General features: G+C 57.4%; 53 protein-coding genes and 1 riboswitch (2 of these 54 cut by a window edge). Of the genes, 19 read left to right on the forward strand and 34 right to left on the reverse strand.

The genetic code is table 11. The annotated features are described in order from the left end of the window. Window positions 1-848, forward strand: partial view of a lipid kinase YegS gene (yegS, locus tag K5I40_RS02475; RefSeq protein WP_138369942.1) — the 3' portion only. The gene continues 52 nt to the left of window position 1, outside the view; 848 of the gene's 900 nt are visible here — the last part of the coding sequence; its start codon lies beyond the left edge, outside the window; it ends in the stop codon at window positions 846-848. Window positions 849-935: 87 nt separating this feature from the next. Here the strand turns inward: yegS and K5I40_RS02480 are convergent, their stop codons facing one another. From K5I40_RS02480 to thiM, 9 genes are all read right to left on the reverse strand, one after another. After that, on the reverse strand, window positions 936-1,709 hold the full coding sequence (locus tag K5I40_RS02480) for an ABC transporter ATP-binding protein (protein WP_039031103.1): 774 nt from the start codon (window positions 1,707-1,709) through the stop codon (window positions 936-938). Window positions 1,710-1,718: 9 nt separating this feature from the next. Continuing rightward, window positions 1,719-2,582, reverse strand: coding sequence for an ABC transporter ATP-binding protein (locus K5I40_RS02485; RefSeq protein ID WP_223073990.1), 864 nt, complete (start codon window positions 2,580-2,582; stop codon window positions 1,719-1,721). Further along, on the reverse strand, window positions 2,554-3,459 hold the full coding sequence (locus K5I40_RS02490; protein ID WP_223073770.1) for an ABC transporter permease: 906 nt from the start codon (window positions 3,457-3,459) through the stop codon (window positions 2,554-2,556). The genes K5I40_RS02485 and K5I40_RS02490 overlap by 29 nt, the downstream gene beginning before the upstream one ends. Next, complete coding sequence (locus K5I40_RS02495; protein ID WP_138369940.1) at window positions 3,456-4,493, reverse strand: ABC transporter permease; 1,038 nt, start codon at window positions 4,491-4,493, stop codon at window positions 3,456-3,458. The genes K5I40_RS02490 and K5I40_RS02495 overlap by 4 nt, the downstream gene beginning before the upstream one ends. Further along, complete coding sequence (locus K5I40_RS02500) at window positions 4,490-6,106, reverse strand: ABC transporter substrate-binding protein (protein WP_223073769.1); 1,617 nt, start codon at window positions 6,104-6,106, stop codon at window positions 4,490-4,492. Before K5I40_RS02500 ends, K5I40_RS02495 begins: the two co-directional genes overlap by 4 nt. Window positions 6,107-6,142: 36 nt before the next feature. Next, on the reverse strand, window positions 6,143-7,297 hold the full coding sequence (locus tag K5I40_RS02505; RefSeq protein WP_138369938.1) for a mandelate racemase family protein: 1,155 nt from the start codon (window positions 7,295-7,297) through the stop codon (window positions 6,143-6,145). A 402-nt stretch (window positions 7,298-7,699) separates the two neighbouring features. Further along, entirely contained in the window at window positions 7,700-8,752 is a 1,053-nt protein-coding gene (fbaB, locus tag K5I40_RS02510) for a class I fructose-bisphosphate aldolase (RefSeq protein WP_223073768.1), read from the reverse strand. A gap of 118 nt (window positions 8,753-8,870) precedes the next feature. Then, window positions 8,871-9,671 (reverse strand): bifunctional hydroxymethylpyrimidine kinase/phosphomethylpyrimidine kinase, encoded by an 801-nt coding sequence (gene thiD, locus K5I40_RS02515; RefSeq protein ID WP_039031097.1) that lies wholly within the window; start codon window positions 9,669-9,671, stop codon window positions 8,871-8,873. Continuing rightward, complete coding sequence (gene thiM, locus K5I40_RS02520; RefSeq protein ID WP_223073767.1) at window positions 9,668-10,438, reverse strand: hydroxyethylthiazole kinase; 771 nt, start codon at window positions 10,436-10,438, stop codon at window positions 9,668-9,670. Before thiM ends, thiD begins: the two co-directional genes overlap by 4 nt. A 35-nt stretch (window positions 10,439-10,473) precedes the next feature. Next, a riboswitch (TPP riboswitch) is annotated at window positions 10,474-10,571 on the reverse strand. A gap of 222 nt (window positions 10,572-10,793) precedes the next feature. On the opposite strand from thiM, the gene K5I40_RS02525 reads away from it, so the two are divergent. The 6 genes from K5I40_RS02525 to K5I40_RS02550 all read left to right on the forward strand — a co-directional run bounded on the left by K5I40_RS02525 (window position 10,794) and on the right by K5I40_RS02550 (window position 16,731). Further along, entirely contained in the window at window positions 10,794-10,985 is a 192-nt protein-coding gene (locus K5I40_RS02525; protein ID WP_223073766.1) for a hypothetical protein, read from the forward strand. A 10-nt stretch (window positions 10,986-10,995) separates the two neighbouring features. Continuing rightward, window positions 10,996-12,363 (forward strand): PAAR domain-containing protein, encoded by a 1,368-nt coding sequence (locus tag K5I40_RS02530; RefSeq protein ID WP_251929497.1) that lies wholly within the window; start codon window positions 10,996-10,998, stop codon window positions 12,361-12,363. Next, window positions 12,360-12,752, forward strand: coding sequence for a hypothetical protein (locus K5I40_RS02535; RefSeq protein ID WP_251929496.1), 393 nt, complete (start codon window positions 12,360-12,362; stop codon window positions 12,750-12,752). Before K5I40_RS02530 ends, K5I40_RS02535 begins: the two co-directional genes overlap by 4 nt. Before the next feature lie 408 nt (window positions 12,753-13,160). Continuing rightward, complete coding sequence (locus K5I40_RS02540; protein WP_223073765.1) at window positions 13,161-13,622, forward strand: hypothetical protein; 462 nt, start codon at window positions 13,161-13,163, stop codon at window positions 13,620-13,622. Between the two features lie 241 nt (window positions 13,623-13,863). After that, window positions 13,864-15,246, forward strand: a complete 1,383-nt coding sequence (locus K5I40_RS02545; RefSeq protein WP_138369935.1) for a diaminobutyrate--2-oxoglutarate transaminase — start codon at window positions 13,864-13,866, stop codon at window positions 15,244-15,246. An 18-nt stretch (window positions 15,247-15,264) separates the two neighbouring features. Next, on the forward strand, window positions 15,265-16,731 hold the full coding sequence (locus tag K5I40_RS02550) for an aspartate aminotransferase family protein (protein WP_223073764.1): 1,467 nt from the start codon (window positions 15,265-15,267) through the stop codon (window positions 16,729-16,731). A 61-nt stretch (window positions 16,732-16,792) separates the two neighbouring features. Here K5I40_RS02550 and K5I40_RS02555 read toward each other — a convergent pair whose 3' ends face one another. From K5I40_RS02555 to K5I40_RS02565, 3 genes are read right to left on the reverse strand one after another with little or no spacing between them, the layout of a single operon-like run. Beyond that, window positions 16,793-18,982: a polysaccharide biosynthesis tyrosine autokinase gene (locus tag K5I40_RS02555; RefSeq protein WP_223073763.1), complete on the reverse strand. Its 2,190-nt coding sequence runs from the start codon at window positions 18,980-18,982 to the stop codon at window positions 16,793-16,795. Continuing rightward, a complete protein-coding gene (locus K5I40_RS02560) occupies window positions 18,964-19,428 on the reverse strand; it encodes a protein-tyrosine-phosphatase (RefSeq protein WP_039031091.1) in 465 nt (154 codons plus the stop codon). The genes K5I40_RS02555 and K5I40_RS02560 overlap by 19 nt, the downstream gene beginning before the upstream one ends. Further along, entirely contained in the window at window positions 19,428-20,567 is a 1,140-nt protein-coding gene (locus tag K5I40_RS02565) for a polysaccharide export protein (RefSeq protein ID WP_223073762.1), read from the reverse strand. The genes K5I40_RS02560 and K5I40_RS02565 overlap by 1 nt, the downstream gene beginning before the upstream one ends. A gap of 497 nt (window positions 20,568-21,064) precedes the next feature. Between K5I40_RS02565 and K5I40_RS02570 the strand changes: the two genes are divergently transcribed. Next, window positions 21,065-21,397 carry an RcnB family protein gene (locus tag K5I40_RS02570; protein ID WP_039031090.1) on the forward strand — a complete coding sequence of 111 codons (333 nt, stop codon included), beginning with the start codon at window positions 21,065-21,067 and terminating at the stop codon, window positions 21,395-21,397. A gap of 84 nt (window positions 21,398-21,481) precedes the next feature. On the opposite strand, the gene apbC is transcribed toward K5I40_RS02570, so the two are convergent. Next, entirely contained in the window at window positions 21,482-22,591 is a 1,110-nt protein-coding gene (gene apbC, locus K5I40_RS02575) for an iron-sulfur cluster carrier protein ApbC (protein WP_039031089.1), read from the reverse strand. Between the two features lie 136 nt (window positions 22,592-22,727). Here apbC and metG point away from each other — a divergent pair, with 136 nt between their 5' ends. Then, the gene (gene metG / locus K5I40_RS02580) at window positions 22,728-24,761 is read left to right on the forward strand and encodes a methionine--tRNA ligase (RefSeq protein ID WP_039031088.1); all 2,034 of its coding nucleotides are present in this window, start codon (window positions 22,728-22,730) and stop codon (window positions 24,759-24,761) included. Window positions 24,762-24,880: 119 nt separating this feature from the next. On the opposite strand, the gene K5I40_RS02585 is transcribed toward metG, so the two are convergent. From K5I40_RS02585 to K5I40_RS02595, 3 genes are read right to left on the reverse strand one after another with little or no spacing between them, the layout of a single operon-like run. Then, the gene (locus K5I40_RS02585) at window positions 24,881-25,351 is read right to left on the reverse strand and encodes a DUF1456 family protein (RefSeq protein WP_223073761.1); all 471 of its coding nucleotides are present in this window, start codon (window positions 25,349-25,351) and stop codon (window positions 24,881-24,883) included. A 46-nt stretch (window positions 25,352-25,397) separates the two neighbouring features. After that, entirely contained in the window at window positions 25,398-26,117 is a 720-nt protein-coding gene (gene btsR / locus K5I40_RS02590) for a two-component system response regulator BtsR (RefSeq protein ID WP_039031086.1), read from the reverse strand. Beyond that, on the reverse strand, window positions 26,111-27,799 hold the full coding sequence (locus K5I40_RS02595; protein ID WP_039031120.1) for a sensor histidine kinase: 1,689 nt from the start codon (window positions 27,797-27,799) through the stop codon (window positions 26,111-26,113). The genes btsR and K5I40_RS02595 overlap by 7 nt, the downstream gene beginning before the upstream one ends. A gap of 217 nt (window positions 27,800-28,016) precedes the next feature. Here K5I40_RS02595 and mlrA point away from each other — a divergent pair, with 217 nt between their 5' ends. Together mlrA and K5I40_RS02605 are read left to right on the forward strand one after the other, a co-directional pair. Next, complete coding sequence (mlrA, locus tag K5I40_RS02600; protein ID WP_138369931.1) at window positions 28,017-28,751, forward strand: HTH-type transcriptional regulator MlrA; 735 nt, start codon at window positions 28,017-28,019, stop codon at window positions 28,749-28,751. Window positions 28,752-28,810: 59 nt separating this feature from the next. Next, window positions 28,811-28,924: a protein YohO gene (locus K5I40_RS02605; protein ID WP_072036698.1), complete on the forward strand. Its 114-nt coding sequence runs from the start codon at window positions 28,811-28,813 to the stop codon at window positions 28,922-28,924. Here K5I40_RS02605 and K5I40_RS02610 read toward each other — a convergent pair. The 5 genes from K5I40_RS02610 to bglX form a co-directional block, all read right to left on the reverse strand. After that, a complete protein-coding gene (locus K5I40_RS02610; RefSeq protein WP_039031084.1) occupies window positions 28,899-29,636 on the reverse strand; it encodes an ABC transporter permease in 738 nt (245 codons plus the stop codon). The genes K5I40_RS02605 and K5I40_RS02610 overlap by 26 nt on opposite strands. Next, window positions 29,633-30,565: an ABC transporter ATP-binding protein gene (locus K5I40_RS02615; protein WP_138369930.1), complete on the reverse strand. Its 933-nt coding sequence runs from the start codon at window positions 30,563-30,565 to the stop codon at window positions 29,633-29,635. The genes K5I40_RS02610 and K5I40_RS02615 overlap by 4 nt, the downstream gene beginning before the upstream one ends. Continuing rightward, on the reverse strand, window positions 30,558-31,715 hold the full coding sequence (locus tag K5I40_RS02620) for an ABC transporter permease (RefSeq protein WP_309241903.1): 1,158 nt from the start codon (window positions 31,713-31,715) through the stop codon (window positions 30,558-30,560). Before K5I40_RS02620 ends, K5I40_RS02615 begins: the two co-directional genes overlap by 8 nt. 19 nt (window positions 31,716-31,734) lie before the next feature. Next, on the reverse strand, window positions 31,735-32,652 hold the full coding sequence (locus K5I40_RS02625; RefSeq protein WP_039031081.1) for an ABC transporter substrate-binding protein: 918 nt from the start codon (window positions 32,650-32,652) through the stop codon (window positions 31,735-31,737). 128 nt (window positions 32,653-32,780) lie between these two features. Next, the gene (gene bglX, locus K5I40_RS02630; RefSeq protein WP_223073760.1) at window positions 32,781-35,078 is read right to left on the reverse strand and encodes a beta-glucosidase BglX; all 2,298 of its coding nucleotides are present in this window, start codon (window positions 35,076-35,078) and stop codon (window positions 32,781-32,783) included. Between the two features lie 189 nt (window positions 35,079-35,267). Here bglX and dld point away from each other — a divergent pair, with 189 nt between their 5' ends. Then, window positions 35,268-37,025: a D-lactate dehydrogenase gene (gene dld, locus K5I40_RS02635; RefSeq protein WP_223073759.1), complete on the forward strand. Its 1,758-nt coding sequence runs from the start codon at window positions 35,268-35,270 to the stop codon at window positions 37,023-37,025. A gap of 103 nt (window positions 37,026-37,128) precedes the next feature. After that, window positions 37,129-37,683, forward strand: coding sequence for a GNAT family N-acetyltransferase (locus tag K5I40_RS02640; protein ID WP_039031078.1), 555 nt, complete (start codon window positions 37,129-37,131; stop codon window positions 37,681-37,683). 85 nt (window positions 37,684-37,768) lie between these two features. Here the strand turns inward: K5I40_RS02640 and pbpG are convergent, their stop codons facing one another. Then, a complete protein-coding gene (gene pbpG / locus K5I40_RS02645) occupies window positions 37,769-38,689 on the reverse strand; it encodes a D-alanyl-D-alanine endopeptidase (RefSeq protein WP_223073758.1) in 921 nt (306 codons plus the stop codon). A 167-nt stretch (window positions 38,690-38,856) separates the two neighbouring features. After that, window positions 38,857-39,444 (reverse strand): Yip1 family protein, encoded by a 588-nt coding sequence (locus K5I40_RS02650; RefSeq protein WP_039031076.1) that lies wholly within the window; start codon window positions 39,442-39,444, stop codon window positions 38,857-38,859. Between the two features lie 224 nt (window positions 39,445-39,668). Between K5I40_RS02650 and K5I40_RS02655 the strand changes: the two genes are divergently transcribed. Both K5I40_RS02655 and K5I40_RS02660 read left to right on the forward strand, forming a co-directional pair. Then, the gene (locus K5I40_RS02655) at window positions 39,669-39,860 is read left to right on the forward strand and encodes a hypothetical protein (RefSeq protein WP_251930996.1); all 192 of its coding nucleotides are present in this window, start codon (window positions 39,669-39,671) and stop codon (window positions 39,858-39,860) included. Window positions 39,861-39,884: 24 nt separating this feature from the next. Further along, a complete protein-coding gene (locus K5I40_RS02660; protein WP_039031074.1) occupies window positions 39,885-40,445 on the forward strand; it encodes a DedA family protein in 561 nt (186 codons plus the stop codon). 3 nt (window positions 40,446-40,448) lie between these two features. Here K5I40_RS02660 and K5I40_RS02665 read toward each other — a convergent pair whose 3' ends face one another. The 6 genes from K5I40_RS02665 to dusC form a co-directional block, all read right to left on the reverse strand. Then, the gene (locus tag K5I40_RS02665) at window positions 40,449-41,222 is read right to left on the reverse strand and encodes an SDR family oxidoreductase (RefSeq protein WP_138369924.1); all 774 of its coding nucleotides are present in this window, start codon (window positions 41,220-41,222) and stop codon (window positions 40,449-40,451) included. 55 nt (window positions 41,223-41,277) lie between these two features. Continuing rightward, window positions 41,278-42,696: a multidrug resistance outer membrane protein MdtQ gene (gene mdtQ, locus K5I40_RS02670; RefSeq protein WP_223073757.1), complete on the reverse strand. Its 1,419-nt coding sequence runs from the start codon at window positions 42,694-42,696 to the stop codon at window positions 41,278-41,280. A gap of 141 nt (window positions 42,697-42,837) precedes the next feature. Further along, window positions 42,838-44,232 (reverse strand): glycoside hydrolase family 1 protein, encoded by a 1,395-nt coding sequence (locus K5I40_RS02675; protein WP_223073756.1) that lies wholly within the window; start codon window positions 44,230-44,232, stop codon window positions 42,838-42,840. A 12-nt stretch (window positions 44,233-44,244) separates the two neighbouring features. Further along, window positions 44,245-46,104: a PTS beta-glucoside transporter subunit IIABC gene (bglF, locus tag K5I40_RS02680; RefSeq protein WP_223073755.1), complete on the reverse strand. Its 1,860-nt coding sequence runs from the start codon at window positions 46,102-46,104 to the stop codon at window positions 44,245-44,247. Window positions 46,105-46,241: 137 nt separating this feature from the next. Continuing rightward, on the reverse strand, window positions 46,242-47,075 hold the full coding sequence (licT, locus tag K5I40_RS02685; RefSeq protein ID WP_223073754.1) for a BglG family transcription antiterminator LicT: 834 nt from the start codon (window positions 47,073-47,075) through the stop codon (window positions 46,242-46,244). Window positions 47,076-47,229: 154 nt separating this feature from the next. Next, the gene (dusC, locus tag K5I40_RS02690) at window positions 47,230-48,162 is read right to left on the reverse strand and encodes a tRNA dihydrouridine(16) synthase DusC (protein WP_223073753.1); all 933 of its coding nucleotides are present in this window, start codon (window positions 48,160-48,162) and stop codon (window positions 47,230-47,232) included. A gap of 233 nt (window positions 48,163-48,395) precedes the next feature. On the opposite strand from dusC, the gene K5I40_RS02695 reads away from it, so the two are divergent. The 4 genes from K5I40_RS02695 (at window position 48,396) to sanA (ending at window position 51,341) form a co-directional block, all read left to right on the forward strand. After that, window positions 48,396-48,794, forward strand: a complete 399-nt coding sequence (locus K5I40_RS02695; RefSeq protein ID WP_039031067.1) for a CidA/LrgA family protein — start codon at window positions 48,396-48,398, stop codon at window positions 48,792-48,794. Next, the gene (locus K5I40_RS02700; protein ID WP_138369920.1) at window positions 48,791-49,486 is read left to right on the forward strand and encodes a CidB/LrgB family autolysis modulator; all 696 of its coding nucleotides are present in this window, start codon (window positions 48,791-48,793) and stop codon (window positions 49,484-49,486) included. Before K5I40_RS02695 ends, K5I40_RS02700 begins: the two co-directional genes overlap by 4 nt. Before the next feature lie 128 nt (window positions 49,487-49,614). Continuing rightward, entirely contained in the window at window positions 49,615-50,499 is an 885-nt protein-coding gene (gene cdd, locus K5I40_RS02705) for a cytidine deaminase (RefSeq protein ID WP_139563247.1), read from the forward strand. Window positions 50,500-50,627: 128 nt separating this feature from the next. Beyond that, window positions 50,628-51,341 (forward strand): outer membrane permeability protein SanA, encoded by a 714-nt coding sequence (gene sanA / locus K5I40_RS02710; protein WP_039031064.1) that lies wholly within the window; start codon window positions 50,628-50,630, stop codon window positions 51,339-51,341. Window positions 51,342-51,541: 200 nt separating this feature from the next. On the opposite strand, the gene mglC is transcribed toward sanA, so the two are convergent. The 5 genes from mglC to yeiB form a co-directional block, all read right to left on the reverse strand. Beyond that, window positions 51,542-52,552, reverse strand: a complete 1,011-nt coding sequence (mglC, locus tag K5I40_RS02715; RefSeq protein ID WP_039031063.1) for a galactose/methyl galactoside ABC transporter permease MglC — start codon at window positions 52,550-52,552, stop codon at window positions 51,542-51,544. A gap of 15 nt (window positions 52,553-52,567) precedes the next feature. After that, window positions 52,568-54,088: a galactose/methyl galactoside ABC transporter ATP-binding protein MglA gene (mglA, locus tag K5I40_RS02720; RefSeq protein WP_039031062.1), complete on the reverse strand. Its 1,521-nt coding sequence runs from the start codon at window positions 54,086-54,088 to the stop codon at window positions 52,568-52,570. A 71-nt stretch (window positions 54,089-54,159) separates the two neighbouring features. After that, window positions 54,160-55,158: a galactose/glucose ABC transporter substrate-binding protein MglB gene (gene mglB / locus K5I40_RS02725; RefSeq protein ID WP_039031061.1), complete on the reverse strand. Its 999-nt coding sequence runs from the start codon at window positions 55,156-55,158 to the stop codon at window positions 54,160-54,162. A gap of 291 nt (window positions 55,159-55,449) precedes the next feature. Continuing rightward, window positions 55,450-56,472 carry an HTH-type transcriptional regulator GalS gene (gene galS / locus K5I40_RS02730; protein ID WP_223073752.1) on the reverse strand — a complete coding sequence of 341 codons (1,023 nt, stop codon included), beginning with the start codon at window positions 56,470-56,472 and terminating at the stop codon, window positions 55,450-55,452. 155 nt (window positions 56,473-56,627) lie between these two features. Then, window positions 56,628-57,182 carry the final stretch of a DUF418 domain-containing protein YeiB gene (yeiB, locus tag K5I40_RS02735; RefSeq protein WP_138369915.1) on the reverse strand. The gene runs 603 nt beyond the window's last position, so the window shows 555 of its 1,158 coding nt (coding positions 604-1,158); its start codon lies beyond the right edge, outside the window — the gene reads right to left on this strand; it ends in the stop codon at window positions 56,628-56,630.

Here is a 57,182-nt window from a genome sequence, read left to right on the forward strand (position 1 = left end):
ACGATCTGTTGCGCGAGGCGGTGACACTGTTACGCGACGAAGGTGTTCATATCCACGTGCGCGTGACCTGGGAAAAAGGCGACGCGGCGCGCTATATCGACGAAGCCCGCACCCTCGGCGTCGAGACGGTGATTGCAGGCGGCGGCGATGGCACCATCAACGAGGTAGCGACCGCATTGATTAATCTGCAGGGCGACCACCGTCCTGCGCTGGGCATTCTGCCGCTCGGCACCGCCAACGATTTTGCCACCAGCGCCGGGATCCCGGAGGCGCTCGATAAGGCACTACAGTTGGCGATTGCCGGTAAAGCCACGGCGGTGGATATTGCCCGGGTGAACGACGAAACCTGCTTTATTAATATGGCTACCGGCGGGTTTGGCACCCGCATTACCAGTGAAACGCCGGAAAAGCTGAAAGCGGCGCTGGGCGGCGTTTCGTACCTGATTCACGGCCTGTCTCGACTGGATACCCTGAAACCTGATCTGTGTGAAATCCGCGGCGAGAACTTCCACTGGCAGGGTAACGCGCTGGTGATTGGTATCGGCAATGGCCGTCAGGCGGGCGGCGGGCAGCAGCTGTGCCCGGACGCGCTGATCAACGACGGGCTGCTCGGGGTACGTATCATTACCGGCGATGAACTGCTCCCGGCGCTGTTCACCACCCTGACCAAAGCGGAGGACAGCCCGCATCTGGTGGATGGACAGTCGGCGTGGTTTGAAATCCAGGCTCCGCACGGGATGACCTTTAATCTCGATGGCGAACCGCTGAGCGGCGACCGTTTCCGCATCGCGCTCCTGCCAGGGGCGATCCAGTGCCGGCTGCCGCCGGATTGTCCGCTTCTGCGCTGAGTGTTGCCCGGCGGCGCTGCGCTTGCGCGGGCCTACGGGTTTCGTAGGCCGGGTAAGGCGAAGCCGCCACCCGGCAAACAAACCGCACTAATATACCGCCACCTCCCTCGCCATCTCGCGGGAATACTGCTGGCTGGCGTTGACCAGCATCCGGGTGTAATCGGTTCTGGCCTGCCCTGCCACCAGATCGTCCACCGTCAGGGTTTCGAGGATCTTGCCGTACTGCATCACCGCCACCTTCTGGCACAGATGGGCAATCACCCCGAGATCGTGGGTCACCATCAGATAGGTGAGTTTCGACTCGCGCTGCAGCTCCGCCAGCAGGTTTAAGATCTCCGCCTGTACCGACACATCCAGCGCCGAGGTGGGTTCATCGAGCAGCAGCACCTGCGGCTCCAGGATCAGCGCCCGGGCAATCGCCACGCGCTGGCGCTGGCCGCCGGAAAGCTGATGCGGATAGCGATCGCGGAAGGCACGATTGAGGCCCACCTTATCCAGCAGGGCGTGAATGCGCCGATCCCGGTCGTTGATGCCGTGAATTTGCAGCGGCTCTTCCAGAATATCGCCGATGGTGTGCCGGGGGTGCAGCGAACCGTAAGGGTCCTGAAACACCATCTGCACCAGACGGCAGCGCTGGGGGCTGATGCGCCGCTCCAGCGGCTGGCCGTTTATCGCCAGCGCCCCTTCCCAGTGGGTGAACAGCCCCGCCAGGCATTTCAGCACCGTGGTTTTACCGGAACCCGACTCCCCCACCAGGCCGTAAATCTCCCCCGGCTGGACGTTGATATTGACGTCGTACAGAACCTGGCTGCGTTTTTCCCCTTCACCGAAGGCCAGATTCAGGTTTTTTACCTCGATCATCGTTGCTCCTTATTCGGTCAGCCAGCTGGCCTGACGCTGCAGTACCGGCAGCACCGGGCGGCGGCGGTTCATCTCTGGCAGGGCGTTAATCAGCCCCTGCGTATAGGGGTGCTGCGCATTGTGCAGATCGCAGGCGGCAATGGACTCCACCACCCGCCCGGCGTACATCACCAGCACCCGGTCGCAGAAGCTGCGCACCAGGTTGATGTCGTGGCTGATAAAAATCAGCCCCAGCCCGCGGGACTGGACCAGGTCGTCCAGCAATCCCAGCACCTGCAGCCGCACCGAGACGTCCAGCGCCGAGGTAGGCTCATCGGCGATCACCAGCTCCGGGTCGGTGATCAGCATCATGGCGATCATGATGCGCTGCCCCTGCCCGCCGGAGATCTCGTGCGGGTAAAGGTGATAAACCCGATCCGGCTGGCGAATGCGCACCACGTCCAGCATCTCCAGCACTTTGGCTTTAGCCTCTGCCCTGCGCCCCGGATGATGCGTCAGCCAGGCTTCGGCAATCTGATCCCCGACGCACACCACCGGGTTGAGGGAGTATTTCGGGTCCTGCATGATCATCGAGATGCGCTTGCCGCGAATGCCGCGCATCTGCGCCTCGCTGACGGTGCGTAAATCGACGTCGCCAAACTGCATCCGCGTGGCGGCGATCTGCGCCTTCGCCGGATGCAGACGCAGCAGCGCCCGCCCGACGGTGGATTTCCCGGAGCCCGACTCGCCGACTATCGCCAGCTTCTCCCGGCCCAGCTGAAAGGAGACGCCGCGCACCGCGTTGGTGACCGCGCGTCCGTTGATAAAGTCGACGTGCAGATCGCGCACGTCGAGCAGCGGCACATCAGTTGCTGCGAGGATCGAGGATGTCACGTAAGCCATCTCCTAAGAAGTTGAACGCCAGGCTGTTAATCAGGATCGCCAGCCCCGGAATAGTCACTACCCACCAGCACTCCATCATGTAGGTGCGCCCGCTGGAGATCATCGCCCCCCACTCCGGCTCCGGCGGCTGTGCGCCAAGGCCAAGGAAGCCAAGCCCGGCGGCGGTCAGGATGATCCCCGCCATGTTCATGGTGATACGAATAATCACCGACGGCAGGCACAGCGGCACGATGTGACGCCACAGCACCCGTACCGGAGACGCCCCCTGCAGACGCACGGCGGAGATAAAATCGGCCTGGCGCAGGGAGAGGGTTTCGGCACGCGCCAGACGGGCAATCGGCGGCCAGGCGGTGATCGTAATGGCGATCACCACGTGTTCCAGCCCCGGGCCGAGCGCTGCGACAAACGCCAGCGCCAGCACCAGGCTCGGGAAGGAGATAAAGATATCGGTGACGCGCATCAGGACCGCATCCACCTTGCCGCCAAAGTACCCGGCGGTGACGCCCAGCAGCAGCCCCAGCGGGCCGACGGTGACCGACACCAGCAGCACGATATAGAGCGTGATGCGCGAGCCGTACACCAGGCGGCTGAAGATATCCCGGCCAAACTCGTCGGTGCCGAACCAGTGCTGCGCGTTCGGCGCCACTAGGGCGTTATTCAGATCCTGCACCAGCGGGTTGTAGGGGGCGATCCAGGGCGCGAAGGCGGCGACGATCAGCAGCAGCAGGATGATGCCGCCGCCGATGGCCGTCAGCGGGTTGCGCGCCATCTGCCCGGCAAAGCCGAAGCCGCGGCGGGCCATGCGCGCCAGGCGCTGGCGTCCTTCGCTGCGAACGCCTTGCAGCGGTGTATCCAGAGAAACGGTCATGATTTCGTCCTCGGGTCGAAGAGTTGATACAGCATGTCGGAGAGCAGGTTGAGCATCACGAAGATCATCCCCACCAGCAGGACGCAGCCCATCACCGCGTTCATATCGCCCAGCAGCAGGCTGCCGGTAAGATAGGAGCCAAAGCCCGGCCAGGAGAAGACGGTTTCAATCAGCACCGCCCCTTCCAGCAGCGAGCCGTAGGCCAGGGCCACCACCGTCAGCAGCTGCACGAGGATGTTGCGAAACGCGTGGTTCCAGATCACCTGACGCTCGGTTAAGCCTTTCACCCGGGCGGTGATGATGAACTCCTGGGACAGCTGGGCCAGCATAAAGCTGCGGGTCATACGGCTGATGTAGGCCAGGGAGTGGAAGCCCAGCAGCGAGGCGGGCAGCACCAGGTGGTTAATGGCGTTCCAGAACACCGCGCTGTTGCCTGCCAGCAGGGCATCGACGGTCATCAGCCCGGTGCGGCGCGGCACAATGCCATCCAGCCCTAAATCCAGCCGTCCGGCGCCGCCCACCCAGCCGAGCCAGGCGTAGAACAGCAACAGCCCCATCATCCCTACCCAGAAGATCGGCGTGGAGTAACCGGCGAGGCTGATGATGCGCACCACGTAATCCGAGACGCTGTTACGACGCGCCGCCGCCAGCACCCCCAGCGGGACCCCTAAACCGGCCCCGACGATAATCGCCATGGTGGCCAGCTCAAGGGTCGCCGGGAAGACGCGCAGAATGTCGTCCAGCACCGGTTTGCCGGTCAGCAGGGCGTTGCCAAAATCGCCGTGCAGCAGGTTGTTGAGGTAGATCCCAAACTGGGTCAGGAGGGATTTATCAAAGCCCAGCTGCTGGTAGACCTGCTGATAGGTGCTCTGGTCGGCATCCGGGCCGACAATCGCCAGCACCGGATCCACCGGCATCACTCGGCCAATGAAAAAGGTCAGCACCAGCAGGCCGAACAGCGTCACCAGCACCTGGGTTAAGCGCTTTGAAAAACGCCGGGTGCGGGAGCCTGGGGCGAGTATCGCTACACTCATTTTTCACCTCCGGTTTTGTACACTTCCCGCAGGAAGGTGGTGGCGGACGGATGCGACTGGAAGTTTTTCACCTCGTTACGCACCACCACCGAATCAACCATCTGCGACAGCGGGATCAGCGCCGGGATCAGCTGGTCATAGCGCACCTGGATCTGCTGGTAGTCGGCGATTTGCTTTTGCGGATCGCGCTCCAGCAGGGCCTTGTCGATCATCTCGTTCAGCGGCTTGTCGTAGAAACTGGTACGCCAGCCCTGGAAGTTGGTCAGCCGGGCCTCGTCGCTGTTGTCGGGGTTGTAGACCAGCGCCCGCAGGCTGGAGTGCGGATGCGGCTCCACGCCGCTGCCGCCGCGCCCGACCAGCATGTCGAACTTACGCTCGCGCATCGCGCCGTAGATCTGGTTCCCGGTGCCGGTGATGATTTTGGCGTTGATCCCCGCCTGCATCAGGGTGGACTGCACGGCGATGGCGATATTGAGGAACGGCTGATCCGCCAGCACCCGCAGGGTAGTGTCGAACCCTTCCGGGTAGCCCGCTTCCGCCAGCAGCTTTTTAGCGCGCGGGATATCGAGTTTGTAGCCCGGGTCCGGCAGCGTCGACGGCATTCCCGCCTTGATGGGCCGCTGGTGCAGCACGCCGTAGCCCGGCATCAGCGCCTTGTTGATCCCCTGATAGTCAATGAGATAGCGTACCGCTTCGCGCACCTTCGGGTTGGCGAAGTGCGCCTCCTTCATGCTCATCGCCACGTAATAGACCGTCCCCTTCTGCACGGCTTCTACCGTCAGCTGCGGATCCTTACGCAGGGCGTTAATGTCGGCCACCGCCATGTTGCTGGCGATATCCAGATCGCCCTTCTCCACCATCAGGCGCAGGGTCTGCGACTCCTGGAAGTGGCGCAACACCACGCGATTCATCTTCGGCTCTTCCCGCCAGTATTTCGGGTTTGAGCGCATGCGCAGCACGTCTTTTGCCTGCCAGGTCTCCAGCATAAACGGCCCGGAACCGGCTTCGTTGGTGGTCAGCCAGCGGTTGCCCCAGTCGCTGTTCACCTCGTGGCTGAGGACCGTTTTGCGATCCAGCACGCCAAGATTGCCCAGCGCGCCGAGAGAGTAGATCACCAGCTGCGGATCGTTGGCCTTCGGCAGGGTGAGCTGCACGGTGTAGTCATCCAGGGCTTTCACCTGCTGGTCGATGTTCTTCTTAGAAAACCCGTAGGACTTCCACACCGAGGCCTGGGCGAGGTTCAGATGCAGCAGGCGACGCATGGACCACACCACGTCTTCGGCAGTAAGCGGGTTGCCGGAGTGGAAGGTCACGTTATCGCGCAGGTGGAAGGTCAGGGTTTTGCCGTCCGGCGAGATGTCCCAGGATTTCGCCAGCGCCGGTTTGACGTTGGTGAGCGTGTTGGGATCGAGTTCCACCAGCGAATCGTAGAGATTGACCACAATGCCAACCACCTCGTTGCCGGTCATCGCGGCCGGATCGAGGGTCAGCAGGTTGTTCATGTTCATACCGATGATGAGCTGATCGGGCGGCGTTTTTGCATACGCCGCGCCGCTCCCCATCATCAGCGAGAGCGCGAGTAAACACGCCCCGGTGAGGGAGTTTTTCTTCATCTGTGTATACCGTTTGTAGGGTAGAAGTTTTATTTATCAGTCGTGGCTGAGGGTATTGGCTTCGATATACGCAAAATTAATGTCTTCGCCCAGTCCCGGGCGATCCGGCAGGCTGACCATGCCGTTTTCATCCATCGGGTCGATGAGGCTGTGCAGATATGCCGCGGGCTCGTCGTAGTCGAGGAACGGATGCAGCAGACCGCGTTCGTACCAGCGGCAGTTTTTAATAGCGCCGATCACCGCCAGGCTGGCCGCGCCGTTGCCGTGCACTTCGCAGTCCATGCCGAACGACTCGGCGAGGTTGGCTACCTTCAGGGTTGGCGAGATGCCGCCTACGCCATTGGCGCCCGCACGCAGGATGTCGCACGCTCCGGCTCTTACCCAGTCGGCGCGGCTGTGGTGCTTGCCGCCCAGGCTCTCCGGCCCGACGATGGGAATGGAGAGGTTTTCAGCCAGCCAGGCGTAGGAGGCCATGCTCTCCTCTTCCATCGGCTCTTCAAACCAGGCGAAATTGAGTTTTTCCAGCTCTTTACCGATCCACAGCGCTTCCGCACGGCTGTACCAGTGATAGCCGTCGATCATCAGGTCGATATCCGGCCCGACCGCCTCACGCACCGCAGCGCAGGCTTTGATATCCATCTTCGGGTTCGGCGCGAAAGAGACCGGCGGCATCCAGGTGTGGAGCTTGATGGCCTTGTAGCCGCGGGCGACCAGGGTTTCAGCGAAGCTGGCGTACTCTTCCGGGGTAGAGAGTCCGCCCGGCAGGTCGTCGCCGCACATGGTGCTGCCGTAGGCAGGCACTTTGTCGCGGTAGCCGCCCAGCAGCTTCCAGACCGGCATATTGAGCTTGCGGCCAATCAGATCCCACAGCGCCTGCTCAACGAAGCCCAGCGCGCGTTCGGTCAGCTGATGGGCGCTGCCGCGCTGCCAGTGGGCCAGCTCCTGCCAGATCTTTTCGCGGTTAAAGGCGTCCTGGCCGATCAGCACCTTACGGAAGAAGGTGTTGACCACAAAAGGGCGCACCACTTCCGGCGGTGCAAAAGAGTACCCTTTGGTGCCATCGTCTGCGGTAATGGTCAGCATCGCCATTTTAGCCAGGCTTTCCGGCCCCGGATGAGAGTGCCCGGCGCTGTCGGAAACCCGGCGGGTGGGATACTGAAAGACGGTGACGTTTACGGATTCGATTTTCATTTTTTGTCCTTAAAACTGCGTAGGTTCAGCGTGTTCTTTCATTTTGAAAAGCCGTTTCGAATCTAACTTTAAGCGCAAAATTCATCCACTGCCTTAGACAAATTCCGCTAAGCGTCGACCGTTTTTTGTGCATCTGCACGGGGGCGAGTGATACTTTTCACAAAAGAGAGGGGAAATGTGAGGTAGATCGGGATGGATGTTTGAATGAAATGAATGGGGTTCCGATCATGTCCGGAGGGGGACAAATCCCCTCACCCCGGCCCTCTCCCCAAAGGGGCGAGGGAGAAAAGACGGCTCCGGAGAGTCCCCTCTCCCCAAAGTGGCGAGAGGGAAAAGACGCCACCGGACAGTCCCCTCTCCCCTATGGGGAGAGGGTTAGGGTGAGGGGAGAGGGGTTAGGGATTACGCGATAGTCACCTTCTTATCCAGATAGACGTCCTGCACCGCATTTATCAGCTTCACGCCGTCCGCCATCGATTTTTTAAACGCCTTACGACCGAGGATCAGCCCCATGCCGCCCGCGCGTTTATTGATAACGGCCGTGCGCACCGCATCGGTGAGATCGGTATCGCCCCCCGCTGCACCGCCGGAGTTGATGAGCCCCGCGCGCCCCATATAGCAGTTCGCCAGCTGGTAGCGCACCAGATCGATAGGGTTGTCGCTGGTCAGTTTGCTGTAGACCCGATCGTCGGTATAGCCAAACTTGACCGCCTTATAGCCGCCATTATTTTCGGCCATTTTCTGCTTCACAATATCCGCCCCGATGGTGGCCGCCAGATGGTTGGCCTGTCCGGTTAAATCGGCGGAAACGTGGTAATCCGTGCCGTCTTTATTAAAGGCCGGGTTACGCAGATAGGCCCACAGCACCGTCACCATTCCTAACTCATGGGCGCGCTCAAAGGCGGCGGAGATCTCCTCAATCTGACGGCGCGACTGCTCTGAGCCGAAATAGATGGTCGCCCCGACCGCCACCGCGCCCATGTTGAACGCCTGCTCGACGCTGGCATAGAGGGTCTGGTCATATTCGGTTGGATAGCTCAGGGTTTCGTTGTGGTTGAGCTTGACCAGGAACGGAATGCGGTGCGCATAGCGCCGGGAGACCGACGCCAGCACGCCGTAGGTGGAGGCCACACAGTTGCAGCCAGCTTCAATCGCCAGTTCAACGATGTTCTTCGGATCAAAATAGAGCGGGTTGGCGGCAAACGACGCACCGGCCGAGTGCTCCACCCCCTGGTCCACCGGCAGGATCGACAGATAGCCGGTTCCGCCCAGACGCCCGGTGTTATACAGCGTCTGCATATTTCGCAGTACCGCTGGCGGGCGGTTGTTGTCGATCATCACGCGGTCGACGTAGTCGTGGCCAGGCAGATAGAGCTGGTCGGCTGGAATAGTCATACAACGATGCTGTAACAGGCTGTCGGCGTCTTTGCCAAGCAACTGCGCAATATCAGTCATAGTTTTGCTCCCCTTAGTGCCGACAGGCTGTCGGCATGTTTTCTCCAGGCTCACAGGATTGCGAGCCCCCTAAGCCTGGTCTGTGGGTAGCGAATTTTCCAGCTATGGGCGGTAACCTTTACCACCACGCATGGAAATGGTGGACCGGACCCATGCCCTGCCCCACTTCCAGCGTGTCCGCCTGCGCCAGCGCGCAGGAGAGCCAGGTTTTGGCCTCGCGCACCGTATCCGCCCAGCTATCGTGACGCGGGCGCAGCGCAGCCAGCGCGGCCGAGAGGGTGCAGCCGGTGCCGTGGGTATTTTTGGTCTTCACGCGCGGGGCGGTAAAGCGCACCGTTCCGTCGCGGGTGAACAGCCAGTCGGGGCTTTCGGGATCGTCAAGATGCCCGCCCTTCATCAGCACCGCTTCACACCCCATCGCCAGCAGGGCATAACCCTGCTCTTTCATCTCCTGTTCGCTGCGGGCGTGAGGGGCGTCGAGCAGCGCTGCGGCTTCGGGCAGGTTTGGCGTGATCAGCGCCACCTGCGGCAACAGCTTTTTACGTAGCGTTTCGACGGCAGAAGGTGAAAGCAGCGGGTCGCCGCTTTTCGCCAGCATCACCGTGTCCAGCACTACGTTTTTAACCTGATGACGCAGCAGCTGCTCCGCCACGGCCTCGACGATATCGGTTTCGGCCAGCATGCCGATCTTGGTGGTGTCGATGCGCACATCGCTGAACACCGATTCCAGCTGCGCCGCCACAAAATCGGGTTCAATACGATAGACCGACTGCACTCCGCGGGTATTCTGTGCCACCAGGGCGGTGATCACCGAGCAGCCATACGCCCCCAGCGCCGAGAAGGTTTTCAGGTCGGCCTGGATCCCGGCGCCGCCGCTTGGGTCGGTGCCGGCAATGGTCAGGGCATTAATGCGTTTCATTGTTGCGCCCCCAGTTCCCACAGGGCATCCAGAAACGCCGTGGCAAAACTGCCCGGTCCGCGGCTTTGGGCTGCCGCAAGGGTTCCGGCCCGTTTCATCCAGCCGCAGGCCGCCGCGATGGTTTCCAGCCGGTCGCCCGGCAGTGAACAGCTGGCCGCCACTACCGCCGACAGCGCGCAGCCGGTGCCCACCACCCGGGTCATCATCGGATCGCCCCCGGTAACCGTCTGGGTGCGCAGCCCGTCGGTGACGTAATCCACCTCCCCCGTCACTACCACGATGGCTTTGGTTTGCCGCGCCAGCGCCTGGGCCGCAGGCAGCGCGCTGGCCGCCGTATCGGTGGTGTCCACGCCGCGTCCCCCCGCGCTCATCCCGGCAAGGGCGAGGATTTCCGAGGCATTGCCGCGAATGGCCGCCGGTTTGAGGACGAGGATCTGCTGACAGAACCGGGTGCGGTACCCCAGCGCGCCGACGGCTACCGGATCGAGCACCCAGGGTTTACCGACGGCAACCGCACTCTCAATGGCCCGACGCATCGCCTGGGCGCGCGACGCGGTTAACGTCCCGACGTTAATCAGCAGCGCATCAGCAACAGCAGAGAATTGTTCCGCCTCTTCGGCTTCTATCACCATCGCCGGTGACGCGCCAAGTGCCAGCAACACGTTGGCGGTAAAGGTCTGCACGACGTCGTTGGTCATACAGTGGGTGAGCGGAGAACGGGTTCGGAAGTGGTGTAAGGCGTGTAAATTGAGCAGGTCAGGCTGCATGGTATCGCTCCTGCCTTGCGCGAAGAAGCGATAGCCCGGAGGGCATCTGACTTCCCTACGCTGGCATTATCCAGATCAGGTGGTACGGGTATTTCTCAGCCTTCAACGAAGAAGGGCACCCCGAGTCATTTACATCAAAACTGGCGATTAATGCTCTGCATTAATCCCAGTCAGGATCATGCCAGCAGGTAAACAGAGACACAACCCCTCTCATTAAAGCACTGTAGAAATGTGCTTTTATGGAAAACCTTCTGTTACGAAACGACGTTTTACTTAAGTCTCATACCTGTTGCGCAAGTGGTAATTGTTTGTAAAATGACCGCAGCAATTATTTCCATAAAAAGTAGAGGGACTTATGAAACAGTACAATAGCGATCTTACTCCTGAAATTCTGGCATCTTTTGATAAACCAGCGTTCATTGATGACCAAGTTGCCGGAATGAGCCAAGAATGGCAGGAAATCATTGCCAAACAGCAAACCGAACTCAAACAGCAAACCGAACTCAAACAGCATCACAAAATGTTGGCAGCAGAAACTGCTCACTGAGGGATCACTGATGGTAACGCAAAGAACACTTGCAAAGCTGGGTAATAAAACGAGGTACGGGCACATCGTTTCTGCCTCATCAACTATTTTTGATGAAGACCACAATCCATTGGTGAGGGCTGGTGATAAAGCATGGTGTGATGTTTGCAAAGATGCTTTTGAAATCAATGCAACCTATACAGGACTCCTCGAAGCGGGTTTCATCGCGGGTGATGGAGATCTGGTTTTATGCCACTGCAAAGATAACTTTGTGATCGCCATGTCCGGCTTCACTGGGGAACGTCATCCGGAAATCATGAGCGCTAAATCAGCAGTCGCTGCTGTTCCTTTGGTGCAACAAGCCCAGCAGGAACCAGAACAACACGCCCAGACAGCAAAGAAAAAAACAGGCACAGATGCAGGTTTCGCCGTTCTCCCCTACGGCGGTACTACAGAAGCCTGGCAACGTCTGCTATTTACAGGCACTCCGCCAGCAGGAGCAAAAGAGCTATTCGCTACGCTGAACGGCACAGACAAAAGCTATAAAGCCGGTTCGATTATGCTTCTGGTTGATCCTGATATGCAGGACTACGAACAAATCGCTCACATGAAAGCGGCAAAACAGCGCATTGATACCGCACTGGAATCGTTGACACACCAGGAAGCTAACTTCCTGCATAAGCATTACGCTACCATCACTAATTTCACCAGTTACGCTGATACTGGAATTGGCCTTGCCGCTGATCCTGTTGGGAAATACTTTGAGAATATCGAAAAAATTCTTAAAGAGATCCAGAATACATACAAGAATACCTACTTAACAAGAGGTGCGTTGATTGGTGAACAATTTTACGTGAGACGTAGCCAGTTATTTAAAGAACTTGAGTCCATACTCAAAGTCAGCTTTCTGAATAAGGCGATGAAATTCGGCGAGTATACCAAAATAAAAAACGCGCTCGGCCTCTCCAGCAGTTCTATTACCCACAAATGGAATGAAACGGGGATCAGTGACATTGAAGGTTATGCCACTCACATTGAACGAGCAGCTAAATACGTTAAAGCTATGAAATACACTGGCTACGTAGGTATTGGGTTCAGTGCGGTTCACTCAATGAATGAGATAAATGAGGCTTGCTCAATTGGTCGTGAAGCTGAATGCATCAGGAAGAAATACACTGAAATAGGCAGTTTCTCAGGGGAAGTTGGTGGCGGTATTTTAACAGGCTCTCTTACAGTTCCTCTGTGTATCGCCCTTGGCATTGGAACCGCTGGAACAGCAGGCCTGGCTTGTACACTTATCGCTGGTGGAGCTCTAGGTTTCGCTGGTGGTGCGGCTGGCAACTGGGGAGGAGAGAAAGTAGGTAATTCGCTCTATACACTGTTTGAGGAGGCTGAATGAAACCCTTTGATATATCTTTAATCATTTTACTGTCTTTATTTTTCCTATCTTTTTTATTCTATCTAATCTATGGTAAATTAACAGAAAGAAAATTTGATGCTATAGTCAAAAAATTTAAAAAACAGTTTGGGTATACACCCTTCTCAATGACAGTGGGGAAAACTGGTGGTTTTTTCTTTTGGGGTTATAAAGAGTCCTATTTGATTTGCGCATTGCTTTTCACGAATTTTCCAGCAACAAAAAAGACATTAACACAAGAGGAAATTAGTTTTTTTAAAAATTTAGACAAAACTGACATTTCATGGTTTTATATAAAATATTTTGCAATGGTTATTGGAACATTGTGCTTTATCGGTTTATTAATTATGTTTAAATTTATAGCTGAATAATTTTCTGAACAATCAGGGGTAGCAATGCCCCTGTAGTTCTATTATAAAGAAATCACCCAGGACCGATTATATCAATTACATACATTGCAGTAGAATAAATCGCGTGCTAAATGGAATGCTCTAACCTTTCTAAGTTCTAACGTTTCTCTCAGCACAACTCGGACATACATCCCTTAAACCATCCCGTAACTCGTGAGTAACCACTCACCAGGACAAATCTCAAGTTTTAAGCTATTCGTGCTAAATGTGATCTTCGTCAACCTGAGACAACGCCCCTTGCGTGATATTCAGCGCGCGCCACTGGTGCGTCTCTAATATAGACACCAGCAAAAGGTGGCCAGGCCAATAATAATTATCGAATCAACAACCGGGGAACAGACGATTTCCCCTTTCCTTTAAGGTTAATGTATGAAAAAGATTCTGTTGGTAGGTGTGATTGCCGCTTTGCTGGCGGGCTGTGTCTCTGAAGAGCAGCGCTTAGCGCAGTGTGAGGCCAAAGGCGTAAGCCGTGACGCCTGCTACATTGCCGACCAGAACCGTCAGGCCACCATCAATGCCGCAGCGGAAAAACAGGCGCTCGAGAATGCGCATGAAGCCGTACAGCATGGCCAGGCGGCGCCCGTTGCCGATCCGCTTCGTGAAGCCTCCTTCAGCGCCAACGGTATTAAAGCCAGCATCAATAACGGCTTCACCCAGGCCACCATCAACGGCAAGAAAGCCGTGGTGAAACGCTCAAATGCGAATTTCTACGAGGTGAAAGGCGCGGGTTATGTGCTGTCGATCTCACTGGATGCGAACGGCGTGACCGACGCTTCATGGAATAAAACCCATGGCCGCGATCACGGTATTCTGAACGTCGTCCAAAAGTAGTTCTAAAGCGTTCTAAAACGCCCCGCTTTTATACCCGAAGCCTCCCCCTGGAAACCTCAGGTGCCATGCGGGGTTACGCCCTACGCGCGTTGATTCAACGCGCGTAACAAACGATAAACAATTAACCATTGAGCCCCGGGCAAAAAGGCTCTATATTGGCCGCGATTTTTGATGCCCTTCTCATTTTCTTAATTAATTATTCAATCGGAGCCACGTGCTGAGCTGCGGTTGTAGGAGTGATATGATGACGGATAAAGTCCGTATTGATACTTTGAATGCCTCTTCTTTCAAAACCAACGAAACCTATCTGGCCCGTCAGGCCGAAATGGAATCCAATGTCAGGAGTTATCCGCGCAAGCTGCCTTTAGCTATTACTAAGGCGGACGGGGTGTGGATCACCGATGCGGATAACAAAGAGTATCTTGATTGCCTGGCCGGAGCGGGAACGCTGGCGCTGGGTCATAACCATCCTGATGTGCTGAAAAGCATCCAAAGTGTCATTACCAGCGGCTTGCCGTTACATACCCTGGATCTGACCACGCCGTTGAAAGACGCGTTTTCAGAATACCTGCTCTCTATGCTGCCAGGCCAGGGCAAAGAGTACTGCCTGCAGTTCACCGGCCCGTCCGGCGCAGATGCTGTAGAAGCCGCGCTGAAGCTGGCGAAAAAAGTGACCGGCCGCAGCGGCATTATCAGCTTCTCTGGCGCATACCACGGCATGACCCACGGTGCACTGTCCGTGACCGGCAACCTGTCTCCGAAAGAAGCGGTTGACGGCATGATGCCAGAAGTCCAGTTCATGCCTTACCCGCACCAGTACCGCTGTCCGCTGGGTATCGGTGGTGAAGCCGGTGTTAAAGCCCTGACCTACTACTTCGAAAACCTGATCAACGACGTTGAAAGCGGCGTGCGTAAACCTGCTGCCGTGATCCTGGAAGCAGTCCAGGGCGAAGGCGGCGTGAACCCGGCACCGGTTGAGTGGCTGCAGCGCATCCGTAAAGTGACCGAAGAGCACGGCATTCTGCTGATCCTCGACGAAGTTCAGGCTGGCTTTGCCCGTACCGGTAAATTCTTCGCCTTCGAACACGCGGGTATTCAGCCAGACATCGTTGTGATGTCCAAAGCTGTGGGTGGCGGTCTGCCGCTGGCCGTTCTCGGTATCAAAAAGCAGTTCGACGCCTGGTCTCCTGGCCACCACACCGGTACCTTCCGTGGTAACCAGCTGGCAATGGCCACCGGCCTCACCACCCTGCAGATCCTCAAAGAGCAGAACATCGCTGATAAAGTTGCCGCCCAGGGCGAATGGCTGAAAGCGAAGCTGGTTGAGCTGCAGAAACGCTATCCGGTTATTGGTCACGTGCGCGGTCTGGGCATGATGATCGGGATTGAGATCGTTAAGCCGCACGAAGCTGCCGACCACATGGGCTGCTTCCCGGGCGACGGCGAGCTGTCTGCATTGATCCAGAAGAAGTGCTTCGAAGCGGGCCTGATTCTGGAGCGTGGCGGTCGTAACGGTAACGTCGTGCGTCTGCTGCCTTCCCTGCTGATCAGCGATCAGGAGCTGAATGTGTTCCTGGATAAATTTGAGCAGGCGCTGCTTGCTGCGGGCGTTCGCCCAGTCTAACCGGAGACAATGGATACAATGTCAGATTTAAACCCGATTTTGTCGTCCTCGGCGCAAAGCATCGAAGCCTATCAGCAGGCCATCGAGCAGAGCACCCAGGCGGTCATGCAGTGGCTGAAACAGCCGGAAATGTACCAGGGTAAAACGGTCGCCGAACTGCGCGAACGTATTAACCTGGACTTCAGCCCGGAAGGGCTGGGCAACGAAACCGCTATCGAGCGCGCCGTTGAATATTTCCTGAAAGACAGCCTGGCGGTGCATCATCCGCAGTGTGTGGCGCATCTTCACTGCCCGAGCCTGGTGGTAAGCCAGGCGGCGGAAGTGATGATCAACGCCACTAACCAGAGCATGGACTCCTGGGATCAGAGCCCGTCTGCGACCATTATCGAGATAAAACTGATCGAGTGGCTGCGTACCCGCCTGGGTTATCAGGCGGGCGACGCGGGCGTTTTCACCAGCGGCGGCACCCAGAGCAACATGATGGGTCTGATGCTGGCGCGCGATGCCTTCTTCGCGCGTCAGGGCCACTCCGTCCAGCAGGATGGTCTGGTGGGCGATCTGCGTAAGATCCGTGTTCTCTGCTCCGACAGCGCACACTTCTCCGTACAGAAGAATATGGCGCTGATGGGTCTGGGCTACCAGTCCGTTATCCAGGTTAAAACTGACGAATGTTCGCGTATGGATCTGAACGATCTGGCCGCGAAAATTGAGCAGTGCAATGCCAACGGCGAACAGATTCTGGCGATCGTTGCCACTGCAGGTACCACGGACGCGGGCGCTATCGATCCGCTGCGTGCGATTGCAGAGCTGACGGCAAAGCAGAATATCTGGGTTCACGTCGATGCGGCATGGGGCGGCGCGCTGCTGATGTCCGAAAAGTATCGCGATTACCTCGACGGTATCGAGCTGGTGGATTCCGTGACTCTGGACTTCCACAAGCAGTTCTTCCAGACCATCAGCTGCGGCGCGTTCCTGCTGAAAGAGGCGCGTCACTATGAGCTGATGCGCTATCAGGCGGCGTACCTGAACTCTGAGTTTGACGAAGAGGCTGGCGTGCCAAACCTGGTATCCAAATCTCTGCAGACCACCCGTCGTTTCGACGCGCTGAAGCTGTGGATGAGTCTGGAAGCGCTGGGCGAGAAGAAATACGCGGAGATCATCGATCACGGTGTCACCATGGCGCAGCAGGTTGCCGCGTACGTAACCGAACAGCCGCTGCTGGAGCTGGTCATGCCGCCACAGCTGGCGAGCGTTCTGTTCCGCTTCCGTCCTGAGCATCAGCTGGATGACGCGGCCATCGCGCTGCTCAACCAGAAGATTGGCGATGCCCTGCTGGAATCCGGCCGCGCTAACGTCGGGGTTACCGAGCATAACGGTATCACCTGCCTGAAGCTGACCCTGCTGAACCCGGTTGTGACCCTGGAGGATGTTAAAGTCCTGCTGTCACTGGTGGAACGCACGGCGCGCGAGCTGCTGGCTAAGTAAGTTGTTCTATCCGGCGGCGCCCTGCCGCCGGATTTCTTTCCCTTCTTCACTGCTCTTAGCCCTATTTTTTCTCTGCGTCGTGTTGCGAGACGTAGCTGTAGGTGCCGTAACTCTCGCTGTAATAGTTGGCTGCAGACTTCACAACGTCATTCAGAATGGCACCTTTGATATTCACCCCCATCTGCTGCAAACGCCGTTGACTGATCAGCATCTCCCGCACGGTCGTGATGTTGTGGCGGGCGACCAGCAGCGTAGATGCCGCAATACTCCCCACTAATGCCGCGTCAGTCACCGCCAGGATCGGCGGCGTATCGACAATCACGATATCGTAATGCTCACTCGCCCAGGCCATAAATTCTCGGAAACGGCTGTGCATCAGCAGTTCAGACGGATTCGGCGGGTACTGACCGCAGGTCACCACGTCGAAATTGCCGCTGGTAAAGGTCTGGGCGGCCTGGGTGAAGGACACTTTGCCTGACAGGACGTCAGATAACCCCTTATCATTATTAAGCCCCAGAATGTTGTGCACGTAGCCTTTGCGCATATCCGCATCAACGAATAGCACCCGCTGATCCACCTGTGCCACCAGCGCCGCCAGCGACGTACTGACCAGGGTTTTACCGCAGTCCTGGCCCGGGCCGCTGAACATGAGAATGTTGTTCCCGGCATCCATCATGGCGAAATGCAGGCTGGTGCGTAATCCGCGCACCGCCTCGACAAAAATATCCAGCGGTTGGTCGACGGGCAAAAAGGGCACGCCTGAGGTTTTATGCCTGAAGCAGTAGCGGAAGAAATATCTCCCGCCTAAACGGGTTTTACTGTTTAACCATTCCGAGCGCGGTAAGGTGGCATAGACATTAATCCCTTCGCTTTCGAGCTGCTCCGGCGAGTTAATCCCCCGTCTCAGAGCGGATTTCGCCAGCACCAGGCCCACAGAAAGGAACGCGCCAAAAATTGTCATGAGCATGACAACAAGCGCCTTACGCGGCTTTATTGGAACCGGGTGGGTGGCCGCCTGGTCAATGATACGCACGTTGCCAATGGCGCTGGAGCGGGAGATGTTCAGCTCCTGCTGGCGCGTCAGCAGCTGAAGATAGACGGCGCGACCAGAATCCACGTCGCGGCTGAGGCGTACGATCTGCTGCTGGGTCGACGGCATCGCACTGACCCGTTTGTTCAGCCGCGCCCTTTCCTGCTCTAACGTCTGACGCTTCTCGCGCAGTGCGCGATAGGTCGGGTGATCTTTTTTATAGTGCTGCGACACTTCCGCTTCGCGGAAGGTTAACTCATTGAGCTGATTATCGACGTTAACGATCTGCTCCAGCACAGCTTTTGCCTCAAGCGTTAAATCCACCGAGTCGCGCTGTTTACGGTAGGTGTTCAGCCGCTCTTCTGCCAGCTCCAGTTCGCTGCGCACCTGCGGCAGCTGGCGCTGCAGAAAATCAAGACTTTGCGAATCCTGCGCCGCCTGGCGGGCAATGTTTTGTCTCAGATAGCTCTCGGCAATGTGGTTCAGAATGTTGGCGATCTGGTCGGGATTCGACCCCGTCATGCTCAGCGTGAGGATCCCACTCTCTTTCCCCTGCTCCGTCACGGTAAACTGGCGGCTCAGGGCGTTGATGGCTTCAAGCTGCGAACGCTGACTCACCCGAAAACGGGTTCCTGGCGGTGCCGACAACTCACGAACCTTAATCGTCACGCCCGCCTGTTGCACCAACGCCCCGACGCTCCCCTGCAGGTTAATCCCTTCCCCTTCAAGACGATATTTACCGTTGCTTTCAGCAGTGAGAGTCAGCGACATCGCTTTACCCGGCGTGGCGGGGAGCGTCAGACTGTCGAGCATCAGGGAGACGGCTGGCTGGCCGCTCAGCCTCGCCCAGCCCTCTCCTGCCAGAGGGAAGCGGATCGGGGTTATCTCATCACGCAGGCGCAACGCGTCCACGGTTTCGCCAAGGATCATGCGGGATTTCAGCAGCTGAATTTCAGCAGATGAGTCCTGAGTGAAAGTGGGCGATAGCTGATTTAACGATTTGAGCAGGCTGTTCTGCTGCTTCTCTTCAATTTGCACCAGGGCATCTGCAATATATACCGGCGATGCAAATAACGCATAGAGCACGCCGCTGAGCGCAAACAGTAACGTACAAATAAAAACAGACACGCGATGATCAATTAATTCTCCCAGAAGCCGCGCCAGATCCAGCTCATGACTATCAACAGAATAAGCCTGCGCATTTACGATTTTCGACGACATGTACGTAATCCCTTAACTGTAAGTCGGTTGGCCCATTCCTGACTTGCTTCGCCAAGCAGGCGAAAAACATACTCAAATGCTTCCATGCTTTTACCGTACGGATCGGGGATCTCCTGTTGCCTGAGCCATTGGCCGAACAGCAGGGTTTTGCCACGCATTTCCGGCGCAATAAGCGAAATACGGTTTATTTGCGCGGATTCCATAGCAAGGATTAGATCGTATTCCCGCATCATTACCGCCGTCAGTGGACGCGCAGCGTGATCCTCCAGCGAGATTCCATAGGTGCTGGCTATTTTCTGCGCATGACTGTCCGCCGGACGTCCGGCCAGACCGCAGATACCCGCCGAGGCGATGGTAAATGTGGGCAACTTTTGTTGCAAAAGCCGCTCGCCAATCGGAGAGCGACAAATGTTTCCCGTGCATACCACCAGAATTGACTGGATCATTATTCAGGCCACGACCTGATAAAGCGCACGGTTTCGGTCAGGTCATGCACGCCGCTGATGGTAGGCACCAGCTGCGTAATTACCCGATTCCAGCGTGAGACAGGGGCTGTGGTGACGTAGACGATATCGTAGGGCTGGAGCTGAAACTCAGTGCCGAGCACCATCGCCGACGCATCGCGGGCATTCAGCTGATAAATGTTCGCGATTTTACCGTCCTTACTGTTTTTGCCGGTGGAGCGGATGATGAAGATGCCGCTCGCATCAGCCATGTCCTGATTCATACCACCGGCATTTGCCAGGGCTTCTGCCAGCGTCATGCCGCTGCGATCCATCTTCAGGGTGCTCTGTTTAACCACTTCGCCCATCACAAAAACTTTCAGGGCGTCATTGCGCGGTACAAACAGGATATCGCCCGGCCACAGCAATCTGTTTTGCGTCAGATCGCCGTGCTGCATCAGGGCGTGCAGCGAAATTCGCGTGTCCTGGCCGTCATGCGTCAGCACCACGTTTCGCCAGTCTGCATCCGTCGAAAGGCCCCCCGCCGCGTTAATCGCATCCATGATGGTCAGGGGAATATTGGTAATTGGCTGCTGCCCGGATTTCACCACTTCGCCGGTGACATAGGCCTTTTGTGAACGAAACGCCGCAATGCTGACGTCGACCTGCGGGCTTTCAATGACTCTGTCCAGCCGAGCCGTGATCTCTTCGCGCACCTGGGCGAGGGTCTTTCCGGCGACATGGAGTTTGCCGACGTAGGGATAGAAGATCGTTCCGTCTGCGCCCACCCAGTTGCCGGTGTCGCTGGCGCTGCGATACTGACCGGCAGGCGTGGTGAGCTCGGGGTGATCCCAGACGGTGATCATTAGCACGTCCCCGGGGCCGATCCGGTATTCCCAACGTTTTAGCTGTTCATCGAGATTCGGATTTGCCTGAGATTTTACCTGGTTGGTGCGAAGCTGCTCAATCACTGAAGGCGTCAAAGGCCAGACGTCCACTTTCTTATCCAAATCAAGCGGGTTGTCTTTAACAGCAACGTTATTTTTTCCAGATATATTTATATGTTGGCCGGGCATAAGGGTGCAGCCCGATAATAATATTGCGCAAATAAAAGCTGCACTGTTGCGGAGTGGGATTGTCATTAATAATGGATGCTCTATTATATTCCGTTAATAGCCATATAACTTCCTTGTAGCTCACATTAAATTAGCCACATCATTAAAAATAAAATATCAATTACAATTAATCACTTACAGAAGAACCCGATAAAAGAAAAGCACCAACCATGTTGATAACTGTCTGGTATTATCTTTAAATAAGAGGAAAACCAAAAAACGCAAATTAACTAACACACATCATAAGTATTTCAGGGAAAGAATTATACAGTACAATAACGGCTATTATGCCCCTAAAGCGTCACTTTCAGATTTTATAAAATTAATAATACATTACACAAATTCGATTTAATGAAAAATTTGCGCCACAAATAATTAATTCGGCCCTGTTGGTGGCAAGGATGTGTTGATTTGTTACATTTTTTACCAGCTTAGCCAAACGGCAAAACATAAAATAGACTCTCTGTTGCTCAGCCACGAAACGGCAAAACAAGAGTAATGGCCACGGTAAATCTGGAGAAAAAATGACTAAAGGTAAAATTCTACTTCTGGGCGTATTGATGTCACTGGCGAGTGCAGCCTTTGCTGCCCCACAAGCCACAGCGGCGCCCTCTGGCATCCAGGCCTATGAGGAACAGGAGTTTGTAGCCGATTTTACGAAATACAAGATTGGTGATTTCGCCCCGGCGCAGTACCTGACACCTGAGTACACCATCAAGCAATATAACCTGCGTAATCTCCCTGCACCGGATGCAGGCACGCACTGGACCTATATGGGCGAGAACTACGTGCTGGTGGGCGATACTGACGGCAAGATCTACAAAGCCTATAACGGCGATATTTTCTACCACCGTTAACCGTTTGTTGTGCCGGGTGGCGAGGTAAAAGCAAAACGGTCACCTGAGGTGACCGTTTTTTGTGTTAGCACCCGCGCAAAAGCGTTACACCGCGCGGAATGAGATATCCGCAGGGATCACCTCACCCTGCCAGTAAAGCTGGGCGGCAACGCGATTCGCCAGCTGGCGATACATCTCCGTAAATTCACTTTCAGGACGGTTGACCACGGTCGGCTTACCGCTATCGAGATCTTCACGCAGCGTAATGTGCAGCGGCATCTGACCCAGCAGCTGGGTGTGATACTGCGCGGCCAGTTTTTCTGCCCCGCCGGTACCGAAGATGGCCTCATGATGACCGCAGTTGCTGCAGATATGCATGCTCATGTTTTCAACGATGCCCAGCACCGGCACGTCGACCTTCTCGAACATCACGATCCCTTTTTTGGCGTCGATCAGCGCGATATCCTGTGGCGTAGTCACGACCACCGCCCCGGTAACCGGGATGTTCTGCGCCAGCGTCAGCTGAATGTCACCGGTGCCCGGCGGCATATCCAGCACCAGATAATCGAGATCCGGCCACATCGTCTCCTGCAGCATCTGCATCAGCGCTTTGCTGGCCATCGGCCCGCGCCACACCATGGCATTATCGTCAGTGACCAGATAGCCAATCGAGTTAGTCGCCAGTCCGTACGCCATAATCGGCGCCATATGGGTCCCATCCGGCGAGGTCGGACGCTGATTTTCCGCGCCCAGCATGTTAGGAATTGACGGGCCGTAGATATCGGCATCGAGAATACCGACTTTCGCCCCTTCAGCGGCCAGCGCCAGCGCCAGGTTCACGGCGGTAGAGGACTTCCCTACCCCGCCCTTGCCGGAGCTGATCGCGATGATATTTTTCACGCCATTGATGCCCGGATGGTTTTTCACCCGTTTCAGCGTGGCGATGGTATGGGTCAATTTCCAGTCAATAGCCTTCGCCCCGGTGATACGCAGCAGCTCGGCGCTGGTTTGCTCTTTCAGCGTCTCGAACGCATGGTTCCAGACGAAAGGCATATGCAGCTCGACATGCAGAGTGTCATCCAGCCACGCCACGTGATGTAACGCTTTCAGCGTGGTGAGATTGTGCTTCAGGGTGGGGTGCTGAAAATTAGCCAGCGTCCCGGCGACCATTGCGCGCAAGGCTTCCGGTGATTTGGCCTGGGATTGAGAACTCATCCCGACTCCTTTTGTTTTTGTGGATAAGACCTTTGTTGAACAAGTTTACCTGAAAGGCCATGGTTTGTGCTTACTTAATAATGCCCCTTTTGGTACTATCAAAACCCTTTTCACTACCAAAGAAGTAATGCTTACTATGACTCAAGTCGCGAAAAAAATTCTGGTGACGTGCGCTCTGCCGTACGCTAACGGCTCAATCCACCTCGGCCACATGCTGGAGCATATCCAGGCTGATGTCTGGGTCCGTTACCAGCGAATGCGCGGCCATCAGGTAAACTTCATCTGTGCAGACGACGCACACGGCACGCCAATCATGCTGAAAGCCCAGCAGCTTGGTATCAGCCCTGAGCAGATGATTGCTGAAATGAGTCAGGAGCATCAGACCGATTTTGCTGGCTTCGACATCAGCTATGACAACTATCACTCCACGCACAGCGACGAAAACCGCGAACTGTCGGAGCTGATCTACACCCGTCTGAAAGAGAACGGTTTTATCAAAAACCGCACCATCTCTCAGCTCTACGATCCTGAAAAAGGCATGTTCCTGCCGGACCGTTTCGTGAAGGGCACCTGCCCGAAATGTAAGTCACCGGATCAGTATGGCGACAACTGCGAAGTGTGCGGCGCAACCTACAGCCCGACCGAGCTGATTGAGCCGAAATCCGTGGTTTCCGGCGCAACGCCTGTGATGCGTGACTCCGAACACTTCTTCTTCGACCTGCCGTCATTCAGCGAAATGCTGCAGGCCTGGACCCGCAGCGGCGCGCTGCAGGAGCAGGTGGCGAACAAAATGCAGGAGTGGTTTGAATCCGGCCTGCAGCAGTGGGATATTTCCCGCGATGCGCCGTACTTCGGGTTCGAAATCCCGAACGCACCGGGCAAATATTTCTACGTCTGGCTGGATGCGCCAATCGGCTACATGGGCTCCTTCAAGAACCTGTGCGACAAGCGTGGCGACACCACCAGCTTCGACGAATACTGGAAGAAAGATTCCGACGCCGAGCTGTATCACTTCATCGGCAAAGACATCGTTTACTTCCACAGCCTGTTCTGGCCGGCAATGCTGGAAGGCAGCGGTTTCCGCAAGCCAACCAACCTGTTCGTCCACGGCTATGTGACGGTGAACGGCGCGAAGATGTCCAAATCCCGCGGCACCTTTATCAAAGCCAGCACCTGGCTGAACCACTTCGATGCCGACAGCCTGCGCTACTACTACGCGGCGAAGCTCTCTTCCCGTATCGACGATATCGACCTGAACCTGGAAGATTTCGTTCAGCGCGTGAACGCCGACATCGTCAACAAAGTGGTGAATCTGGCCTCCCGTAACGCGGGCTTTATCGCCAAGCGTTTCGACGGCGTGATGGCGGCTGAGCTGGCGGATCCTGAGCTGTACAAAACCTTCACCGACGCGGCTGCCGTGATTGGCGAAGCCTGGGAAAGCCGCGAGTTCGGCAAAGCCGTGCGTGAAATCATGGCGCTGGCAGATCTGGCTAACCGCTACGTTGACGAGCAGGCGCCGTGGGTTGTCGCCAAACAGGAAGGCCGCGATGCCGACCTGCAGGCGATCTGCTCCATGGGTATCAACCTGTTCCGCGTGCTGATGTCTTATCTGAAGCCGGTTCTGCCGCAGCTGGCCGCGCGTACTGAAGCCTTCCTGAACACCGAGCTGAGCTGGGACAGCATTAATCAGCCGCTGCTCGGCCACAAGCTGAACGCGTTCAAGGCGCTCTACAACCGTATCGAGATGAAGCAGGTTGAAGCCCTGGTTGATGCCTCTAAAGAAGAGGTGAAAGCCGCTGCCGCACCGGTTACCGGCCCGCTGGCGGACGATCCGATTCAGGAGACCATCACGTTTGACGATTTCGCTAAAGTCGATATGCGCGTGGCGCTGATCGAGAACGCGGAATTTGTTGAAGGCTCCGACAAGCTGCTGCGCCTGACCCTCGATCTGGGCGGCGAGAAGCGCAACGTCTTCTCCGGCATTCGCTCCGCCTATCCGGACCCGCAGGTGTTGATCGGTCGCCACACGGTGATGGTCGCCAACCTCGCGCCGCGTAAAATGCGCTTCGGTATCTCGGAAGGGATGGTGATGGCCGCTGGCCCTGGCGGGAAGGATATCTTCCTGTTAAGCCCGGACAGCGGTGCGCTGCCTGGTCATCAGGTGAAATAAACGAAAAAGCCGGAGATTATCTCCGGCTTTTTTTATCGCTTTTTTGCCGGGTGGCGGCTTTGCCTTACCCGGCCTACCAACCCGCAGGCCCGCGCAAGCCCAGCGCCACCGGGCAAAAATCACGCTTTCGGGTGATGCACCCGATGGGTCAGGCCGCGCAGGAAATTACGCAGGAACTGGTCCCCGCACTCGCGGTAATTTTTATGATCCGGGGCACGCATCATGGCGGTAATTTCCGGCATCGAGACGCGGTATTTCTGCTCGGTCATAATCGCCAGAATGTCGTCGGTCTTCAGCGAGAAGGCGATACGCAGCTTTTTCAGCACCGTGTTGTTGTTCACCCGACGCTCCAGCGTCAGTTCCGGCGCAGATTCATCTTTGCCGCGCTTGTCGTAAATCAGGCCGTTCAAAAAGCCGGAAAGGATGATGTCAGGGCAGCGAACAAAACCGTCCTCCTCCTCTTTGGTCATCCAGGTGTCGAACCCGACCGAGGTGGATTCCATGTCGGCAAGCGCAAGAATGCGCACCATGTCGTTGTTATTGGCTTTCAGGGTGTAGCGCAGGCTACGAAGAATATCATTACTGAGCATAGAGCCTTCGAGTGTCGATGATGCAATGGCGCGCAGTGTAGCAGTTTTACAGCCCTATCGCCTCTTTCAAACTCTTCAGGTAGCGACGGCTGACCGGCACCGTCTGCCCGGCGCGCAGGACCAGTTCCGCCTGTCCGTTCTCCTCAAGGCGGATCTCTTTCAGATGCGCCATGTTCACCAGGTACTGGCGATGGCAGCGCAGCAGCGGGGTACGGCTCTCCAGGGTGCGCAGCGTCAGTTCCGTAAAGCCCTCTTTGCCTTCATGGCTGGTCACATACACCCCGCTCATCCGGCTGCTGACAAACGCCACATCCTCCATCTGCAGCAGCCAGATCCGGCTGTGGCCGGTGCAGGGAATAAACTTCAGCGGCTGCTGGTGTTCCGCCAGCAGGGACACATCCTGCACGCTGCGCTCCTGGCGCAGGCGATTGAGCGTTTTCTCCAGCCGCGGCTCTTCGATGGGTTTCAGCAGATAGTCGAAGGCGTGCTCTTCGAACGCCTTAACCGCGTACTCATCAAAGGCGGTGAGAAACACAATATAGGGGCGATGCTCCGGGTCGAGCATGCCCACCATCTCCAGGCCGCTGATGCGCGGCATCTGGATATCCAGAAACAGCACGTCGGGGCGCAGCTTATGCACCGCGCCAATCGCTTCGATGGCGTTGGCGCACTCGCCGACAATCTCAATATCGCTGTGCTCCTGCAGCAAAAACCGCAGATTTTCTCGCGCTAAAGGCTCATCATCGACAATCAGCACATTCAACATGCGTGTTCCTCCAGGGGCAGTCTTAAGGTTATGCGGGTAAAGCTGTCGGGCTCGCAGGTGACGGTAATGCCGCAATCCTCACCGAAATGGGCGCGCAGGCGTTTATCCACCAGCCCCATTCCCAGGCCGCCCCCCTCTTTTGCCGTAGCGTAGAGCCCGGCATTGTCTTCAATATCCAGCACCAGATAGCGATTAAAGCGGCTGGCGGTGATGGCAATCTCCCCGATACCCAACAGCTGGGAGGTGCCATGCTTAATCGCATTCTCAACGATCGGCTGCAGGGTGAAGGCCGGCAGCTGCTGCCAGGCCAGTTCATCCGGCACCGACAATGTAACCTGCAGGCGCGACTGGAACCGGGCCTGCTCAATTTGCAAATAAGCGTTCACATGCTCAATTTCATCCGCAAGGGTGACGATTTCCGAAGGCCGCTTCAGGTTCTTGCGGAAAAAGGTCGAGAGAAACTGCACCAGCTGCGTCGCCTGCTCGCTGTCCCGGCGGATCACCGCCTTCAGGGTATTGAGGGCGTTAAACAGAAAATGCGGGTTCACCTGCGCGTGCAACAGCTTGATCTCCGACTGGGTGAGCAGCGCCTTCTGGCGCTCATACTGTCCGGCCAGGATCTGCGCCGAGAGCAGCTGGGCGATCCCCTCCCCCAGGGTACGGTTGATGGAGCTGAACAGGCGATTTTTCGCCTCGTAGAGCTTGATGGTGCCCATCACCCGCTGATTTTCGCCGCGCAGCGGGATCACCAGCGTCGAACCCAGCTTGCACTGTGGATGCAGGGAGCAGCGGTACGGCACTTCGTTACCGTCGGCGTAGACTACCTCACCGGTCTCAATTGCACGAAGCGTATATGCGGACGAAATCGGTCTGCCCGGCAGGTGGTGATCGTCCCCGGTGCCGGTAAAGGCCAGCAGCTTTTCGCGATCGGTGATGGCGACCGCGCTGATATCCAGCTCCTGGTGCAGGACCTGCGCCACCTTCATGCTGTTCTCTTCGTTAAAGCCCTGGCGAAGGATCCCCTCCGTCGAGGCCGCGACCTTCAGCGCCGTCGCTGAAAACGCCGAGGTATACTTCTCAAACATCGCCCGCTTATCGAGCAGAATGCGCATGAACAGCGCGGCGCCGACCGTGTTAGTGACCATCATCGGCGCGGCAATGCTGCCCACCAGATGCAGGGCATCCTCGAACGGGCGGGCGATCAGCAAAATGATCAGCATCTGCACCAGCTCGGCCACCAGGGTGATAGCCCCTGCGGTGAGGGGGCTAAAGACCTTATCCGGGCGACCGCGGCGGATCATCACGCTGTGAACCAGGCCGCCAAGCAGCCCTTCGACAATGGTCGAAATCATACAGCTCAGGGCCGTCATTCCGCCCATCGAGTAGCGATGTAACCCCCCGGTCAGCCCCACCAGCCCGCCGACCACCGGGCCGCCGAGCAGGCCGCCCATCACCGCGCCAATGGCACGGGTGTTGGCAATGGAGTCTTCAATGTGCAGGCCCAGATAGGTGCCGAGAATGCAGAAGATGGAGAAGGTAACGTAGCAGAGCAGCTTGTGCGGCAGACGGACGGTGACCTGCATCAGGGGGATGAACAGGCGTGTTTTACTCATCAGCCACGCGATGACCAGAAACACACACATCTGCTGAAGCAGCAGCAACACCAGATTAAATTCGTACATGCCCACAAACCGGAAATTCTAAAAGCGCGTAACATACACCGAAGCGCATTAACTTTCTTTGCAGTAAAAGCATGAAAATGTGTTTTCGTGCCACCCATCACACCTTTTGCCGAACATAATCTGATATTCGCATTATTTGTGCAAAAAAGAGCAATCCTTCCTGGTTCAGCATTCTGCGTCTACAGTTAATCTGGGTATGTGCAAGCCGGGGGATAACATGGCGCTCTACACGATAGGGGAAGTGGCACTCCTGTGTGATATCAATCCAGTGACGTTACGCGCATGGCAGCGTCGTTACGGGTTGCTTAAACCACAGCGAACCGACGGCGGACACCGGCTGTTTACGGATGCGGATATCGACCGGATCCGCGAGATCAAAGGCTGGATCGATAACGGCGTGCAGGTCGGGAAGGTCAAAACGTTGTTGAGCCCGGAAGGTCAGGACGAACTGGACATCTGGCGCGAACAGCAGGAGGTGCTGCTGCGTTATCTGCAGTCCGGCCATCTGCATCGCCTGCGCGTGTGGATCAAGGAGCGAGGCAGCGAATACCCTGCGCAAACCTTAATCACCCAACTCTTTATTCCGTTACGAAGGCGGTTGCAGTCGCAACAGCCCACGCTGCAGGCGCTGCTGAGCGCGCTGGACGGGGTGCTGATCAACTACATCTGTATCTGTCTGGCGGCAGCGCGAAAGAAGAACAGCAAGGATGCTCTGGTGGTTGGCTGGAACGTGCACGACACCACACGCCTGTGGCTGGAAGCGTGGATTGCCGCCCAGCAGGGCTGGCGGGTCGACGTGCTGGCCCATTCCCTTGTGCAGCTGCGCCCGGAGCTGTTCGACGGGCAGACGCTGCTGGTGTGGTGCGGTGAATCACCGACGGCGGCGCAGGAGCTTCAGCTGACCCAGTGGCAGGAGCACGGGTATCCTGTCTTCCCGCTGAAAGGCAATTAATGGTTCATTAACACCCGCGCTTCACCGTATAATCGCCCTGTTAACATCAGGAGCACATTATGAAGGCAACCAAAGTCGCGGTTATCACCCTGTTCTTTCTCATGGCCGTCAGCGGTATTGGTGGCGTGATGCTGGCAGGTTATTCGTTTATTGTCCGTGGCGGTGTCGGCTGAGGCTTCTCGCCAGCCGCTCAAAAGCGCGATCCACCACAATCGCCGCCAGCGCCACCAGCAGCGCGCCCTGGATAATATAGGCGGTATTAAAGCCGCTTAAGCCGATAATGATCGGCGTTCCCAGCGTATTCGCCCCCACCGTTGAAGCAATGGCCGCCGTGCCAATATTGACGATCACCGAGGTGCGGATCCCGGCCAGCATCACCGGCGCGGCAAGCGGCAGTTCGACGTTACGCAGGCGCTGCCAGCCACTCATCCCCATCCCTTCCGCCACGCTGATTGCCGCTGCGGGTACCGCCGCCAGTCCGGCAAGCGTCGCCTGCAAAATCGGCAGGACGCCATAGAGGATCAGCGCGATTATCGCCGGCTGCTGACCAAAGCCCATCACCGGCACCGCAATCGCCAGCACCGCCACCGGCGGAAAGGTCTGGCCGACGGCGGCGATAGTCTCCACCAGCGGGCGAAACTCGCGCCCTGCCGGTCGCGTGACCGCAATTCCGGCCCCAACCCCCAGCACGATGGCAAAGACGCTTGAGGCGCCCACCAGCCAGAAGTGGGCGAGCGTCAGGGTAACGAAGCTCTCCTGCTGATAGACCGGACGCGGCAGCTCCGGGAACAGCGTGCTGAAGAGCGGCGCGCTGTAGGGCATCAGCAGCAGGAGTGCGACAAACAGCGCCACCAGCCACAGGAGCGGATCGCGTAGCCACCTCATGTTGCCTCCCGGATCAGCAGATCGCGAAAGTACAACGTGCCGCACGCTCTTTCCTCTTCGTCCACCACCGGCAGGCTTTCGCATCCCTGGCTGACAAACGCCGAGAGCGCATCGCGCAGGCTCATGGAGGCCCGCAGCGGGCTTTCGCCTGGAGTGATGTCCGGGCGCATCGATTCGCCCACCGTGCGCAGCGACAGCAGGCGTACGCCCAGCTCGCTGCGGCCAAAAAACTCGCGCACGAAGCTGTTCGCGGGGCGGGTAAGCAGCTCCAGCGGCGTGCCCTGCTGCACCACCCTGCCGCTGTCCATCAGCACCAGGTGATCCGCCAGGCGCAGCGCCTCGTCGATATCGTGGGTCACCAGAACGATGGTGCGGCCCAGGATGCGGTGAATACGGGTCATCTCCAGCTGCAGCGCGCTGCGGGTCACCGGGTCGAGCGCGCCAAAGGGTTCATCCATCAGCAGCACTTCCGGATTAGCGGCCAGCGCTCGCGCCACCCCAACCCTCTGCTGCTGCCCGCCAGAGAGCTGGTGCGGGAAGCGCTCGCGCAGCCCCGGCTCCAGCCCCAGCAGCGCCATCAGCTCATCCACCCGATCGTCAATTTTTTGCCGCGACCACTTTTGCAGCTGCGGCACGGTGGCGATGTTGCGCGCCACGGTCCAGTGCGGAAACAGGCCGATGGACTGAATGGCGTACCCCATCCGGCGACGCAGCTCCAGCACCGGCAGGCTACGGATCTCCTGCCCGGCAAAGCGGATCAGGCCGCTGTCGTGCTCCACCAGCCGGTTGATCATCTTCAGGGTGGTCGATTTACCCGAGCCCGAGGTGCCCACCAGCACCGAAAAAGCGCCTTCGGCAAAGGTCAGATCCAGATTGCTGACCGCGGGCTCCCCGGCAAAGGTTTTACTTACATCATGAAATTCAATCATTGGTTCTCCTTCGCAGCAGGGCTATCCACAGCGCAAACAGCGCATCCACAACCACCGCCAGCACGATGGTGGGTATGACGCCCAGCAGCACCAGATCCAGGGCGCTGCTCAGCAGCCCCTGGAACACCAGCGCCCCGAATCCTCCGGCGCCGATTAACGCCGCGATCACCGCCATCCCGACGGTTTGTACCGCCACCACCCTCAGTCCGCGCAGCAGCACCGGCAGCGCCAGCGGGAGCTGGATCTGCCAGAAGCGCTGGCGGCTGTTCATCCCCATGGCGTCGGCGCTCTCCAGCACCTCGGCAGGCACCTGGCTGAGCCCCGCCAGCACCCCGCGCGCCAGCGGCAGCAGGGCATAAAGCACCAGGGCGATCAGCGCTGGGGTCATGCCGGTCCCGGCAATACCCAGCGACGAAAGCCACGGCCAGGCGCGGGTCAGCCCGGCGAGCGGAGCAATCAGCAGGCCGAACAGCGCCACGGAGGGAACAGTCTGAATGACGTTCAGCACCGCGAATACCGGCCCCTGAGAGGCCGGGCGGCGATAACAGAGGAGCCCCAGCGGCACGCCAATCAGCAGCGCCGGAACCAGAGTACCCAGCAGCAGGGTGAGATGCTGCTGCCCGGCATCGTTAAAGACATCCTGTCGGTTGGCGTACTCTTTCATCAGCGAGAGGGCGTTGAGTTCGCCGCTGAACAGCAGCAGCAAGGGCAGGATCCAGATTTGCGCCTGCAGCAGCCAGCGCCAGAGTGGCTGCGGGCTGAGCCTGCGAATGGCATCGCTACAGGCCAGCAGGCAAAGCGCCATCCAGAGCCACAGGCCGCTGCCCACGGCGGTACGCGCCAGCGGGCTCTCGCTGCTGGCAAGATGCGAGGCGGCAAGCCCCGCGCTCCAGACCAGCCCGGCAAACAGCAGTTCGCAGACCACCAGCGTCGACGCTAAAGCCCAGCGCCCGCGAACCAGCGTCAGCCCCAGCAACAGGCAGAACGGGATGAGCAGCAGCGCAGGGGAAAACGTCCAGACCTGCCAGACGGCGCGCCCTTCCCCGGACACCAGCCGGTTCGGGGCAAAATTCACAAAGGGTAACGCGGCTGCTGCAAGGGCAATAAGCGCCATCAGCAGCAGCACGCGGTTATGACATTTTATCGGCACAGCGCAGTCCTGCGGCAGGTTATTTCACCAGCCCTTTTTGCTTCAGGTAATCTGCCGCCACTTTTTTGGCATCCAGCCCTTCCACTGCAATGCTGGCATTGAGCTGCTGCAGCGTTTTTTCATCCAGCGTTTCAAATACCGGCTTCAGCCAGGCGTCCAGCTCCGGGTATGCCTTCAGCACCGCCTCGCGCACGACCGGTGTCGGGGCGTAAATAGGCTGAACGCCTTTCGGATCGGTGAGGGTTTGCAGGCCCAGTGCCGCGACCGGGCCGTCGGTGCCGTAGGCCATCGCCGCGTTGACGCCCGAAGTTTGCTGGGCCGCCGCTTTAATGGTCACCGCCGTATCGCCCCCCGCCAGGGAGAGAAGCTGGCTCTGATCGAGCTTGAAGTCGTAGGCTTTTTCAAAGGCAGGGAGAGCGTCCGGGCGCTCGATAAATTCGGCTGAGGCTGCGAGTTTGAAATCGCCCTTCTCTTTCAGGTAGCGGCTGAGATCCTCAAGAGAGGTGAGCTTGCCTTTCTCCGCCACATCCTTGCGAACCGCGATGGTCCAGGTGTTGTTGGCCGGGGCCGGAGTCAGCCAGATCAGCTTGTTCTGCTCGGCATCGAGTTTTTTGACTTTCTCGTAGCCGTTCTTCGCGTTTTTCCACGCCGGGTCATTTTCATCTTTGAAGAAGAAGGCCCCGTTGCCGGTGTATTCCGGGTAGATATCCAGCTCGCCCGAGGTGATGGCCCCGCGTACCACCGGGGTGGTGCCCAGCTGCACTTTATTGACGGTTTTAACGCCGTGACTCTCCAGCACCTGCAAAATGATGTTGCCCAGCAGCGCGCCTTCCGTATCAATTTTCGACCCGACCTTAACCGGCTCCGCCGCCTGTAATGGCAGGCTCAACGCCGCCAGCAGCGCCGTTGAACCAACAATCCCCTTAAAGATAGTCATTCCGCTTTCCTCATGATTTTGCCGCCTTTTTCAGACGCTTGAGAGAAAAGCGTAGTCGATAACCAGGGTTTTAGCGCGCCATTCACAAATTGTGTATGGCGGCCTGGTTTAGCTATTGCCCGGCGATTTTACAGCAGCTCGAACTCGCCCTTATTCACGCGGGCTGAATCCGTCCCGATAAAGACGTTGAATTTGCCTGGCTCAGCGTCGTATTTCATCTGCTGGTTCCAGAACTTCAGCGCATCCACGTCAATCGGGAAGCTGATGGTTTTGGTTTCGCCCGGTTTCAGGTTCACCTTCTCGAAGCCACGCAGCTGTTTCACCGGACGGCTCATGGAGGCGGTCACATCCTGAACGTACATCTGGACAACCGTCTCCCCTTCGCGTTTACCGGTGTTGGTAACCTCGACGCTGGCGGTCACCGTGCCGTCCGCCTTCATGGTCGGCACAGACATTTTCACCTCAGAAACGTTGAAGGTGGTGTAACTCAGGCCGTAACCAAACGGATAAAGCGGACCGTTGGCTTCGTCGAAGTAGCGCGAGGTGTACTTGTTCGGTTTGTCGGCGTTGTACGGACGACCGGTGTTCAGGTGGCTGTAGTACACCGGGATCTGCCCGACGGAGCGCGGGAAGGACATCGGCAGTTTGCCCGACGGGTTGTAGTCACCAAACAGCACGTCGGCAATGGCGTTACCGCCCTCGGTACCGGCGAACCAGGTTTCCAGAATCGCGTCTGCCTGCTGATCTTCTTTCACCAGCGCCAGCGGACGGCCGTTCATCAGCACCAGCACCAGCGGCTTACCGGTGGCTTTCAGGGCGGCGATCAGATCGCGCTGGCTCTGCGGCAGGGTGATATCGGTCCGGCTCGACGCTTCATGGGCCATCCCCTGGGCTTCACCCACCACGGCCACCACCACATCAGACTGCTTCGCGGCGTTAACCGCCTCGTCAATCATCTCCTGGGCGGAGCGCGGATCGACCTTCACCGCCTCTTCATACTGGTTGAGGAAGGTGACGATGTCGTTATCGCTGGTGACGTTGGCCCCTTTGGCGTAAATCACTTTGCCCTTGTCACCCAACGCGTCTTTGATGCCGGTCAGCACGGTAACGGACTGATCCGCCACGCCTGCGGCAGACCAGCTGCCCATCACGTCGCGCTTGCTGTCGGCCAGCGGGCCGACCACTGCCACGGTGCCGGATTTCGCCAGCGGCAGCGTGTCGAGACGGTTTTTCAGCAGCACCAGGCTTTCACGCGCGACCTCACGCGCCTCTTTGCGGTGCAATCGGCTTTCGGCGTTGGTATCCACCGGATCGGACTCTTTCGGCCCCAGGTGGCTGTACGGATCGTTAAACAGCCCCATGTCATATTTGACGTTCAGAACATGGCGCGTGGCGTCGTCCAGCTCCGCCATAGTGACCTTACCGCTCTTCACCAGACCCGGCAGGTACTTGCTGTAATACTCGTCGCTCATGCTCATGTTGATGCCGGACTTCAGCGCCACGCGCACCGCATCTTCCGGATCGGCGGCGGTGCCGTGCTTGATAAGCTCTTTGATCGCCCCGTGATCGGAGACGGTGATGCCCTTAAAGCCCCACTTATCGCGCAGGATATCTTTCAGCAGCCAGCTGTCGGAGGTCGCCGGGGTGCCGTTCAGGGAGTTCAGCGCCACCATCACCGCGCCGCTTCCGGCATCAAGACCGGCTTTGTACGGCGGCATATAGTCGTTGAACAGGCGCTGCGGGCTCATGTCGACGGTGTTGTACTCTTTTCCGCCTTCGACGGCGCCATAGGCGGCGAAGTGTTTGACGCTGGTCATGACCGAGTAGCGATCCGCCGGGCTTTTGCCCTGCATCGCTTCCACCATGGTTTTACCCATCGTCGCGGTCAGGTAAGTGTCTTCCCCGAACCCTTCCGAGGCGCGGCCCCAGCGCGGATCGCGGGAGACGTCCACCATTGGCGCCCAGGTCATGTTCAGGCCATCGTCCGCCGCCTCGTAGGCCGACACGCGGCCGACGGTTTTCACCGCCTCGAGGTTAAAGGAGGAGGCCAGGCCCAGGCTGATCGGGAAGACGGTACGCTGGCCGTGGACCACGTCATAGGCGAAGAATAACGGGATTTTCAGGTGGCTAAGTTCCATCACCTGATCCTGCATTTTGCGGATATCCTGGCGGGTGACGGTGTTGAAGATCGCCCCTACCTGCCCGTTTTTGATCATCTCGCGAATGGCTTCTTTTGGATTATCCGGTCCGACGCTGATCAGGCGCAGCTGGCCGATTTTCTCGTCTACCGACATCTTTGTGAGCAGATCGGTCACAAAGGCGTCCCGGGCTTCCGGCGTTAGCGGATGATTGCCAAACAGGTCGTCAGCCAGCGCGGGTTGCAGCGCCAGACTTACAGCTACCCCTACAGAACAAAGCCATTTCATCTCGTTTACTCTCTCATCAATAACCGCCGGATAGTCGCGGCCAGACCGTACGAAAAGCGCAGTGTGCCATAAACCCTGTTAACGTTGCAGGGTTTATTCTCTGATTTTTCTGGCGAATAGTCGTTCGCATAAACATTAATCGCGCTATGATTTTCGACGACGCATTTGAATAACCACAAGGGGTGGACGATGTCTTCTGAACGACTGCACGATAACACCAACTTTATAAACGACCTGGCACGTCTGGTAGGTCATGCGCACCTGCTTACCGACGCCGCGAAAACCGCCCGCTACCGCAAGGGCTTTCGCTCCGGACAAGGGGACGCGCTGGCGGTGGTGTTCCCGGGCACGCTGCTGGAACTGTGGCGGGTGCTCAGCGCCTGCGTCGAGGCTGACAAAATTATTCTGATGCAGGCGGCCAACACCGGCCTGACCGAAGGCTCTACGCCGAACGGCAACGATTACGATCGCGACATTGTGATTATCAGCACCCTGCGCCTCGACAAGCTGCATCTGCTGGATAAGGGCGAGCAGGTGCTGGCTTATCCGGGCACCACGCTCTATTCGCTGGAGAAGGCGCTGAAGCCGCTGGGCCGCGAGCCGCACTCGGTGATTGGCTCCTCCTGTATTGGCGCCTCGGTGATCGGCGGGATCTGCAATAACTCCGGCGGCTCGCTGGTGCAGCGCGGCCCGGCCTATACCGAAATGTCGCTCTTCGCCCGCATTGACGAACAGGGCAAGCTGACGCTGGTGAACCATCTGGGCATCGACCTGGGGGTGACGCCGGAGCAGATCCTCAGCAAGCTGGATGACGACCGCGTGAAAGAGAGCGACGTGCTGCACGACGGACGTCACGCCCACGATCATGACTACATCACCCGGGTGCGCGAGATTGATGCCGACACCCCGGCGCGCTACAACGCCGACCCGGATCGTCTGTTTGAATCCTCCGGCTGTGCCGGCAAGCTGGCGGTCTTCGCCGTGCGCCTGGACACCTTCCCGGCTGAGAAACGCCAGCAGGTGTTCTATATCGGCACCAACCAGCCGGAGGTGCTGACCACCATCCGCCGCCATATTCTCGGGGAGTTCACCCATCTGCCGGTCGCCGGGGAATACATGCACCGGGATATCTACGACATTGCCGAGCGCTACGGCAAAGATACCTTCCTGATGATCGACAAGCTCGGCACCGACAAGATGCCCTTCTTCTTCACCATGAAGGGACGCACCGATGCGATGCTGGAGAAGGTGTCGCTGTTTAAACCTAACTTTACCGACCGCTTTATGCAGAAGCTGGGCAACGCCTTCCCGGCGCATCTGCCGCCGCGCATGAAGAGCTGGCGCGATAAGTACGAGCATCACCTGCTGCTGAAGATGGCGGGCGACGGCATTGCCGAAGCGCAGAGCTGGCTGGCGGAGTTCTTCAAAACCGCCGAGGGCGACTTCTTTGCCTGCACGCCGGAAGAAGGCAGCAAGGCCTTCTTACACCGCTTTGCCGCCGCCGGGGCCGCGATCCGCTATCAGGCGGTTCACGCCGACGAGGTGGAGGATATTCTGGCTCTGGATATCGCCCTGCGCCGTAACGATACCGAATGGTTCGAGCAGTTGCCGCCGGAGATCGACAGCCAGCTGGTGCATAAGCTCTATTACGGCCACTTTATGTGCTACGTCTTCCATCAGGATTACATCGTTAAAAAAGGGGTTGATGCCCACGCCCTGAAGGCGCAGATGCTGGAGCTGCTGCAGGCGCGCGGGGCGCAGTATCCGGCGGAACATAATGTGGGTCACATTTACGAAGCGCCGGAGGCATTAAAACAGTTTTATCGCGCTAACGACCCAACAAACAGCATGAACCCCGGCATCGGTAAAACAACCAAGCATAAAAACTGGGCAGGCGAACCGGAAACAGCGCGTGATGGCGCGCAAGCCACTGATCAAACCAGTTAGCCCTCGCTTGGGCGCTGTTATGCCCACATAAATAGGACTAGAGTAGCCTTACGTCGCCAGAGAAACATTTCTCTGGCTTTTTTTAACGAGGAGCGGGCAGACCATGTCGGCTGTTGAAACATTATCCGAAACTGACGTTGTAATACGCGATGCCGGGGCCGAGGATGCGCATGCCATTGCTGCCATCTACGCCTGGCATGTCCTTAACGGGCGCGCATCCTTTGAAGAAGTTCCCCCTACCGTCGACGAGATGCGGGATCGCATTAACGCGGTGACCAGCCAGGGTCTGCCTTGGCTGGTGGCGCTCTATCGCGGGATTGTGGTGGGTTACTGCTATGCCACCCACTATCGCGCTCGCCCCGCCTACCGCTATACCCTTGAAGAGTCGATTTACGTCGAGGCCAGCACTCCCGGGCGCGGTTTTGGCAGCGCGCTGCTGAGTGCCCTGATCGCCCGCAGCGAAGAGGGCCCATGGCGGCAGATGATCGCCGTGGTGGGCGATGGGCCAAACAACGCCGGCTCGTTACGCCTGCATAAAAAGCACGGGTTTGAAGTTGCGGGACAGCTCAGAAGCGTGGGTTACAAGAAAGGTGACTGGCGCGATACGCTGATTTTGCAGCGTCCCCTCAACGACGGTGACTGGACGCTGCCGGAGTAGTTTTTGCCAGGCGGCGCTTCGATTACCCGGCCTGGGAAACCCGTAGGCCCGTGCAAGCGCAGCGCCGCCGGGCATTAAACCCAGCTCAATCGTTCTGCGCGGTGGCCATTTGCGCGGCTTTCTGCTTTTTGTAGCTCAGGGCCGCGGCCGGAACCGGGGTGACTTTTCCGGTTTCAATCCAGGTACGCAGACGGCTGGCGTCGGCAAAGTGGGTATATTTGCCAAACGCATCCATCACCACCAGCGCGACCGGCTTGCCGTTAAAGACCGTCCGCATCACCAGACAGTGGCCCGCGGCGTTGGTAAAGCCGGTTTTGGTCAGCTGGATATTCCAGTTATCGCGGTAGACCAGGTGGTTGGTGTTACGAAACGGCAGGGTATAGGCCGGGTTCGAGAAGGTCGCCATCTCTTCACGGGTGGTGCTGAGCTGGCCGATCAGCGGATACTGCTTGCTGGCGATCAGCATCTTCGTCAGATCCTGTGCCGTCGAGACGTTATGGATCGACAGGCCGGTTGGCTCCACAAAGCGCGTCTGGGTCATCCCCAGCGCCTTCGCTTTGGCGTTCATGGCGCGGATAAAGGCGTTATAGCCGCCCGGGTAATGGTGCGCCAGGCTTGCGGCGGCGCGGTTTTCCGAGGACATCAGCGCCAGCAGCAGCATGTTCTTGCGGCTGATTTCGCTGTTCAGACGCACGCGGGAGTAAATCCCTTTCATTTCCGGCGTCTGGCTGATGTCGACGCGCAGTTTTTCATCCAGCGGCAGCCGTGCATCCAGCACCACCATCGCGGTCATTAATTTGGTAATAGAAGCAATCGGGCGCACCAGATTCGGGTGGCTGGAGTAGATCACCTTGTTGGTTTCCAGATCGACGATCATGGCGCTACCGGAGGCAATCTCCGGCTGGGCCGCCGCAGCCACAGCGGCAGGTTTGGCGATCGCGGGGGTCGCCACTGGCACAGCCAGCAACAGTGCAAGACTCAGTAAAGAAACGCGGAATTTCAGCATGGTGAGATTTCGGATAATTATTCATGCACGTAATAACGTACGCCGCCCGGGCCGAAGCGAGAACACGGGCTGGCTAAGGCATCATAGCCGTCCGGATGCCTTGCTACCAGCAGTTAATCGTGAACAGATGCTGCATTGCTGGCATTTACGCCAGCAATGCAGTGACCTCAGAAGAGACGATATCCATAACCCCAAAGAATAACCGTCAGCGCGAGTAACACTTCCAGCAGCAGCACGCCGATGGCGAGGGTCGAGCCGGAAAAACTGCGCCCCTCTTCTTTGTTGATACTCAGGAAGGTCGGAATGCCGATATAGAGCAGATAGCCGGTGTAACAGAGCGCAAGCGTCCCCACCAGCGCACACAGCCAGACGATCGGGTAGAGCGCCACAATCCCACTCAGAAACAGCGGGGTTGCCACGTAACCAGCGAATACCATGCAGTGTGTCAGCGATGGCCGTTGCGGATACCGGCGCGCCATCCAGTAAATCACCCGCCCCATTGCCGCCACGCCCGCCAGCATCAGGGCGTAAAACACCACGGCCAGCGCCAGGCCGGTCATCCACGAGAGTTTTACGACATTGCCGTCGTCAAAATCCCAGCCGATTTGCGTGGTACCAATAAACGCGCAAATCACCGGTACGGCGGCCATCAGCAGCACATGGTGGGTATAGTGATGACTGACCGTTTCGTTTTCGCTTCTGATCACGTGCATTTCACGATCGGGATGGGAAAAGAGTCCCCAGACATGGTTCATAACGCCCCCTTGTTGTCGGCCCGCTAGCGATAACTCAAGTATAATGCAGGCCTGAGATTATTTTTTATACAGCCTAAAAATGCAGCGGCGGGTTCAGCGCTCTGGTATATTAATCCCTGCTAAACAGCAGCTTACGGGAGGGAATCTCAGATGGCGGAATTCATTTTTTCAAAAAGGGAAATAGCGTCGCGGCGCTGGATAAAGCCGACGCGCAGGGCGCCAGGATGTTGATTGAACAGGGGTATATCAGGCAGTTTGAAGAGATTACCGCCCCTGATGGCCAGCACGCGCTGGCGCGCTTTGACGATATCAAAAAAGAAGAAGAGTTAGGCCCGTTTGTCTGGGCGACAGGCGCCCTGTTTTGTGGACTCATCGTCCCCGTTATTGGTTTAATCGGCTGGTTGTTATTACGTTAACGTTTCCTGCGCTACGCTTAACGTATGGATATCAATACTCTCATTGCACAGTATGGCTATGCCGCGCTGGTTATCGGCAGCATAGCGGAAGGCGAAACCATCACCCTGCTGGGTGGCGTGGCGGCGCATCAGGGATTGCTTCGCTTTCCTCTGGTGGTAGCCGCGGTGGCACTGGGCGGCATGATCGGCGACCAGCTTCTTTACCTGATTGGGGTGCGGTTTGGTCCGACGATCCTGCGACGCTTTTCCCGCCATCAGAAGAAAATCGACCGCGCTCAGCAGTTGATTCAGCGCCACCCCTATCTTTTCGTCATCGGCACCCGCTTTATGTACGGCTTTCGCATCATCGGCCCGCTGCTGATCGGTGCCAGCCGCCTGCCGCCGAAAATCTTCCTGCCCTTGAACATTGTGGGTGCCATCGTCTGGGCGCTGATTTTCACCACTCTGGGCTATGTGGGCGGTGAAGTGCTGGAGCCGTGGCTGCACGCCCTGGACCAGCACCTGCGCCACTGGATCTGGCTTATTGTGGTGCTGGTGCTAGTCTTCGCGGTGCGCTGGTGGCTGAAACGCCGGGATCGCCGCTAAAAATTACTGCTCCGGTTTAAACTGCGGATTGCCCAGCATAAAGCCGCCGTCGACGATAAACGACTGACCGGTGGCGTAGCTGGCATCAGAGTCACACAGCCAGGCGACCAGGCTGGCGATCTCTTTTGTATGTCCCGGCCTTGCCAGAGGAATGTTTGGCATGGAGCCAGGCTCCACCTCGCTGTCGTCCATGTTGTTCATCGGCGTGGCGATAGCCCCAGGCGCCACGGCGTTCACCAGAATATTGTGATGCACCAGCTCCATCGCCATCGACTTGGTCAGGCCGCCGAGGGCGTGTTTGGCTGAGGTGTAGGCGCTGGCCTCCGGCAGCGGGGTATGCTCATGCACCGAGGTGATGTTGACGATACGTCCGCCCTCCCCCTGCTTCACCATCTGACGGGCGGCGATCTGCGAGCAGAGAAACGCCCCGTCCACGTCGACGCTAAAAATCGACCGCCACTGGTCATACTCCATATCGAGAAACGCCGCTTTGGTCATCGCCCCGGCGTTATTGACCAGCACGTCGATACGCCCGAAGCGTTCAATCAGCGTCTCGATGGCTTTCGCTCCGTCCGGCAGCTGGCTGAGATCCAGCTGAATGGCCTCTGCCCGCTGCCCCCGGGCCTCGATCTCACGACAGGTTTTCATCGCCCCTTCTTCATCCGAGTGCCAGGTCACGCCAATATCAAACCCACGCTCCGCCAGCATCAGCGCCGTGGTTTTGCCGATCCCCGAATCCGATGCCGTTACAATAGCCACACGATTGGTTGAACCCATACTCACCTCCGGAATACTAAAAGACAAAGAGATAAGTATAGTTACTTCTCATTTTCTACCCGTGGTGATAGCCGCCGCCCAGGGCAGAGGTGAGCTGCAGAGTGGCGTCAACGTACTGCCCCTGCAGGGTCAGCCCGGCCACCTGCTCCTGCAGGGCGGGGATTCTGGCTTCGCTGACCCGCGCGCCAGCGACGATCCCGGCGTTGAAACGCGCCTGCGCCAGGGCCACCACCCGCGCGGCATCGGCTTCCACGCGCTGCTGGTGCTTGTTTTTCGCCATCAGCGTTTCCACCTCGCTGGCGCTGCGGGCCACCTGATTGACCGCCTCCACCACCGCTTTGTTGTAGTTCGCGATCGACAGATTGCTTTGCGCCTGGGCGATATCAAGGTTGGCGTTCAGGCGTCCGCTGTCGAAAATCGGCAGGGTCAGACCGGCGGTGACGCCCATCTGCTGTGCCGAGGAGCGGAACAGATCGCTTAAGTGCAGTGCGTCCTGTTGCAGAAACGCCATTAAATTTACGTCGGGATAAAACGCCGCTTTCGCCGCGTCCACCTCGCGCAGCGAGGCCTCGATGTACCAGTGCGCCTCCTGTAAATCAGGACGGCGGGCCAGTAATTCATAGCCCAGGGTGGAAGGCAGGTGGCTCTCTACCGCAGGCAAGGCATGCGGGGTCAGCTTCACCGTCGGGGCATTAGTGAGCGCCTCCAGACGCGCTTCGATGGCTTTCATCTTCCCGGTCACCTCCGCCAGCCGCTCATCGGTTTTGCTGGCGTTGATGTCGGTTTCGACCCCTTCCACGGAAGAGGTAATGCCATGCTGATACAGCTCGCGGTCGGTGCCAACGATCGCCAGCTGTTCCTGCTTGATAGTGGATAATACATGCCCGATGGCCGCCTCGGTCTGCCACTCCCAGTACAGACGCGCCACGCTGCTGGCCAGCAGCTGGCGGGTCTGTTCCAGCTCCGCCTGTTGCGCATTGACCTTGCCGATGCGGGATTCAACCTGAGCGCGGTTTTTGCCCCACAGATCCAGATCCCAGCCCGCGGTTAAGCCGAAGGTGCCGTTGGTGTACCAGGGGCCGGTAGTCCCGGCTGCCGGATCGGTTATCGCAAAGGGCCCCATCAGCCCTTCGGCAGACATTTTCTGCCGCTCGGCATCGGCCGAAAAATCCACTTCCGGACCATCGGCGGCCATCGCCATTCTGGCCTGGGCTTCGGCAAGGGTAATGCGCTGACGGGCAATATTCATATCCGGCGCATCGGCCAGCGCTCTGGTGATAAGGCTGGTGAGTTCGGGATCGTGAAAATCTTCCCACCAGCTGTTTTTTGGCCACTGCCCGGCGGTAAGCCCGGTGTCAATTTTGGCGGCAGGGATCTGTTGATTCAGCGAGGCCGCGGTATCGTGGCCGGGCGCACAGGCAACCAGAAGAAGAGAGAGAGGCAGGCAGCAGAAATAAAAACTCGAACGTTTCATCACGTTATTCACCCAAAAAAGAAGGCTGCAAAATACGCCCGCTTCGCCTCCTTTTTTTAGGAATGGGTGGCAATCCACAATTTGTCATACCTTTACATATCCGGCAAAGGTGCCCGGCATAGCGCTGGGCCCTTGCGGTGATTACGCTTTCAGCGAAGCGCCGTTGGTCGCAATCACCTCCTGATACCAGTAAAAACTCTTCTTGCGGCTGCGCGCCAGAGTACCTGCGCCGCTGTCGTCACGATCGACATAGATAAAACCGTAGCGTTTGGAGAGCTCGGCTTTGGAGGCGCTCACCAGGTCGATCGGCCCCCAGCTGGTGTAGCCCATCACCTCCACCCCGTCGTCGATGGCCTCACGCACCTGCACCAGGTGGTCGTTGAGGTAGCTGATGCGGTAATCATCCTGCACCACGCCGTCGGCGTCCGGCTTGTCTTTGGCCCCCAGACCGTTCTCGACAATAAACAGCGGCTTCTGATAGCGATCCCAGAGCACGTTCAGCAGGGTGCGCAGGCCGACCGGGTCAATCTGCCAGCCCCACTCCGAGCTTGCCAGGTGCGGGTTCGGCACCATATTCAGAATATTGGCGCGCGCCTGCTGGTTCAGCGCTTCATCGGTGGTCACGCAGCCGGTCATGTAGTAGCTGAAGGAGATAAAGTCGATGGTCGATTTCAGCGCCTCGCGATCGGCGTCAGTGATGTCGAGCTCAATGCCGTTGTCGCGGAAGAAACGCAGCATATAGCCCGGATACGCCCCGCGGCACTGCACGTCGCCGAAGAACTGCCAGGCACGGTTTTCCTGCAAAGCTTCCAGCACATCGTCCGGCTTGCAGGTCAATGGATAGACCAGGCCACCCAGCAGCATATTGCCGATTTTCGCGTCCGGAATGACTTCGTGGCAGGCTTTCACCGCCCGCGCGCTCGCCACCAGCTGATGGTGGATCGCCTGAAACACTTCCGCCTTGCTGCTGGTTTCCGGCAGGCCGACGCCGGTCATCGGCGCGTGCAGGGACATGTTGATCTCGTTGAAGGTGAGCCACAACTTCACTTTATCCTGATAGCGGGTGAAGACGGTGCGGGCGTAATGTTCGAAGAAGCCAATCACCCGGCGGCTGCCCCAGCCGCCGTACTGTTTCACCAGCCCCCACGGCATCTCGTAGTGTGAGAGGGTCACCAGCGGCGTAATGTTGTGCGCCGCCAGCTCGTCAAACAGCTTATCGTAGAAGGCCAGCCCGGCTTCGTTGGGCTGCTGCTCGTCGCCGTTCGGGAAGATACGCGTCCAGGCAATGGAGACGCGCAGGCAGCTGAAGCCCATCTCGGCGAACAGCTGGATGTCCTCGGGGTAGCGATGATAAAAATCGATGGCTACATCCTTAATGCCGCTGTCGCCCGCCACGCGCTCCACCACCGGGCCAAAGACCCCCTGGGGCTGAACGTCAGAGGTGGAAAGACCTTTACCGTCCTCCAGATAAGCGCCTTCGACCTGATTCGCGGCAACCGCGCCGCCCCATAAGAAATCATCCGGGAACGTTTTCATTCTCTTCTCCTGTTATTGATGGCTGACGCACAGCAGCGGCGCGCCGGCCTGGACAGCGGTGGCTGCCACGGTAACGACATCGCGATAGTCGTCGCTGTTACTGATAATAATGGGTGTCGCCAGATCGTATCCGGCATCGATAATGGCCTGGCGATCGAACTCCAGCAGCAGATCGCCCGGCTGCACTTTGTCCCCCACCTTTACGTGGGCGGTAAACGGCTTGCCGTCGAGCTTCACGGTGTCGATCCCGACGTGGATCAGCACTTCGATGCCGCTGTCGCTCAGCAGGCCGATGGCATGTTTAGTGGCAAACAGCGAGGCAACCTCCCCGGCAAAGGGGGCGATGACCTTGTTGTCGGCGGGAATAATCGCCGCGCCTTGGCCGAGCAGGCCGCTGGCGAAGGTGGCGTCCGGCACCTGGTCCAGCGCCAGCACGCTACCGTTCATCGGTGACAGGACATCGTTTTCACCCGCATTGACGGCGACCGGCGTCGCTTCTGCCGCGCGGCGCGGCATCCCGGCGACCATCGTCAGCACGCAGCTCAGCACCAGCGCCACCAGTAATCCGAGAACGCCGCCCCACAGGGTGGCATCGACGCCGCCAGGCGGGATCATCTGCGCAATGGTGAAGATATTGCCAAAACCGAAGGAGTAGACGTGCGAATCGCTGAAGCCGACAATCGCCCCACCGATGGCCCCGGCCACGCAGCCAAAAATAAACGGACGGCGCAGCGGCAGGTTGACGCCATAGACCGCGGGTTCGGTAATGCCGAAGATCCCCGCCGTCACCGAAGAGCCCGCCAGCATCTTCTGCCGGGCATCACGGGTGCGCAGGAATACCCCCAGCGCCGCCCCGACCTGGCCGAATACGGCAGGCAGCAGCATCGGCAGCATGGAGTCGTGCCCCAGCACCGCCAGGTTGTTGATCATCAGCGGCACCAGCCCCCAGTGCAGACCGAAGATCACGCAGACCTGCCACAGGGCACCCATCGCCGCGCCCGCCAGCCAGGGCGCCAGCGCGTAAACCCACTGATAGCCGTTGGCCAGCATCTGGCTGAGCAAGGTGGCGACCGGGCCAATCGCCAGGAAAGTGAGCGGCACCGTCACCCCCAGGCAGATAAGCGGCGTGAAGAAGTTTTTCATTGCCGACGGCAGGCGTTTTGCGCTCTGTTTTTCCAGCCAGCAGCTCACCCACGCCGCGAGAATGATCGGAATGACCGATGAGCTGTAATTAAACCAGGTCACCGGAATGGACAGGAAGGCGTCCCCAGCCGCCCCGGCCTGCTGGCTGGCCTCAAAGGCCTGAATCATCACCGGATGGACCAGCGCCCCGCCAATCACCATCGTGATAAACGGGTTGCCGCCAAACTTTTTCCCGGCGGTGTAGCCCAGCACCAGCGGGAAGAAGAAGAACAGCGCATCGCTGGCGGCAAACCAGATTTTGTAAGTGCCGCTGTCGGTAGCCAGCCAGCCGCAGACCACCGCCAGCGCCAGCAGCCCTTTCAGGATACCGGAGGCAGCCAGGATGCCGATAAACGGGGTAAAAATGCCAGACACAATGTCGATCAGCTGGTTCAGGGGGTTGCCCTTCTCCCCTGCGCTATCCGCCACCGGCGTCTCGTCACTGAGGCCCGCTTCGCTGCGCACCGCCTGCCAGACATCGTGGACGTGGTTGCCGATCACCACCTGGAACTGCCCGCCGCTCTCCACCACCATGATCACGCCCGGGTTTTGCTTTAGCCCTTCGGCGTTCGCACGCAGTGGCTCTTTCAGTTTGAAACGCAGCCGGGTCGCGCAATGAACCAGGCTGACGATGTTCTCTTTGCCGCCCACGTGGGCGAGAATATCCTTCGCCAGTGCTTGATATTCCATCTCTTTATCCTTCTTCACTGCCCGCAGGCAGGGTTTGACTGAGTCCTGAAAATAAAAAAAACCCGAGAACGACGCCCTTTCGGGAGCCGCGCTCAGGTTTTGCCTGCGTTATGCAGTAACAATCCAGTTGTGGGGACTTAGCGCCCCTCTTTTCTCACGCGCTCAATATGAATGGTGAGAAACATAATCTCTTCGGTGGTCAGCTCGCGCTGATAACTCTTTTGCAGATGCCGGGCTATTTTCTCGGCACAGCTCCACGCCTTCGCGTAGTTGTCCTTTACCGCCGAATGCAGCGACGCGTCGTCATCGGCCACCACGGTGCGGGTCAGCATCCGCTGGGAAAAAAACTTCAGATGGGTGACGAAGCGCTGATAGCTTAGCGACTCTTCGTCATACTCCAGCTGCAGGCTGTACTTCACCAGCTGCAGGATCTCCTGCATTACCCGGGTGACATGCATCACTTCCGGCATCTCGCTGTGCAGCTGGGCGGTGACCAGATGCAGGGCAATAAATCCGGCTTCATCTTCATCCAGCTGGACGTCCAGCCGTTTCGCGATGATCGCCCGGGCCTCCTGGCCCAGCTCAAACTCTTTCGGGTAGAGCCGCTTTATCTCCCACAGCAGGACGTTTTTGATCGCCAGTCCCTTTTTCTGCCGCTCAATGGCAAAGTAGCAGTGGTCGGTTAAGGTGATGTACAGACTCTCCTGCAGTTTGCCCAGCCGCTGCGTCGCCAGCCCGATAATGCGGTCGCAGGTGGTCATCACCTCAAGCGGGATCTGGCTGAGTAACTCCCCCAGCCGATGCACCAGCTCGTCACTTTGCAGGGCAAACACTTTCTCGATGTTCTCTTTCGGGACCACGTCGCCGATGCGTTTCTGAAAGGCCAGCCCACGGCCCATCACCACCTGTTCGCGCCCCTGTTCATCCAGAACAACCACCACATTGTTATTCAGTATTTTGGCGATTTTCATTCCATGCCCCAGAAACAAAAAAACCTGACCTCCGGCAGAAGCCAGAAAATCAGGTTTTGCCTGCCGCAGCAGTAACAATCCAGTTAACGCACTTTATCAGTTTCGTTCTGAGCCACAATGCGCCCCGCTAAAAAACGTGACGCAGATCGAACTGTTACTTCGCCTGGATCGCCCGGGCGATATCCGCCGAGGTTTGCAGGGTGCGAATCTCCTGGAACAGATCCAGGGCTTCGTCGTACTCTTTGCGCAGGTAGCTCAGCCACTGCTTGATGCGCGCCACGTGATACAGGCCGGTGTCGCCCTGCTTTTCGAGGCGGGAGTATTTCTTTAGCAGGGTTACAACGTCCGGCCACGGCATGCGCGGCTCGTCGTATTTAATCACCCGGCTGAGGTTAGGCACGTTCAGCGCCCCGCGCCCGATCATAATGGCATCGCAGCCGGTTGCCGCCATGCACGCCAGGGCGCTCTCGCGATCCCAGATTTCACCGTTCGCCACCACCGGGATGGTCAGACGTTTGCGGATCTCGCCGATGGCCTGCCAGTTGATGCGTTCAGCTTTGTAGCCATCTTCTTTGGTGCGCCCGTGCACCACCAACTCGGTGGCTCCCGCATGCTGCACGGCGTCGGCAATTTCAAACTGCCTGTCGCCGCTGTCCCAGCCGAGGCGCACCTTCACCGTCACCGGCAGATGCGAGGGCACCGCTTCGCGCATCGCTTTTGCGCCACGGTAGATAAGCTCAGGATCTTTGAGCAGCGTGGCCCCACCGCCGCTGCCGTTAACCATTTTCGACGGGCAGCCGCAGTTGAGATCCACGCCCCAGGATCCCAGCTCGACGGCGCGGGCGGCGTTTTCCGCCAGCCACTCGGGGTATTGGCCTAAAAGCTGAACGCGCACCAGCGTACCGGAGGCGGTGCGGCTCTGGCGATGCAGCTCCGGGCAGAGTCTGTAAAACGATTTTACCGGCAACAACATATCCACCACCCGCAGGAACTCGGTGATGCAGAGATCATAATCGTTAACGTCGGTCAGCAGCTCGCGCACCAGCGAATCGAGCACGCCTTCCATCGGTGCCAGTAATACACGCATATCAGTACCCGTAAAAAAAGACGCGCTATGGTATCTGCTCTGTGTAACGGTGGAAAGCCCTGTTTCGGGGCTCGCGGAACCAGACTGATTTATAATGTTTTTACCCCTATTCCCGGGGGAATGCCCAGGGTTCCGGATGGGAATGTCTGGTATGCTCAAAAGTCATGATGTGATCCGTAGCACGTTTCCGGTTTTAATTGTATGATGAATGCGTTTCATCAAGGGCTTTCACCATGAATAAATCTCTCATAGTCGTCTGGCAGTACCTGCGCGCGTTCGTCCTGATATATGCCTGCCTGTACGCCGGTATTTTTCTCGCCTCCCTGCTGCCAATCACCATCCCCGGCAGCATTATTGGCATGTTGATCCTGTTTGTGCTGCTTGCGCTGCAAATCCTCCCGGCAAACTGGGTTAAGCCCGGCTGTTCGGTGCTGATCCGCTATATGGCGCTGCTGTTCGTCCCCATCGGCGTGGGCGTGATGCAGTATTACGATCTGCTGAGCGCGCAGTTCGGTCCGATATTCGTATCCTGCACTATCAGCACCCTGGTGGTGTTTTTAGTGGTCAGCTGGAGCACGCATCTGGCGCACGGAGAACGTAACGTGGTTGGGCAGAAAGGACAGAAAAAATGATGGCTAATATCTGGTGGTCCCTGCCGCTTACCATTGCGGTCTTCTTCGCCGCCCGCAAGCTGGCGGTGCGCCTGAAGTTCCCCCTTCTCAACCCGCTGCTGGTGGCGATGGTGGTGATCATTCCTTTCCTGCTGCTAACCGGCATTCCATACGCAAAATATTTCCAGGGCAGCAAGGTGCTCAACGACCTGCTCCAGCCTGCGGTGGTGGCGCTGGCGTTTCCGCTGTACGAACAACTGCACCAGATCCGCGCCCGCTGGAAATCAATTATTACCATCTGCCTGGCCGGCAGCGTGGTGGCAATGATCACCGGCACCTCAGTGGCGCTGCTGATGGGCGCAACGCCGGAAATTGCGGCCTCCATTCTGCCGAAATCGGTCACCACCCCAATCGCGATGGCGGTGGGCGGCAGCCTCGGCGGCATTCCGGCGATCAGCGCCGTGTGCGTGATTTATGTCGGTATTCTGGGTGCGGTATTAGGCCATACGCTGCTGAATGCCATGCGCATTCGCACCAAATCGGCCCGCGGTCTGGCGATGGGTACCGCCTCGCACGCCCTTGGCACCGCCCGCTGTGCTGAGCTGGATTATCAGGAAGGGGCGTTCAGTTCTCTGGCGCTGGTGATCTGCGGGATTTTGACCTCGCTGATCGCGCCGTTCCTGTTCCCGATTATTCTGGCGGTAGTGGGCTAAAATTTGCGACGTGTCGCGCATTTTTCATTTGAGTTTCATAAGTTGCACACATAATGAGATCTGAATCACATATAAAGCCCCAACGGCTCCGTACACTACCGATCCATTAACCTTTATGAGACATCGCCATGCATCCACGTTTTCAATCAGCTTTCGCTCAGCTTGCAGAGAATTTGCAGTCAGCCCTGGCCCCGATTCTGGCGGATGCACACTTCCCCGCCCTGCTGACGGCTACACAGGTCGCCGGGCTGAAACGTGCTACGGAGCTGGATGATGACGCGCTGGCCTTTGCGCTTCTGCCGCTGGCGGCGTCCTGCGCCCGTGCTGACCTTTCGCATTTCAACGTGGGTGCCATTGCCCGCGGCGTGAGCGGCACCTGGTACTTCGGCGGCAATATGGAGTTTCTCGGCGCCACCATGCAGCAGACCGTTCACGCTGAACAGAGCGCCATCAGCCACGCCTGGCTGCGCGGTGAAAAAGCCCTGCAGGCAATCACCGTCAACTACACCCCGTGCGGCCACTGCCGTCAGTTTATGAACGAACTCAACAGCGGTTTGGAGCTGCGTATCAACCTGCCGGGTCGCGCCCCGCATACGCTGGCGGATTACCTGCCGGATGCGTTCGGACCGAAAGATCTCGAGATTAAATCCCTGCTGATGGATGATCAGGACCACGGTTACGCCGTAAGCGGAGACGAACTGGCGCAGGCCGCCATTCTTGCCGCCAACAAGGCACACGCGCCGTACAGCAACTCCCCAAGCGGCGTGGCGCTGGAGTGCCGTGACGGGCGTATCTTTACCGGCAGCTATGCGGAAAACGCCGCCTTCAACCCGACGCTGCCGCCGTTGCAGGGTGCGCTGAACCTGCTCAGCCTGAACGGTTACGACTACCCGGATATCCAGCGCGCCATTCTGGCGGAAAAAGCCGATGCGCCGCTGATCCAGTGGGATGCTACCGCAGCCACGCTGCGCGCCCTGGGTTGTACCAGTATCGATCGCGTACTACTGGCGTAAGTCTCTGATGCGGGCAGCAATGCCCGCACAACTGATGAAAATCCCCCCAATTAAACCGCCGTTTCTTGCGCTTACCAGACGGGTAAAGTAGCCTGAGTGAAATTTCACCTTTGGTAAGAGTCATCTGTATGTTAAAGCGCGTGTTTTACAGCCTGGTTGTCCTGATCGGCATCGTGCTGTTGACTGCGCTTGGCCTCGACCGCTGGATGAGCTGGAAAACGGCTCCTTATATCTTCGATGACCTTCAGGATCTGCCCTATCGTCAGGTCGGCGTGGTGCTCGGTACCGCCAAGTATTACCGCACCGGGGTGATTAACCAGTATTACCGGTACCGCATTCAGGGGGCGCTCAACGCTTATAACAGCGGCAAGGTTAATTATCTGCTGCTGAGCGGCGATAACGCGCTCCAGAGCTATAACGAGCCGGTCACCATGCGCAAGGATTTGATTGCCGCAGGCGTTGACCCGGCCGATATCGTGCTCGACTACGCCGGTTTCCGGACCCTCGATTCCATTGTCCGCACCCGTAAGGTGTTTGATACCAACGATTTCATCATCATCACCCAGCGTTTCCACTGCGAGCGTGCGCTGTTTATCGCCCTGCATATGGGCATTCAGGCGCAGTGCTATGCGGTGCCGTCACCGAAAGACATGCTCACCGTCCGGGTGCGCGAATTTGGTGCCCGCCTGGGGGCGCTGGCGGATCTCTATGTCTTCAAACGTGAACCACGATTCCTGGGCCCGCTGGTGCCGATCCCGGCAATGACGGAAGTTCCGGCCGATGCCCAGGGTTATCCGGCGGTAACGCCTGACCAGCTGCTGGAAATGCAGAAGAAGAAATAACCCCCGCCGGGTGGCGGCTTCGCCTTACCCGGCCTACAAAACCTATACCCCGGCGAGCATTTAAAACCCGCCATACCCCAGACCCGCGCAAGCGCAGCGCCGCCGGGCATAAAAAACCGCCATACCGTAGGCCCGCGCAAGCGCAGCGCGCCGGGCATAAAAAAACCCGCTCGTGAGCGGGTTTTTCAGCGACAGGATAATTACTTCTTACGCGCGTACTTCAGGGAGTCCAGCGCAACGGCGAAGATAATGATCGCGCCTTTGATGATGTACTGCCAGTAAGGGTTCACGCCGATGTAGGTCAGGCCGTAGTTGATAACGGTGAAGATGATCACACCGGTTACCACACCCAGCACGGTACCCACACCACCGCTGAACGACACGCCACCTACCACGCACGCGGCAATCGCATCCAGCTCATACATAAAGCCGAGGTTGTTGGTGGCGGAGCCGATACGACCCGCTTCAAGCAGACCACCGAAGGCGTAGAACACGCCGGACAGGGCATAGATAACCAGCAGGTTCAGCGCAACGTTAACACCGGAGACTTTCGCCGCTTCCGGGTTACCACCGATAGCGAAGATGTTCTTACCGAAGCGGGTTTTGTTCCACAGGATCCAGACGAACGCCACCGCAATCAGCGCGTAGAAGGTGATGTAGGACAAGCGGAAGCTGCCCATCGCGATAAAGCCCTGCGTGAAGGTCGAGAAGCCGCTGTCGAAACCGGAAATCGGCGATGCGCCCACGAAGTCGTAGTACAGGGAGTTGATACCGTAAACGATGATCATCGTGCCGAGAGTCGTAATGAACGGCGTAACGTTCAGGTACGCGATGATGATGCCGTTAATCAGGCCAATGATGGCACCGATGGCGCAGACAATCAGGATCACCAGGAAAATTGGCATGGTTGCCATTTCCGGGAACACCTTGTTGGCGTTTTCCATCGACTGCAGGAGCGTTGCCGCGACCACCGCCGCCAGACCAACCTGACGACCGGCTGACAGGTCAGTACCCTGGGTGACGATCAGACCCGCCACGCCCAGGGCGATAATAATACGCACCGAAGACTGGGTCAGAATGTTACTTAAGTTCAGCAGACTTAAGAAGGTCGGGTCCTGGAAAATAATAATGGCCAGTAAAACTAAAAGAACAACGTAAATACCGCCTTCTTTCAGATAAGTAAGAAAACTTTTCTTATTTAACGCACTCATGAGGAGCCCCTGATCTTAAAGGTGCAAAGACGCAAGACGCAAAATTTCGTTTTGCGTTGTCGTTTTGGTGTCAACAATTCCGGCAACGAGACCATTGCTCATAACCAGAATACGATCTGTGATCCCTAACAATTCCGGCATTTCGGAAGAAATAATAATAATCCCTTTATCTTTCTTGGCTAATTCAGCAATCAGCTGATAGATTTCAAATTTTGCACCTACGTCGATACCGCGGGTAGGTTCATCCAGCATCAGAATTTCAGGCTGGGTTAACAACCAGCGTCCAATAATAACCTTCTGCTGGTTACCACCGGAGAGCGAGCCAATTTGCGTGCGATGTCCTGGGGTTTTTACGCGCATGGAGTCAATTACCCACTGGGTATCGCTCTTCATGCGGGAATTATCCAGCAGACCGATTTTGTTTTTATAATTATGAATATTCGAAATTAAGGAGTTAAAGTTAATATCCAGATAGGCATAAATACCGGTCGAGCGGCGCTCTTCCGTTACCAGCGCAAAGCCGTGGTTAATGGCTTCGTTGGCGTTGTGGTTATTAATCTTTTTCCCGTGCAGGGTGATGGTCCCGCCCGATTTCTCGCGAATACCAAACAGCGTTTCGACGATATCGGTACGCTTGGCGCCCACCAGACCGGCAATCCCGAGGATCTCCCCTTTATGCAGATCGAAGGAGATATCGCGGATTGAAGGCTGGCGCAACGACGTGAGGTTGCGGACTTCCAGGATCACTTCGCCCGGCTTGTTCTCTTTGTTCGGGAAACGCTGGTTCAGGGAGCGGCCAACCATCATGGCGATGATCTTGTCCATGTCCAGCCCTTCCAGCGGCTGGGTGGCAATCCACTGGCCGTCGCGCAGCACCGTAATCTCATCGCACAGCTGGAAAATCTCTTCCATTTTGTGGGAGATATAAACGATGCCGCAACCGCGATCTTTCAGCTTACGGATAATGGTGAACAGATGGTTCACCTCTTTCTCCGTTAACGAAGAGGTTGGCTCATCCATAATAACGATTTTGGCGTTATAGGAGAAAGCCTTGGCGATTTCGATCATCTGCATCTGTGAAACAGATAAGGTACCGACGCGCGCGCGCGGATCGATATCAATATCCAGTTCATCAAAAATAGCTTTGGTGTCGCGATACATTTTGTCCTGATCGACAAATACGCCTTTGGTCGGATAACGACCCAGCCACATATTGTCCATAACAGAACGCTGAAGTACCAGGTTAAGCTCCTGGTGAACCATCGAAATACCGTTTTCCAGTGCCTCTTTGGCGGAATGGAAATCGATCTCTTTCCCCTGAAAAAGAATGCTGCCAGAATCTTTTTGATAGATCCCAAATAAGCATTTCAATAACGTTGATTTACCCGCACCGTTCTCCCCCATTAATGCATGAATGGAGTGAGGCCGTACTTTTAAATTAACATTATCCAGTGCTTTAACACCGGGAAAAGACTTGTTGATACCGCTCATTTCCAACAAGAATTCACCGGACGACTGAGTCGTTGTGCTGACCATAATTATACCTTCTCGGCCTCGCGTCGCGTGATAAAAGGGCGCAGAAACTGCGCCCAGTGGAATGCAATAACTTATTTACCGGTGAACTGCGCCAGGTTTTCCTGATCTACGCCAACGTACGGTACGCGAACAACTTTATTCTCGATTTTCCAGTTAGTACCGTCAGCAGCGCCTTTGCCTTCTGCCAGGTTTTTCGCCAGATCGAAGGTGGCTTTCGCCTGGTTGTTAGCATCGTTCAGCACGGTACCGGCCATTGCGCCAGATTTAACCAGAGCCAGCGCTTCAGGCAGGGCATCCACACCAAATACCGGGATAGAAGATTTGTTATGTGCTTTCAGTGCTTCTACCGCACCCATTGCCATCGCATCGTTGTTTGCGATAACCACTTCAATTTTGTTAGCGTTAGGACCGGACAGCCATGCGTCCATCTTGTCTTTCGCCTGAGCGGTATCCCACATTGCGGTATCTAATGCCAGCTGCTGGGTTTTCAGGCCCTTGTCGTTCAGCTCTTTGATAACGTAGGTGGTACGTGCTTCAGCGTCCGGGTGGCCCGGTTCGCCTTTCAGCAGTACGAACTGAACCTGACCATCTTTGTTCAGATCCCAGTTCGGGTTAGCCGCCCAGTGTTTAGCAATCAGGTCGCCCTGAATAATGCCGGATTCTTTGGAGTCGGTACCGACGTAGAACGCTTTGTCGTAGCTATCCAGCGCTTTACGGGAAGGTTCTTTGTTGAAGAACACCACTGGCACATTCTGACCACGTGCTTTCTCGATAACGGTACCTGCAGCAGCCGGGTCAACCAGGTTGATTGCCAGTGCTTTCACGCCTTTCGCCAGCAGAACGTCGATCTGGTCGTTCTGTTTGGACTGGTCATTCTGGGAGTCATTCATCAGCAGCTGAACGTCTGGCGCACCTTTGCCTTCTTTCTCGATTGCCTTACGCACAACAGACATAAAGTTGTCGTCATACTTATAGATAGTCACACCAATACGGCTATCTGCAGCGTGCGCGGCGGCACCGAAAAACATGCTTGCCATAAGAGCAGACAGAGTCAACACCTTCTTATTCATGATATCTCCGATTTTTATGCAGGGTAGTTCGTGTGAATAAGGCTCGGCGGGCACATGTTAAAGAAACGTTGCTGCCGGCCGAAGTCCACTTATAAAATTTCTATCTTCCTTGGTCGGTAACGCTCCAGAATGCGTTTTTTTGGTTGTTTAACGTACCTTGGCTATAGTCAAAGTGATTAATCACCGTTACATAGCGTTTCAGTTGCTAAAACGCTGACATCATAGACAGCGCATTGTTAAGTTACTGTGAATTTACTCACAAATTGAAAACGGTTACATCACGACGAATTATTAGTTAGTGATCGGCACCACAATTTGCCGAAAGGCAACCGAGTGGCGACGCACTAAAGTCGGCATGAAACAGTGTGTTGCATTGATATCCAGCTTGCCGGCAGCCCCCTGTAACGCCAGCTCCGTGGCCAGGCGCGCCATAGAGGCGATCGGGTAGCGAACCGTCGTCAGCTGAGGGTCCGTGTAACGGGCAATCGGGATATCATCGAAACCAATCAATGACAGATGCTGTGGCACCGCAATGCCGTTATCTTTCAGCGCGGTGAGCGCCCCCGCGGCCATACTGTCGTTATAGGCAAAGACGGCGGTCAGCTGCAGGTTACGCCCGAGCAGTTCCACCATCGCCGCTTCCCCGCCCTGCATGTCCGGCGCGCCGGTACCGATCCAGCTTTCCGACGCCGTAATGCCCTGTTCCAGCATGGCTTTCTGCCAGCCTTCCCGGCGCATGTCGTCATCCTCAATGCGGTGGCTGGAGGCCAGATAGCCGATGCGCTGATGGCCGTTGTTCATCAGCATCCGCGTCGCCATCATCGCGCCGCTGACGTTATCAAGGCAGACGCAGCGATGGGCGTAGCCAGGGACGATTCGGTTAATCAGTACCATGCCGGGGATCTGCTCCATCAGCGCGGAAAGCTCTTCGTCGCTTAACGCTTTTGAGTGCACAATCAGGGCGTTACAGCGCTGGCGAATCAACACCTCAATGGCGTTACGCTCTTTTTCCGCCTCGTGATAGCTGTTGCCGATCAGCACGTATTTATTGTGCTCCTGGGCGACCATATCCACGGCTTTCACCAGCGCGCCAAAGAACGCATCCGACACATCCATCACCACCACGCCGATGGTGTCGCTGACCTGTGTTGCCAGCGCCTGGGCGTTCGCGTTTGGCCGGTAACCGAGCGCCGTGACGGCTTTCATCACGCACTCCCGTGTCTCCGGACTGACCAGCGCGCTATTGTTAAGAACCCGGGAAACGGTGGCGACAGAAACGCCCGCCTGACGCGCGACGTCACGAATGGTGATCATATTCACCACCCTTATTTAGATTGCAGCAACTCACAGACACCCCCTGTGTTTAGCAAGGTGACTATTCTGGCAGCGAGAAGAGGAGGACTACGTGAAGAAGGTCACAAGGATGAAAACGGTTACATCCGTTTTGTTAATGATTGTGATCCAGATCGTTATCCGGATGTATTACTTGATGAAACCCCTGACGCACGTGCTGTCAATTGTCGCCACAGCCACTCCAGCGGCCCCTGACGGAAATGACGCAGCCAGAGAACCGAGAAACTAATATTCACCAGCCAGATGGGCAGAACAAAGCCGAGCAGCTGCAGGCGATCGAATTTCATAAATAAGCCGAGGTGATAGAACAGCGTGGTGCAGATCAGCGTCTGTAAAATATAGTTGCTCAGCGCCATGCGACCGACGCAGGCCACCGCCCCCACCAGCCTGAAACGGCAGAGCTGCGGCCAGTAACCGTACATCAGCGCGGCATAGCCAATGGTCTGGAACGGGGCGCTCAGCTCGCGCGGCGCCTGCAGCAGGAAGGCGCACCAGCGATAATCCCAGCCCACAGACCACTGGGCGATCACCGCCGGAAGGTTGATAGCCAGCCCCACCAGCACCAGCCACATCCCGGTACGCCGGTAATGGCGCTGGCTGAACTCGCCCTTCAGCCAGCCGGTTCGCATCAGCGCAGCGCCGATCAGCATCATGCCTGCCAGCTGCCAGCC

This window comes from Leclercia sp. LTM14 (assembly GCF_023736175.1).
Lineage (GTDB): Bacteria > Pseudomonadota > Gammaproteobacteria > Enterobacterales > Enterobacteriaceae > Enterobacter > Enterobacter barmai.

Bases quoted from the DNA above. Each gene is read 5' to 3' on its own strand.
- K5I40_RS02480 (WP_039031103.1), bottom strand. From the start codon at position 1,709: ATGATCGAGGTAAAAAACCTGAATCTGGCCTTCGGTGAAGGGGAAAAA.
- K5I40_RS02490 (WP_223073770.1), bottom strand. From the start codon at position 3,459: ATGACCGTTTCTCTGGATACACCGCTGCAAGGCGTTCGCAGCGAAGGA.
- K5I40_RS02495 (WP_138369940.1), bottom strand. From the start codon at position 4,493: ATGAGTGTAGCGATACTCGCCCCAGGCTCCCGCACCCGGCGTTTTTCA.
- K5I40_RS02500 (WP_223073769.1), bottom strand. From the start codon at position 6,106: ATGAAGAAAAACTCCCTCACCGGGGCGTGTTTACTCGCGCTCTCGCTG.
- K5I40_RS02505 (WP_138369938.1), bottom strand. From the start codon at position 7,297: ATGAAAATCGAATCCGTAAACGTCACCGTCTTTCAGTATCCCACCCGC.
- fbaB (WP_223073768.1), bottom strand. From the start codon at position 8,752: ATGACTGATATTGCGCAGTTGCTTGGCAAAGACGCCGACAGCCTGTTA.
- thiD (WP_039031097.1), bottom strand. From the start codon at position 9,671: ATGAAACGCATTAATGCCCTGACCATTGCCGGCACCGACCCAAGCGGC.
- thiM (WP_223073767.1), bottom strand. From the start codon at position 10,438: ATGCAGCCTGACCTGCTCAATTTACACGCCTTACACCACTTCCGAACC.
- K5I40_RS02525 (WP_223073766.1), top strand. From the start codon at position 10,794: ATGAAACAGTACAATAGCGATCTTACTCCTGAAATTCTGGCATCTTTT.
- K5I40_RS02530 (WP_251929497.1), top strand. From the start codon at position 10,996: ATGGTAACGCAAAGAACACTTGCAAAGCTGGGTAATAAAACGAGGTAC.
- K5I40_RS02535 (WP_251929496.1), top strand. From the start codon at position 12,360: ATGAAACCCTTTGATATATCTTTAATCATTTTACTGTCTTTATTTTTC.
- K5I40_RS02540 (WP_223073765.1), top strand. From the start codon at position 13,161: ATGAAAAAGATTCTGTTGGTAGGTGTGATTGCCGCTTTGCTGGCGGGC.
- K5I40_RS02545 (WP_138369935.1), top strand. From the start codon at position 13,864: ATGATGACGGATAAAGTCCGTATTGATACTTTGAATGCCTCTTCTTTC.
- K5I40_RS02550 (WP_223073764.1), top strand. From the start codon at position 15,265: ATGTCAGATTTAAACCCGATTTTGTCGTCCTCGGCGCAAAGCATCGAA.
- K5I40_RS02555 (WP_223073763.1), bottom strand. From the start codon at position 18,982: ATGTCGTCGAAAATCGTAAATGCGCAGGCTTATTCTGTTGATAGTCAT.
- K5I40_RS02560 (WP_039031091.1), bottom strand. From the start codon at position 19,428: ATGATCCAGTCAATTCTGGTGGTATGCACGGGAAACATTTGTCGCTCT.
- K5I40_RS02565 (WP_223073762.1), bottom strand. From the start codon at position 20,567: ATGACAATCCCACTCCGCAACAGTGCAGCTTTTATTTGCGCAATATTA.
- K5I40_RS02570 (WP_039031090.1), top strand. From the start codon at position 21,065: ATGACTAAAGGTAAAATTCTACTTCTGGGCGTATTGATGTCACTGGCG.
- apbC (WP_039031089.1), bottom strand. From the start codon at position 22,591: ATGAGTTCTCAATCCCAGGCCAAATCACCGGAAGCCTTGCGCGCAATG.
- metG (WP_039031088.1), top strand. From the start codon at position 22,728: ATGACTCAAGTCGCGAAAAAAATTCTGGTGACGTGCGCTCTGCCGTAC.
- K5I40_RS02585 (WP_223073761.1), bottom strand. From the start codon at position 25,351: ATGCTCAGTAATGATATTCTTCGTAGCCTGCGCTACACCCTGAAAGCC.
- btsR (WP_039031086.1), bottom strand. From the start codon at position 26,117: ATGTTGAATGTGCTGATTGTCGATGATGAGCCTTTAGCGCGAGAAAAT.
- K5I40_RS02595 (WP_039031120.1), bottom strand. From the start codon at position 27,799: ATGTACGAATTTAATCTGGTGTTGCTGCTGCTTCAGCAGATGTGTGTG.
- mlrA (WP_138369931.1), top strand. From the start codon at position 28,017: ATGGCGCTCTACACGATAGGGGAAGTGGCACTCCTGTGTGATATCAAT.
- K5I40_RS02605 (WP_072036698.1), top strand. From the start codon at position 28,811: ATGAAGGCAACCAAAGTCGCGGTTATCACCCTGTTCTTTCTCATGGCC.
- K5I40_RS02610 (WP_039031084.1), bottom strand. From the start codon at position 29,636: ATGAGGTGGCTACGCGATCCGCTCCTGTGGCTGGTGGCGCTGTTTGTC.
- K5I40_RS02615 (WP_138369930.1), bottom strand. From the start codon at position 30,565: ATGATTGAATTTCATGATGTAAGTAAAACCTTTGCCGGGGAGCCCGCG.
- K5I40_RS02625 (WP_039031081.1), bottom strand. From the start codon at position 32,652: ATGACTATCTTTAAGGGGATTGTTGGTTCAACGGCGCTGCTGGCGGCG.
- bglX (WP_223073760.1), bottom strand. From the start codon at position 35,078: ATGAAATGGCTTTGTTCTGTAGGGGTAGCTGTAAGTCTGGCGCTGCAA.
- dld (WP_223073759.1), top strand. From the start codon at position 35,268: ATGTCTTCTGAACGACTGCACGATAACACCAACTTTATAAACGACCTG.
- K5I40_RS02640 (WP_039031078.1), top strand. From the start codon at position 37,129: ATGTCGGCTGTTGAAACATTATCCGAAACTGACGTTGTAATACGCGAT.
- pbpG (WP_223073758.1), bottom strand. From the start codon at position 38,689: ATGCTGAAATTCCGCGTTTCTTTACTGAGTCTTGCACTGTTGCTGGCT.
- K5I40_RS02650 (WP_039031076.1), bottom strand. From the start codon at position 39,444: ATGAACCATGTCTGGGGACTCTTTTCCCATCCCGATCGTGAAATGCAC.
- K5I40_RS02655 (WP_251930996.1), top strand. From the start codon at position 39,669: ATGTTGATTGAACAGGGGTATATCAGGCAGTTTGAAGAGATTACCGCC.
- K5I40_RS02660 (WP_039031074.1), top strand. From the start codon at position 39,885: ATGGATATCAATACTCTCATTGCACAGTATGGCTATGCCGCGCTGGTT.
- K5I40_RS02665 (WP_138369924.1), bottom strand. From the start codon at position 41,222: ATGGGTTCAACCAATCGTGTGGCTATTGTAACGGCATCGGATTCGGGG.
- mdtQ (WP_223073757.1), bottom strand. From the start codon at position 42,696: ATGAAACGTTCGAGTTTTTATTTCTGCTGCCTGCCTCTCTCTCTTCTT.
- K5I40_RS02675 (WP_223073756.1), bottom strand. From the start codon at position 44,232: ATGAAAACGTTCCCGGATGATTTCTTATGGGGCGGCGCGGTTGCCGCG.
- bglF (WP_223073755.1), bottom strand. From the start codon at position 46,104: ATGGAATATCAAGCACTGGCGAAGGATATTCTCGCCCACGTGGGCGGC.
- licT (WP_223073754.1), bottom strand. From the start codon at position 47,075: ATGAAAATCGCCAAAATACTGAATAACAATGTGGTGGTTGTTCTGGAT.
- dusC (WP_223073753.1), bottom strand. From the start codon at position 48,162: ATGCGTGTATTACTGGCACCGATGGAAGGCGTGCTCGATTCGCTGGTG.
- K5I40_RS02695 (WP_039031067.1), top strand. From the start codon at position 48,396: ATGAATAAATCTCTCATAGTCGTCTGGCAGTACCTGCGCGCGTTCGTC.
- K5I40_RS02700 (WP_138369920.1), top strand. From the start codon at position 48,791: ATGATGGCTAATATCTGGTGGTCCCTGCCGCTTACCATTGCGGTCTTC.
- cdd (WP_139563247.1), top strand. From the start codon at position 49,615: ATGCATCCACGTTTTCAATCAGCTTTCGCTCAGCTTGCAGAGAATTTG.
- sanA (WP_039031064.1), top strand. From the start codon at position 50,628: ATGTTAAAGCGCGTGTTTTACAGCCTGGTTGTCCTGATCGGCATCGTG.
- mglC (WP_039031063.1), bottom strand. From the start codon at position 52,552: ATGAGTGCGTTAAATAAGAAAAGTTTTCTTACTTATCTGAAAGAAGGC.
- mglA (WP_039031062.1), bottom strand. From the start codon at position 54,088: ATGGTCAGCACAACGACTCAGTCGTCCGGTGAATTCTTGTTGGAAATG.
- mglB (WP_039031061.1), bottom strand. From the start codon at position 55,158: ATGAATAAGAAGGTGTTGACTCTGTCTGCTCTTATGGCAAGCATGTTT.
- galS (WP_223073752.1), bottom strand. From the start codon at position 56,472: ATGATCACCATTCGTGACGTCGCGCGTCAGGCGGGCGTTTCTGTCGCC.